Raw genomic sequence first — 52960 nt, forward strand, 5'->3', positions numbered from 1 at the left:
GATCACCACCGATTTGGGAATCCCGATTCCAACAAAACGGGCCACGCTCTAGCCGCCGCACCACCTCGCCGCAGTCCGCCCGCGCGCCCGGCGCCTCGTCCATCACCCATTCGGCGATGGCGGCGATGCTCTGCAGCGCCTCCTGGTCGGTCATCCGCCCGCCCTCCAGCCCCGCCACGGCCGCGATCTCCCCGATCTCGCGCAGAGCCCGGCGGCAGGTCTGTGGATCACGCATTCCCATCCCCGCCGAACGCCCCGCAAGGGCGCCGGTTCACCATTCCTCCCCCAACGGGGGAGGGGACCACGCGCAGCGTGGTGGAGGGGCTGCCACCACATCCCTTTCCGCTCATCCCGGCGAAAGCCGGGACCCAGTCCTGTCCAGCCTGACGCCGGTGTTTCAGGATGACCCGGCGCGTTTCAGGCTCCGCCTCCCATCACCCAAAGCACTGGGTCCCGGCTTTCGCCGGGATGAGCGGCATTTAAAGAGCCAGACCTTCCCCCGTCGGCGCGCCGGGGCGGGTGGCCCACCCCCTGCGTCTCCTCCCCCAACTCCCCGCGATCGCCGCCCTCGACAGATCGTGCTGCGTCTGGAGATTCATCCAGAATTCCGCCGTGGTCCCGAACACCCGCGCCAGCCGCAGGGCCGTGTCCGAGGTGACCGGCTGCTGCTCGCGCACCACCCGCTCGATCCGCGTCCGGTCCTTCAGCCCCATGGCCCGGGCCAGGGCGCCGGGCGTCAGGCCGTAGTCGGGCAGGAAGTCCTCGCGCAGATGCGCGCCCGGATGGGCCAGGGGCTCGGCGAAGGTCGTGTGGTCGCGCCCGATCATCCCGGCCTCCTCAGTGAATAGTCCACGAACGCAAACCTGCTCCCCGCCACACCCGCCTTCAGGCCAGCCTCAACCCCTCGGCCTCCGCCGCCCGGCGCAGCGCCCCGTCGAAGGTCGCCAGCGGCAGGTTCAGCCGCAGCGCCAGCTCCAGATAGAGGGCGTCATACAGGGTCAGGCCGTGGCGGACGGACAGCGACCAGGCGGCGCCCCATACCGTATCGAAACCGCCGGGGTCGATGTCGAACGACAGGGTCGCCATGGCCTGTCGCGCGGCGCGGGCCTGTTCCGGCGTGATGCGGCGCCGGCGCTCGGCGGTCAGGATCAGATTGCCGATCTCGGCGGGGAAATGAAACGGGACGGCCAGCGTGCCGCGTGACGCCGCGATCAACAGCCGGTCGCCCTCCGGATCGTCCTCGTCCGGCAGCGACCAGCAGCCCACGACCGAGGCGTCGACGACGAACAGGCTCAACGCTGACCTTCCCGTATCCACGCCCTGATCTCGGCCCGGGTGACAGCACCGCCTGTGGCGCGAATGTCCTCGCGTAGAGCCCGGAACTGCTCGACGACGGCCGCGCCCTCCCTGGCCGTTCGCGCGGGCGCGACAGCGTCCTCGGGCGGGGCGATGCGGGCGACCACGCGGCCGTGGCGGGTGACGATGATTTCCTCGCCCCGTTCGGCGCGGTCGATCAGCTCGGAAAAGCGGGTTTTGGCATCGAAGATGCCGAAGGTGGCGGTCATGGCGGGCGCCTCTGTCCAGAAGTCTGGCCAGAATATAGCATGATCATCGGACACGAAAAAGGGCGGGCCCATCTCAGGACCCGCCCTCCTTGTTCGTTCAGCGTGAGCTGGGCGTGGATCAGAAGTCCATATCGCCCATGCCGCCCATGCCGCCGCCGCCCATGCCGCCGCCGGCGCCGCCCGAAGACTTCTTCGGGGCATCGGCCACGGCCGCTTCGGTGGTGATCAGGATGCCGGCCACCGAGGCCGCGTCCTGCAGAGCCGTGCGCACGACCTTGGCGGGGTCGATGACGCCGGCCTGGATCATGTCGACATACTCTTCCGTCTGGGCGTTGAAGCCGTAGGTGGCCGAGGCGTTTTCCAGCACCTTGCCGACCACGATGGAGCCTTCGACGCCCGCGTTCTCGACGATCTGACGGATCGGGGCCTGGATGGCGCGGCGGATGATGGCGATGCCGGCGGTCTGGTCGGCATTGTCGCCTTTCAGACCTTCCAGCGCCTTGGTCGCCTTGAGCAGGGCGATGCCGCCGCCGGGGACGATGCCTTCTTCAACCGCTGCACGCGTGGCGTTCAGGGCGTCGTCGACGCGGTCCTTCTTCTCCTTGACCTCGACCTCGGTCGAGCCGCCGACGCGGATGACCGCGACGCCGCCGGCCAGTTTGGCCAGACGTTCCTGCAGCTTCTCCTTGTCGTAGTCCGAGGTGGTGTCCTCGATCTGCTTCTTGATCTGGCCGATGCGGGCCTCGATGGCCGGCTTCTCACCGACGCCGTCGACGATGGTGGTGTCGTCCTTGGTGATGGTGACCTTCTTGGCCTTGCCGAGCATGTCGATGGTGACATTCTCGAGCTTGATGCCGAGGTCTTCCGAGATGACCTGGCCGCCGGTCAGGACGGCGATGTCTTCCAGCATCGACTTGCGGCGGTCGCCGAAGCCGGGGGCCTTGACGGCGGCGACACGCAGGCCGCCACGCAGCTTGTTGACCACCAGGGTGGCCAGGGCCTCGCCCTCGATGTCCTCGGCGATGATCAGCAGGGGGCGGCCGCTCTGGACCACGGCTTCCAGGATCGGCAGCATCGACTGCAGCGACGAGAGCTTCTTCTCGTGCAGCATGATGAGCGGCTCCTCGAGCTGGACCTCCATCTTGTCGGCGTTGGTGATGAAATAGGGGCTCAGATAGCCGCGGTCGAACTGCATGCCCTCGACGACGTCGAGTTCGGTCTCGGCCGTCTTGGCCTCCTCAACCGTGATGACGCCCTCGTTGCCGACCTTTTCCATGGCCTTGGCGATCATGTCGCCGACTTCCTTGTCGCCGTTGGCCGAGATGGTGCCGACCTGGGCGATCTCGGAGTTGGCGCTGACCTTGCGGCTGGTCGATTTGATTTCGGCGAGGACGGCGGTGACGGCCTTGTCGATGCCGCGCTTCAGATCCATCGGGTTCATGCCGGCGGCCACGGCCTTGAGGCCTTCCTGGACGATCGACTGGGCCAGGACGGTGGCGGTGGTGGTGCCGTCGCCGGCCTTGTCATTGGTCTTGGAGGCGACCTCGCGGATCAGCTGGGCGCCCATGTTCTCGAAGGCGTCCTCCAGCTCGATCTCTTTGGCGACCGTGACGCCGTCCTTGGTCGAGCGCGGGGCGCCGAAGGACTTCTGGATCACGACGTTGCGGCCCTTGGGACCGAGGGTGACCTTGACCGCATTGGCCAGGACGTTGACGCCGCGCAGCATCTTTTCGCGCGCATCGGTGGAGAACATAACCTGTTTGGCAGCCATCTGGCAGCTCCTTGAAGAGTGTGTGGGGACTGGAATTCAGACGCGGGTGCTTACGACAGCACGCCCAGCACGTCGGATTCCTTCATGATGATCAGATCTTCGCCTTCCAGCTTGACCTCGGTGCCCGACCATTTGCCGAACAGGATGCGGTCGCCGGCCTTCAGGTCCATGGGGACGTGCTTGCCATCTTCATCGCGGGCGCCGGGCCCGACGGAGACGACTTCGCCTTCCTGGGGCTTTTCCTTGGCCGTGTCGGGAATGATGATCCCGCCCTTGGTTTTGGATTCCTCTTCCACGCGCTTAACCAGCACGCGGTCGCCGAGCGGACGAAACGCCATTTGTCTGTCTCCCTGAGAGTGTGTCTTAAGGCTCTCCCGCGCGGCTTTGGCAGCCGGGACGCGAGAGTGCTAACGGCCGGGCAGATAGGGGCGGCGGACCGGGGCGTCAAGCCGGACCGCTGCAATCACCTTGACGCAATGCACTTTGCATTATAAAGCGCTCTGCACATCGCGGGGGGATAGCCCGCCGCTCACTGACCAGGAGGCTTTCATGCTGTTCAAGACCCTGTCGTTCACCGCTGTCGCGGCCCTTTCACTCGCCACCCCCGCCATGGCCGAGGATGTCACCGTGACGCTGACCGGCGTGGAGGCCCGCGGCGGCGTCCTGTTGGCGTCCTTGCAGACACGGGGCGAGTTCATGCAGGCCTCCGCCGCCCATGCCGACCGCATCGAGCGCCCCGCCGCCGGAATCCTGCGCCTGACCTTCCACGACGTCGCCCCCGGCGACTACGCCCTGACCGTCATGCACGACGAAGACGCCGACGGCCGGATGAGAATGAACGGCTACATGCCCGCCGAGGGCTGGGCCATGATCAACGGCGACAGCCTGCGCGGCCCGCCGACCTTCGACCATGTGAAATTCACCGTCACGGCCTCGGGCGCCGAGATCAGCGTGCCGATGTCCTACCCCCGCTAGGAGTTGGCGGTCGCCAGCGCCCAGCCGGCCTCGACCCGGCGGGCGAACAGGGGGCGGGCCCCGCGCACACGGGTGCGCCAGTCGCGGCCCCGTCCGTCTTGCCCCAGCAGGTCTCCCAGCTCCGCCCGGACCAGGCCCAGCGCCTCGTCCGGGCGGTTCTGTCTGATCAGGAAGCCGGCGTGCTTCTGCGCCCCCGCCATGGCGTCGGCATGGGCGGGCGGCAGGCGGGTCGAGGCGATGGTCAGCGCCCGCCGGTACAGGGCCTCCGCCTCATCGGCGCGGCCCAGCTGGTCCAGCACGGCGGCATATCCCTCGATGGTGTCCAGCAGGTCGGGGCTGTCGGGGCCCACTCCGGCTTCATAGGCCGCCAGTCCCTCGCGGAACGGCGCTTCGGCTTCGGCCCAGCGGCCCTGGTCGGACAGGGCGTAGCCCAGATTGGCCCGCGCATTGCCCGTGAACGGATGGTTCGGCCCCGCGATCTGCAGCGCGAGCTCCAGCGCGCGGCGGAGCGCCGGCTCGGCGGCCACGCCGTCCCCCGTCACATGCAGGAACCAGCCCAGATTGGTCAGGCACTGGGCCAGCAACACCGGATCATCCGCCTGTTCGGCGATGGCCACGGCCCGCGCATACAGTGTCGCGGCCTGATGCGCCCGGCCGGTGCGGCGCAGGGAGTTGCCGAGGTTCGAGAGTACGATGGCGACGTGATAGTCGGTCGGGCCGTACAGCACCTCGTACATGCCCAGCACCTGCCGATACAGCGGGTCGGCCTCGGCATGCCTGCCTTGGGCGGTCAGGGTGTTGGCCACAAGATTCAGGCTGTCGGCGGTCTTCTCGTGCACCACGCCCAGATGCTCTCGCCGCAGCGTCAGACTGGCCCGGGCCGCCGCTTCGGCCTCCTCGTTGCGGCCGAGGAAGTCATAGGCCCGGGCGCGATCATAGGTCAGCGTGGCCCGTTCGACAGGATCGGGAGCGGCCGCCTTGTCGAGCAAGGCCAGCGCCCGCTCGATATCGGCGAGGGCGCCGTCATAGTCGCCCTGCTCCAGCCTCAACCGCGCCCGCACCGCCAGCGGCCGGCCAACCTGTGACGCATCCTGCCCCAGCCGGGACTCGACGGCCTGGACGGCGGCGGCGATGGCCGCCTCGGCGCCGGGCAGATCGCCGGCGGCGAACCGTTCATTGGTCAGGGCGATCAGGGCGATGGCCGCCTTCTCGGCGTCGGGCTCGCGGGCCAGTATCTCGGCCACGCGGTCCATGCTCGAGGGCGCCGAGATGCGAACATCGGCGGGGGGAGGCGGAGGAGGTGGAGGTGGAGGTGGAGGAGGAGGTGGAGGTGGAGGCGGCGCTGGCGCGGTTACCGGCGGCGGCTGGTACGGCGGTCGGTCTTGGGCCGTGGCGCAGGAAGCGAGCGCCGTCAGGGCCAGCACAATCACGCCACTCCGCACCAGACGCACCACAGAATTCCCCCGCATCCGATACCCATGTTCGACCGTCCGGACCCCCCATGGCAAGGCTCTTCCCGCGATGACCGCGATTATCGGTACGACCGCCGCTGGTAGTGTGCTTTTCCGTCCCTCTCCCGTTGGGAGAGGGCTTGAGCGCACGGCGGCGTAGCCGTCGTCCTTGCGCTCAAGGGTGAGGGTCGATCATCGGCATTCGGCGCAAGCCGCGTCACCATCGGAGCGGCGGCTTAGGCCGACTGCATCAGCCGACCCTCATCCGGGCGGCTTCGCCGCCCACCTTCTCCCAATGGGAGAAGGCTTCGGGTTCACACCATCAACCGTTTCAGCAGCTCCGCCGTCGACGGATCCAACCCGGCCGAAGGCTCGCCGGCGGCGACATCCTCCAGCACAGCCCTGGCCAGGGCCTTGCCCAGTTCGACGCCCCACTGGTCGAAGCTGTTGATGTCCTGGATCACCCCCTCGACGAAGGTCTTGTGCTCATAGAGTGCGATCAGGGCCCCGACCGCCTCGGGGCTCAGGGCGTCCATCAGGATGGTGGTCGAGGGCCGGTCGCCCGGGAAGGTCTTGTGCGGCGCCAGCCGGTCGGCCTCGGCCGCATCGGCGCCGGCGGCGATCAGCTCGGCCCGCGCCTCAGCCTCGGTCTTGCCGACCATCAGGGCCTGGGCCTGGGCCAGGGCGTTGGACCACAGCGGCGCGTCGCCTTCGCGCGCGTCCATGGCCCCGCCCGAGGTATGGCCGACGACGATAAACTCCGCCGGCACGACCTGCGGCCCCTGATGGATCTGCTGGAAGAAGGCGTGCTGGCCGTTGGTGCCGGGTTCGCCGAAGACGATCGGGCCGGTGGCGGTGTCGACCGGCGAACCGTCGCGCTTCACCCGCTTGCCGTTCGACTCCATCTCCAGCTGCTGGAGGAAGGCCGGCAGGCGTCGCAGGCCGTGGGCGTAGGGGGCGACGGTCCGCGCATGTCGCCCGCGGCCCTCGACATTGTAGACCTGGGCCAGGGCCAGCAGCACCGGAGCGTTCCGCTCCAGATCGGCGCCGAGGAAATGCTCGTCCATGGCCCGGGCGCCGTTCAGCACCCGCTCGAACACGTCCCAGCCCAGGGCCACCGCCACCGACAGGCTGACCGCCGACCACAGCGAATAACGCCCCCCGACCCAGTCCCGGAACCCGAAGGTCCGGCCGCAGCCCCAGGCCTCGGCCTTGTCCGGCGCCGCCGTCACCCCGATCAGGTGATGCACCATCCGCCGCGGCGACAGGCTCTCGGCCAGCCAGGCCTTGGCCAATTCGGCGTTGGCCAGGGTTTCCTGGGTGGTGAAGGTCTTGGACACCACCACCACCAGCGTCGTCTCGGGCTCCAGTCCGGCCAGGGCCTCGCCCATGTCGCGCGGATCGATATTGGCCACGAACCTCAGGTCGATGACCGGCTCCAGCGGCCGCAGGGCGTCCCACAGCAGCCGTGGCCCCAGGTCCGAGCCGCCGATGCCGATATGGACGATGGCCGTGAACGGCTGTTTCGTCCCGCCCGTCTCGGCGCCCGAACCGATGTCAGTGGCGAATTCGGCCATGGCCTTGCGGGCCTCGCCCACCTCGGCGGATACGGGCTGGCCCAGGGCGCGGAAATCGGCGTCATCGGCGGCCCGCAGCGCCGGGTGCAGCACCGCGCGGCCCTCGGTGTTGTTGACCGCCTCGCCGCCGAACAGGGCTTTGCGCCGCCCCTCGACGTCGCAGGTGCGGGCCAGGTCCAGTGCGGCCTCGAACCCCTCGGCGCTCCACGACTGTTTCGACAGGTCCAGATACAGGCCGGCGGCCTCGACCCCCATGCGGTCGATGCGGCCGGGATCGGTCGCGAACTGGTGGATGATGCGTCCGTCGGCGTCCTTGCGGGCGACGCCACGAAGCATGTCGAGGGCCTGGGTGCGGGCGGTCATCGGACGAGCTCGAAATTCGGAAAGGTAAACCCTCGTTTACGGGTCGGGCGTAAGCCGGTTCAACGCCGAATTCCGCGATTCGGCCAACTATATGAGGTTAGCCATGTCCTGCGGCGTCGCCCTGGCTGTCACACTGCTGCTCTCCGACCCCAATGTGGCCCTGGCCGCAGCCCTGCCGCCACCGGTCGCCGATGCGCCCGTTTCGGTGGCGAACGAACCGCTGTTCGCCGAGATCGTGACCCGCTCCGGCGCGCTGAAGGGCGTGGTCCAGGGCTGGATCGCGGCGGGCGTGGTCGATCAGGCGGACTTCGCGGCGGGCACGGCCTTCGCCGGCTTCCGCACCCAGGCCGTCGACCTGGCCGCCCTCGACATGCAGGGCCATATGATCCTGAAGGACCGTGGCACGGACGGCGATCTGAAATGCATCCTGCGCGGCATCTCGGAAGACATCCCGGTCAAGCTCGCCGCCGTCGCGGCCGCCGCCACTCCCGCCGAACGCCGTGTGGCGCTGGACGAACTGGCCTATCTGCTGAACGACAACGTCGAGGTCATCACCGCGCCCCCGCAGCCGCCGGTGTAGTTTCCCTCTCCCACTGGGAGAGGGATAGGGTCCCAACCGTCTCCGGAGATTGTTCGCGCCCTCCACAAACTCTTCTCCCGTTCCGCGGAGGAATGCGGGGGAGCACGACCGATTCTGACGCAGCGGCGCCCGATCCTGCGTCCATGTACGAGGAACACGCCCGAAAACTCCGGTCCGAAGACACCTGGCGAGCGGTGCGCCGGGCATGGGAGGCGGGAGAGACCGCGGCCTCGTTGGCGCGGCGGTATGACGTGGGGCTGGCCAACCTGTGGCGGCGTCGGGCGTCGGAAGGATGGGAACGGCGCGAGACGGCCGATCCGGATCCGGAGCCGATGGAGGGCTGGGACCGCTATGCGCGGCGCAAGCTGGCCGACTTCGAATACCAGCTGGAAGAGACGCGGCTGCTGGCGGCCAAACTGGCCGAGGCGATGCAGGGCGGGCCGCTGGAGCGGGTTTCGGTCTGGCACCTCGGGTTCGTGCTGGCGTGGCGGGCGGCGAATCTGACACCGGAGACGGCGGCCCACGACCGGGCGTGGGCGATCCGGCACGGCTGGACTTCGGCGTTCTGGAGCGAAACGGGGTGGCTGCATCCCACGTCGTATCTGGATGCGGTGACCCTGCAGGCGAACCGCGACGCCTGGCGCGAGGACGCCCGCCTGCCGTCGGGCGCGGCGGAGTCCTGGCCTTGTTGAGGCCGGAGGTCTGGATCGGACCCTTCTCCCATTGGGAGAAGGTGGCGCGCAGCGCCGGATGTGGGTCGGCTCTATCCTTCGGCGCAAGCCGCCGCTCCTGATAGCGACACGGCTTCGCCGACCGCCGCCGCCCGACCCACACCCTTTCGCGCAACCAATCGCTACGCTCCTGGGCGCTCAAGCCCTCTCCCAACGGGAGAGGGTTTCATCAACGCATCCACCACGACTCCCTCGGTAAGCAGCTGCGGCAACACCCGCGGCTCGGAAGACCCGGGCGTATAGAGCAGATACAGCGGAACGCCCGACCGGCCGTGGCGCTGCAGCTCGGCGGTGATGGCGTCGTCGCGTCGGGTCCAGTCTCCGACCAGATAAACGGCGTTGCTGCGCTCCATCGCGGCCTTGACGCCTGCCGAGGTCAGTGACGTCCGCTCATTGATCTTGCAGGTCACGCACCAGTCGGCGGTGAAATTGACCAGTACCGGCCGGCCCTCGGCCAGCGCCGCCTCGACCGCCGTCGCCGACCAGGGCGCGCTCGCCGGGCCCGCGCCCTGAACGGACGCGACCGGACCGGCCTCCGGGGCGGGAACCCGCGCCGCCATGATCAGGGCCGCGCCCGCCAGCAGCAGGGCGGCGACGCCCGCCGTCAGATGCAGCACGCCCCGCCGCCCGAAGCCGCGCTCGGCCTGGCCGCAACCGGTCAGCCAGACGCCGAGCGCCAGCAGCAGACCCGCGACGAACAGCAGGCCCAACGCCTCGGCGCCCGTCTGGCGGCTGAACACCCAGGCCAGCCACAGGGCGGTCGCATACATGGGGAAGGCAAGCAGCCCCTTGAGCCGCTCCATCCATGGGCCCGGCCGCGGCAGTCGGGCCAGCAGACCGGGCGTCAGGCTGACCACGACGAAGGGCAGGGCGAGGCCGAGGCCGAGGCCGAGGAACACGAGCAGCGCCATCGGCCAGGGCATCACCAGCGCCGCCCCCAGAGCAAAGGCCATGAAGGGAGCCGTACAGGGTGCGGCCACGATCACCGCCAGCGCGCCGGTGAAGAAGGCGCCGAGACCGCCGGGTAGGCGCGCCAGCGGCCCCGATCCGGCTCCCTGCAGCCCGCCCCCGACATGGAAGACGCCAGACAGGTTCAGCGCCACGGCCAACATCAGCAGGGCCAGCCCCGCCGTCACCGGCGGCGACTGCAGCTGGAAGCCCCAGCCTACGGCTTCGCCGGCTGCCCGCAACGCCAGCAGCGCGCCCGCCAGAAGCACGAACGTCGTCAGCACGCCCGCCAGAAAGGCCAGTCCGTCGCGCCGGGCGTGGCGGACGTCATGGGCCGAAGCCGCCAGCGACGCCGCCTTCATGGCAAGAATCGGGAAGACGCAGGGCATCAGGTTCAGGATCAGGCCGCCGAGGATTGCGAACAGCACCGCCTGGGCGAAGATCCCCAGACCCGTTCCCGCCTCCGCGCCCGGTCCCTCCGGCGTCGCGTCCGCAGCGGCGGCCAGCGCACCGGACCCGGTGGTTCCTGCGGGCGCCGCCCCCGGCTCGGCCCGGATTTCCCAGGCGCCTTGGGCCGTGACCAGCACGCCCCCGACCGGCCCCGTCAGGCCCGTCGCCTGCGTCTCGCCGCCCGGCTGCACCCGCAGCGCCAGCCCCTGCGGACCCCAGGCGCCGGTCTGGGCCGCCGGATGGTCGATGATCCCACCCTCGAACGGGAAGAAATAGCTCGGTCCGGGATCGCGCCCGGCCAGCGGTCCGCCCGCCGCGCCCAGCGTCAGCACGCCGTCCTCGAGCGCGATCCGCGCCTCGATTCCCGCCGGACGGGGCGCATTTTCCAGCACCGCCGTGATGGAGCCGCCGTGGCGCGGGTCCAGCGGAGCGGCGCCCTCGCGGACGGGCAGGTCCAGCCTCAGGGTCAGTTCGTCCGGCACGCACATCTCGGCGCTGCACACGAGGAACAGCGCCCTGACCGTTAGCGGCAGGGTCGTCCCCGGCCGCGCCGAGGCCGGGATTTCAACGGGGACCGGCAGATAGACCACGCCGGAATAGCCGTAGTTCATCAGGCCCGAGATCCGTTGCCGCTCGGGAACCGGCCAGACGATGTCGCCCGCGCGAACGCCCTGCGGCAGGACCCAGGTCAGGGTCGTGGCCCCGCCGGAATCGCCGGGGTTGCGCCAATAGGTGTGCCAGTCCGCCCGTATGGTCTGTTTGACCGCCACCACGGCCGTCGATCCGGGCGCGGCCCAGGCCGACATCGGGACCAGTTCGGCCTCGATCCGCTCGGTGCGCTGCGGTCCGGCGGCGGTGGACTGGACAGCGGGCTGGGCCACGGCCTGCGCAGGCCACATGCACAGGGCCAACAGGATCAGCACTCGAACGAACAGGTTCACACGGCCTCCGGAGACGGTCGCGGCGACCTTAGCCGCCCCGACCCGCCTCCGTCACCGTTCACATCAGCGACGCGGCGTCGCGGATCAGCGCGGAACGGCGTCGATCAGCACCTCGGTGCGTCGCCGCATCGGCTCGCGCACGCCGGCGTCGGTCACAGCGCCCTCGTCGCCGACGGCTTCCAACTCGAAGGCCGGGGCGGGCCAGCCGGCGGCGGTCAGAGCCTCGGCCACCGCCTGGGCCCGGCGCTCGGACAGGCTCTGGTTCGCGGTTGCGCCGCCGCGAGCATCGGCCAAGCCGATGACCTGCACCTTGCGGATGTCGCAGCCTTGCAGTTGGGCTGCGGTCATGCCGATGGCCTGTCGCGCCGCCTCGGTCAGCCGCGCCTCGCTATCCGCGAAATAAACCTCGAACCGCTTGGCCGTGCAGGGTGACGGCTCAGTCACTACCGCGCTGCGATCCATGAACCGCGTCACCCCGCATCCGGACAGTCCTACCGCGACGGCGAGCCCCGCAAACCCGATCAACCGCTTCATGTCCAACCCTCACAGCTCATGAAAAGGGCGGTCCGCCTCGCGACGAACCGCCCTGAACGTTCATTCAGTCAGCGTACGCCTAGTAGCGACGCTGGCCGTTCTCCCAGTAGCATTCGTCCTGACGGCCGTCGTAGCAGTAGTAGTAGCGGTTCTGGCTGTCGCGGTAGCGCTGCTGGTTGGCCCGGTCCTGCTGCGAACCGCGCACCGCGCCCGCTACGCCGCCGACCACGGCGCCGATGGCTGCACCGCGTCCGGCGTTGCCGTCGCCGACATTATTGCCGATGATCGCGCCTGCGACAGCGCCGATGCCGGCGCCGATCGCGCCTTGTCGGACGGTCTGATTGGGGTTGCCATATTCGTCTGTCGCGCAGGCGCTGACCAGAAGACCGGCGCCGGCGATCGCGATGATTGCCTTGTTCATGGATATTTCCTTCATCCCTCGGGTTCGCCCCACGGGTGAGAACGCTGGAATAAGCGTTGCGGTTCCCGCGGTATGATAGAGGTTAAGTCTGTATTAGGCTTCAGTCGACGTCGCCCGGAGGGTGCGGCTTCGATTTTCTTGGTTGAGACGGGGGGTTTCCTATGCGTTTTTCTGAACCGGTCCGCATGGCGGATGACGGCGAGCACAGCCCGGTATGGGCTCGCACCAAGCGTCACTCGGGCAATCCGCTGGTGGGGATTATTGTCACCCTGCTGGCGCTGTTCGGCGTTCTGACGGCCGTGCTGGGCGTCAAGGAGCAGTCGTTGGCCGAAGGCGGAGCCATCATGGACGGCTGGATCACCAAGGGCGTCTCCACGGTCCGGGGCGAGGCTCCCCGGGTTGCTGACGAAGCCGCCGACGCCGCCGGCGCCGCCGCTGAAAAGGCCGGCGACGCCGCTCAGGCCGGGGCGGCCGCGGCTTCCGACGAGATGAAAAAGCAATAGTCACGCTTTGGCGCTCCCGATCGGAACATCGTTCCGGTCGGGACGTTCGGGCGGCATGAATGAAACTGCAGCGTCGGCGAGTATCCTTGAGACTCCTGCCGAGACCCCGATCACTGAACCGCATGTCCTGACCCCGCATGTCGCGCTGGGTCGGGTCATCATGCTGATTAATCCGTCGTCCGGCGGCGTCGGCCCCAATGCGGCGGAGGAGGCTGCTGCTATCCTCGCGGACTATCCCTGCGAAACCGCCATCCTGGCGCTGGAAGGCGCGCAGTTCGACACCCAGGTCCAGCAGGCGCTCGACGCCCGGCCTGACGTTCTGTTTGTGCTGGCAGGAGACGGCACGGCCGGGACCATCGCCTCGCGCGCCGGACCCGATGGACCGCTTGTCGCGCCGCTGCCGGGCGGCACCATGAACATGCTGCCCCGGGCCCTGTACGGCACCGCCGACTGGAAGGTCGCCCTCAGGCGTGCGCTCGAGGAGGGTGCGCCGCAGCGTGTGGCCGGCGGCGAGGTCACCGATGGGCGCTTCCGTCAGGCCTTCTACTGCGCCGCCATCCTCGGAGCGCCGGCCCTGTGGGCGCCGGCCCGCGAGGCAGTGCGCGAGGGCAAGTTCGGCCTGGCCTGGGCCTATGGTCGCCGGGCGCTCAAGCGCGCCTTCTCCGGGCGGTTGCGCTTTTCCCTTGACGGTCGCGCCGACCGCCGCGCCGAGGCGCTTGTTCTGATCAGCCCGATGATCTCAAAGGCGATGGACGAGCACACCGGGCTGGAGGCCGCTGCGATGAACCCCTCTGATGCCCTCCAGGCATTCCGCCTCGCCGCCCATGCCGTGTTCGACGATTGGCGCCAGGATCCGGCCGTGACCACTAAGGCGATCCAGCAGGCGACGATCCGCGCCCGGTCGCGCATTCCGGCCGTGATCGACGGCGAACCGGCCCTGCTGCGTCACCAGGCAAAGGTCCGCTTTATACGAACAGCCTTCCGGGCCTTGGCGCCCAATCCGCCGACTTCGGAGGAAAGCGTCTAGTGGGACGCATTCTCCAGTTCTCGGACATCCATTTCGGCTGTGAGCACATACACGCCTGCGCCGCCGCCCTCGACTACGCCCACGCCACGGCTCACGACCTGATCCTGATCACCGGCGACATCACCCAGCGGGGCCTGCCTGACGAGTTTGAGGCGGCCGGTCGCTGGATCGCCACCATGCCGGACCCGCGGTTCGTCATCGTCGGCAATCATGATGTCCCGTACTGGAGCCTGTTCGCGCGGGTAATCAGTCCGTGGAAGGCGTTCGAGCGCGCTACCGGCCACCCGGCCCATGACCACCAGTTCCTGAGTCCTGACCTGATGGTGCGCGGCGTCGTCACAGCGCGCGGCTGGCAGGCCCGGGCCAATTGGTCCAAGGGCGTCATCGACCTCGATCAGACGCGAAAGGCGGCCGAGGCCCTGCGTCAGGCTCCGGTCGGGGCGCTGCGGGTCCTCGCCTGCCACCACCCGCTGGTGGAGATGATCGGCGCCCCCATGACCGGTGAGGTGAAGCGCGGTGAGGCGGCAGCCGGGATCTTCGCCGAGGCCGGGGTCGATCTGATCACCACGGGCCACGTCCATGTCCCGTTCGCCCTGCCGATCAGCCTGGGCGACCATTGCTCGTATGCGGTCGGCTGCGGGACGCTGTCGCATCGCGAACGCGGCGCGCCGCCCAGTTTCAACCAGATCGACTGGGATGCGCACCACATCACCGTCACTGCCATTGCCTGGACCGGCGATGGCTTCGAGCCCGACCAGACCTGGAAACTTCCCCGCCGTCAGGACACCCGCCGGACCGCCACCGCACCAGATCCCAACGAGGCCGGACAAATGGAAAAAGCCGCGGTCTGATTGACCACGGCCTTGCCGGATTGGTCTGCTTTTCGAACGTTGCCGTTCCGCCTCAGCGACGCCGACGGCCGCCGTGCGATTTTTCGGTGAACGCCGCCGCCACCATGGTGGCGAGCGCCGGGTTCCGCAGGAATATCCAGCCGCCGGCCAGGGCGGCGACGGTGCCGAGGATGGGTCTCTGCCGGAACAGCATATAGGCGCGCTGGCCCAGCCCGGAGACGTCTTCCTCGCCCTCCTCGTCTTTCGCTTCGCTGCGGGCGACGACGGTCACAGCGACTACAAGGGCGATCACGGCGAACAGCAGGAAGGTGATTGCCGCGGCGGCAAGCGGCGGGACGACCAGCTGCAGGGCGTAGAAGATCGTCGCCCCGAGCGCTACTATGGCGACCAGGGCGGCGCCCGCCGCGACCGAAGCCGCGACGGCCTTCTTGACCAGATGACTGGCCATGCCCCTGCCGAACATCAGCGCCGCCGACCGGCGAGCAGCAGGCCCAGAACGACGCCGACGCCGAGCGCGATGGCGGTCGATTGCATCGGACGCTCCTGCACCCGTTCGACCAGATAGCGTTGCGCTTCATCAAAGCGTTCGCTGGCCTCGTCGTAGTACTCTTGGCCCCGCACGCGGGCGGTGTCGTAATAGCCCCGGGCCCGCTCGCGCAGGACGTCGGCTTCTTCGCGCAGCCGGGTCTCGGCCTCGGCCGCCTTGGCGCGCAGGCGGGCTTCAGCCGCTGTCGCCTTCTCACGCAGCCGGGCCTTCTCTTCGGCGCCGAGCACCTTGAGATCGTCCTTCAGCGTATTGATGTCGTCCTTCACGGCTGTCCGTGCTGCCTTGGTCGTGGCCATTGTGCGCGCTCCGCTTTGCAAGCTTGACGGTTAGATAGAGAACCCTGAGCCGGAACGCCACTGTCCGGTGACGGTTCCCGCATTGCAGCATCAGCCGGTGGTGGCGAAGCGCCGCATCCGGGCATAGACAGGACAAATGACCGACTGGCTGTTCACTCCCGCGCCCACCGCCTCCCTGCCCGTTGTCGGCCGGATCGACCGTTTTCCTGTTCGTCGCATCCTGTGCGTCGGCCAGAACTACGCCGCCCATGCGCGCGAGATGGGCCAGGCCCGGGCCGAGCCATTCTTCTTCACCAAGCCGGCTGATGCGGTGGTCGTCGACGGCTCCGACCCGGTCTTTCCCACGGCGACGGGCAACCTGCACCACGAGGTCGAACTGGTCTGCGCTATCGGGGCGGATGGCGAGATCACCGGCTGGGCGGTCGGCTGTGACCTCACCCGGCGCGATCTCCAGGCGGCCGCCAAGGAAAAGGGCCGGCCTTGGGACGCAGCCAAGGGATTCGACCAATCCGCTCCCTGTGGGCCCCTGACCCTCGGCTCCTTGCCGGACCCGGCCGCGCCGATCGCCTTGTCGGTCAACGGCGAGACGCGCCAGTCCGGCCGCCTCGACGACATGGTCTGGAACCCCGCCGAGATTCTCGCCAAGGCGCGCGAACTGTGGGACGTCCGCCCCGGCGACCTGATCTTCACCGGCACGCCTGAGGGCGTCGGCCCGCTCCAGCCCGGCGATCGGGTCGAGGCGACCATCGGCGGGCTGCAAACCTTGAGCTTCACGGTGCTTCCGCGATGATCCTGCACGGCTACTGGCGCTCGGGCGCCGCCTACCGCACCCGCATCGCTCTTGCCCTCAAGGGGCTGGACTATGACCAACGGGGCGTCGACCTGCGCACCGGCGGGCAACGATCCGAGGCCTTCGTCTCCCTCAACCCTCAGGGCATGGTGCCCGCGCTGGAGGTGGACGGCGTTGTCCTGACCCAGAGCCCAGCCATCCTCGAATGGCTGGAGGAGGCGCATCCCGTGCCTTCCTTGTTGCCGACGGCCCCGGTTGATCGCGCCCACGTCCGCGCCATGGCCGCCCTGATCGGCTGCGACATTCATCCGCTGAACAATCTGCGCGTCGGCAAGGCCCTCCGCGAGACCTTCGGCGCTGATCAGGCCGCCGTCGACGCCTGGGCCGCCCGCTGGATCCTGCCCGGTTTCGAGGCGCTGGAGGCTCTCGTCGCCCGGCACGGCGCCGGCTGGTGTTTCGGCGACGCGCCGACCTTGGCGGACTGCTACCTGATCCCGCAGATTTATTCGGCTCGTCGGTTCAAGGTACCGCTTGAAGTCTTCCCGCACCTGCTCGCGATCGATGCAGCCGCCGCGCGTCACCCCGCCTTCATCGCCGCCCATCCGGACGCCCAGCCCGACGCGGACTGAGACTCAAGTGAGGAACCGGTCCACCGCCGCCATGAAGCGAGTGGGCTGGTCGATCATGACCATATGTTCGGCCCCCTCGATCGGCACAAAAGCGGCCGGGGTGCGAAGTCGGGAATAGGCCCCGCGGAACAGGCTGTCGGTACGGCTGCGCGGCGAGGCCCCGTCTGCGCTCCAGCCGTAAACCACGGTAACCGGAGCGGTGATATCAGGCAGGCGGCGGCGCAGATCGACCGTCATCACCTCATACAGGGACTGAGCCAGAACGCGGCGGTCGCCGCCCTGCCAGCCAAGAGTCCCGAACACGGCGTCGGTCGCCCCGCCCAGCTCCAGCCCCATCTCCCGGCCGCGTGAGCGCAACGCCTCGTCGCCGAGGAAATGGATCGCCTGATAGGCCAGCTGAGCGATCGGCTCGACGTCGCCGACCGTCGCTTGCGGGCTGATCAGGGCGGGAAAGAAGGGCGAGGAATCCACGACCATGACCCGGCCGACACGGGCCCCGGCGTCCGCAGCGACGCGCAGCCCGACCTGGCCGCCCATGGAGTGGCCGATGATCGCTGGCCGCTCCAGCCGCTGTTCGGTGATGTAGCGGCGCACCTCGGCCGCCACCGCCGCCATGACCGCGCCGCTGGCGTTGGCTCCGGCGGGCAGATCGCCGAAGCCGCGCACCGAGATCAGATGCAGCCGCCGCTTCCCGGCCAGCCGGTCCGCCACGCCGCGCCACACCTCGGCGGTTGAGGCCAGCCCGGGGATCAAGAGCACATCGGCGCCCCGCCCGCGCGTCGACACAGTGATCCGCCGCGAGCTAAAGGCGGTCTGCGCCCGGACCCCGGACCCGGCGCTCCACAGCACGGCGCCGCCGACCAGACCTCGCAGAATGTTTCGTCTTTGTTCCATGTCGTCTTCGGGTTAGCGTCCGCGCCGGAACGCGAGGGAGAGCGCAGTGAGCCAATCCGACGAGATCGTCTTCTACACCAACCCCATGTCGCGCGGGCGTATCGCACGCTGGATGCTGGAAGAGATCGGCCAACCGTATCGCACGGTGGTTCTGGATTACGGCACGACGATGAAGGCGCCGGACTATCTGGCGATCAATCCGATGGGCAAGGTGCCCGCCGTGACTCATCGCGGCGTGACGGTGACGGAATGCGCCGCCGTCTGCGCTTATCTGGCCGACGCCTTTCCCGAGACCGGCCTGGCCCCGGCGCTCGACGATCCCGCGCGTGGAGCTTATCTGCGCTGGATGTTCTTCGGGGCCGGACCGCTTGAGGCGGCGGTGACGGCCAGGGCGCTGGGTCTGCTGGCCCCGGCCGACAAGGCGGCGATGGCGGGCTACGGCAGTTTCGAACAGGTCGTCGATGCGCTCGAGACCGCCGTTTCAGGCCCGGGGCCGTGGTTGCTGGGCGACCGGTTCAGCGCTCTTGACGTCTATCTGGGCAGCCAGATCGGCTGGGGCCTTCAGTTCAAGAGCCTGCCCGACCGGGACGCCTTCAAGGGCTATGCGGCCCGGCTGTTCCAGCGTCCGGCTGCGATCCGCGCGCGCGAGATCGATGACGCACTGATCGCGGCGGCGAATGCGGGAAGTTGAGGGAGAGGCCTAGCCCTGGGCGGGGCGAAGGCCCTCGACGGCGGCGCGCTGGACGACAGGGCGGCGTTCGCCGCCGGCGGCACGGATGCGGTCGATGCGGGCCTTCTCGGCCTTGAAAGCCGTCAGATCGGCGCCGGCCAGGACCGTGCCTTCGGTGGTGCGCACGCCGGCCGGATTGATCCGCTGGCCGCGCCGCCAGATTTCATAGTGCAGGTGCGGACCGGTCGAGGCGCCGGTCGAACCGACATAGGCCACGATCTGACCCTGACGCACGCGCTGTCCGGCGCGCATGCCCGAGGCGTAGCGGGAGAGGTGGCCGTAGCCGGTCTCCAGGCCGTTGGAGTGACGGATGCGCAGCCAGTTGCCGTAGCCGCCCCAGCGGCGGGCCTCGACGACGACGCCGTCAGCGGGAGCCACGACCGGCGTGCCGCTGCCGGCCGCGAAATCGATACCCTGGTGCATCTTGCGATAGCCGGCGATGGGGTGCCGGCGGAAGCCGAACGACGACGAAACGCGGAAGCCCCGCTCCAGCGGGGTGCGCATGAAGGCCGAACGCGTATTCTTGCCGGTGGCGTCGAAATACTGGGCCTCGCGGGCCCCTTCGGGTCGGAAGCGATAGAAGGCCACGCCCTTCAGTTCGGCATACAGCAGGCCGTCGGTTCCGATGGTGCGGCCGTTCTCGGTGACGGTGCGCCCGAATACATAGGTGAATTCGTCATTGGCGCGGATGTCGCGGTCCATGTCGAACCGGTGCGAGAACAGGCGGCCGGCGGCGCGGGCCACATCGGCGGGCGCACCTTCGCGACGCGCCGTGCGCGTCAGGGAGCCCTCGACCTTTCCGGTCAGGACGACGGTCTCGTGGGTGACCTTCTCCTCCAGCGCCCGAAGACGCAGGGCGCCGTCAAAGCTGCGCGACACGGTCAACTGGGTCGCTGGACCCGTGCGCATGGTCAGGCCGATCAGACGGGCCTCGCCCCGTCCGCCGCGCGGCTGGGAAATGGCGGTCTCGAAACGCTGGCCCGCGCGCATGGCGTTCACATCCATGGCGTTCGACAGGGTAGCGGCGACGGCGGAGGCTTCTTCCGGCGCGATACCGGTTCGGCGCACGGCCTGTTCGAAGGTTTCGCCACGGCGGATCTGGACGGGAATGGCTTCGGGCGTGGTCAGGCCAGCGGGCATGCCGGCGGCGGCGAAGGCCTGATCGGCCAGGATGGCGATCTGATTCTGGGTAAGAGGCGGAGCCTCTTCCGCTCTCGCGGGTTGGTATACGCGACCGGCAAGCAGCGCCACCGAGATCGCGGCCACCGCCGTCAGGGCGTGTGGCGCAATGCGCATCGGCTGGCGACGTGGATCGAACTGAGCCATCGGTCCCCGATAAACAACGACGCCGGACGGCGCCAAAGCCACTGGTAGCAAGGATCGCGCCGAAGCAGCCCCCTGCGCGAGACAGGCCGTATAGCCCGTCTGTCCCATCATGGGAAGGCGGTTCGTTACAGCGCGTTAACCGGAACCGTAGTCGTTGGTAAAGCTTGCGTGAACCCTGAGACTATCGCGGGCGTTCAGCAGTGTATTCGCCGCGTTTGGGCAATGAATTGACTCATCCCTCCGGCAACGTGTCCCGAACTGATCCGCGCGGCATTCAAAGTGGCCGAGGCGCCACTCAACTGTGTTGCGGTAGACACGATTCTAGTGCTGAACGGGACAATTCATTTGCTCACCTGCCTTTCCTCCCGCGCGTCCGTCCCGATATGACCGCTCCATGACCGCTGCGACCGATCCCACTCCGCCTCCCGTGCGGCCTGTGCGCACGCGCGGTCGCCGCGCCTTGCTCATTGCAGGCGTGGTCATCGGCGTGCTGCTGATCCTGACGGCCCTGCTCTACCTCAACCGTCGCGCGGCGACGCGGCAGGTGCTGATCGGCTGGCTGGAACAGCAGGGCCTCGAGGCCGACATGCAGGTCGAGCGGCTCGAACTGGACGGTTTGGTGGCCAGCATCCGCATTGGCGACGCCGCCGACCCTGACGTGATCGTCGAACGGGTCGAGGTCGACTACGCCATCGGCGCACCCTGGTCCAGGGGAGGGCTCGGCCTGACGCCCACGCGCATCCGTCTGGTCCGCCCCGTGGTGCGCGCCAGCGTCCGCAACGGCAAGCTGACCCTCGGTTCTCTGGACCCGCTGGTCGAACGCTTCACCGGCCGTCCACCTCGTCCGGACAGCCGCGGCCCGTTGGTTCTGGTCGAGGGCGCCCGGGTCCGGCTCGACACGGACTATGGTCCAACCAACATCTTCGGCGACGCCCGCATTGACGATGGCACATTGATGCGGCTGACCGCCCGGTTGCCCGCGACGGCCTTCAAGAGCGGCGACGCCGAGGCGCGCGGGCTGCAGGCCACAGTCGATCTGACTACGACAGGCGATCGCGTCGCCCTGCGTTTCGCCGCCGCTGCCGAGCACGCGAGCCTGCCGGGCTTCGGCGCCGAGGCGGCCCGTCTGACCCTGGCCGGCGATCTGCCCTATCCCGACCTCAAGACCCGGCGCGGCGACGGGCGGGCAAGGATCGACCTGCGTGTGGCGGCGGCCCGCCTCTCCGCCGGCGACACCTCAGTGCGCGACGCCGACGTGCGCCTGACCTTCGACGGCCAGACAACCGGCTGGATCGAGACCTTCCACATCGATGGGACCAGCGCGGCCGATCTGACCGCCGCCCGGATCGAAAGCTCCGAAGCAGCGGCGGTCGTCGCCCGTCTGCGTTTGACCGACGCCCGGACCGTGGTGGCGCGCGACCTCCGTGGCCTGAGCTGGCGGCTGGATGGCGGCGCCGCCATGACGGCGGCGCGGGCCTCGGGGGCCGGACTCGACGGCGCCGGACTCACGCTGACCTCCAACCGGCTGACCATGGGTGGGCGCGGAGCGGCGGTGGAGGCTGAAGGACCCGTCGTCCTGTCGGCGGAGCGGCTGGCCTGGAATGACCTGACCTTGACCGGAGTGCGGGGCGCCACGGATTTCGATCTGGTCTCCGACGGCGGCTTGCGCGTCACAGCCACGGGCGCGTTCCGATCCGCCCGCGGCGCCTGGCCGTTGTTCGGCGCGCCGTCCGGCGGCGACGTGCCGGAGCTGGCGGGGATGAAGCGCGCCCTGTCGGCTTTCGCGGTCGACGTACCCGGCTTCGATCTGAGCACCGGGCACTCGGGAACGCGCCTGATCCTGACCCGCCCGGCGACCCTGCGCCCCGCCAACGGCGGCGTGCTCACCCTGAGCCCTGCCGCGACCCCGATCTTCGCCGCGGCGCGTGGTCAGGGCGGCGGTGGCGCCCTGACGCTGACAGCGACGCGGGGGCAGGGCCTGCCCGAGGCGGCTTTCGCCATCCCGGGCTGGCGGCTGACGCCGTCGGGCTTCACCGCTATGCTCGACGGCCGCGCCGCCCTGGATTTTGGCTTCGCCCGGGGGATAACGCTCCAGACCCGTGGCGAACTGAGTTATTCCGGTAGCCGCCTCGCCTATGTCGCCGCCCGCTGCATCCCCCTGACCGTCGAACGGCTCGAACTCGATGAAAGCGATGTCGTCGATGTCGCCGGGGACATCTGCCCCCTCGCCCGTCCGCTGGTCAGCGTCGCCGACGGACGCTGGCGGGCCGACGGCGCCCTGCGGAGCCTGGACGCCACGGCCCCCTTCCTCGCCCTGAACTTCCGCGACGCCGAAGGCGGCTTCACGGCCACGGGTGGTTCCGGCGGCGTCGGTCTCGACGTCCGCATCGCTCGCACAACGGTCGTGGACGCCACGACGCCCCTGCGTTTCCACCCCCTGACCGCGAGCGGCTCCGCCCGACTGGCCGACGAAGACTGGACCGGCGCTTTCGACCTTGCGCGGGAGGAAGTCTTGCTTGGCCGCCTGACCCTGGCCCATGACGGTTCCGACGGCGCGGGCGGGTTGACCATCGACGCCCCGTCCATCGTCTTCGCCGAAGGCGATCTCCAGCCCGCCGACCTCAGCCCCCTGGCCAAATTCATCGGGCCGCCGGCTACGGGCTCGGTCGCGTTCGACGGCCGCATCGACTGGCGGGCCGGGACGGAAGGGACAAGCTCGGGCCGCCTGACCATCCCGGGCCTCGATTTCACCAGCCCCGCCGGTCCGGTGAAGGGTTTGCGCGGAACCATCGACTTCATCAATCTGGCGCCGCTGACCGCCGCCCCGGGTCAGCGGCTGTCCGCCGCCCTGCTGGAATCGGTCGTCCCCCTGACCGACATCGAGCTGACCTTCGGCCTCGACAAGGCCGCGGTGACCGTCGAGGGAGGCGATCTCGACGTGGCCGGCGGCCGCATCCGGGTCGAGCCCTTCGCCGTGCCTCTGGACCCGAACCAGCCCATCACCGGCGTCATCGTGCTCGAGAATGTCCAGCTGGGCCAGATCATCGCCGGCTCCGGCTTCGGCGAAAAGGTCAATCTCGACGCCGTGGTCTCGGGCCGCCTGCCCTTCACCTCGGATCGGGTGAACGGCGTCCGCATCGCGGGCGGCTCTCTGGCGGCGGTCCAGCCCGGCCGCCTGTCCATCGCCCGCGAGGCGCTCACCGATCTCGAAGCAGGCGGCGGCGGGGAGGCGGTGCCGCCAAACACAGTTCAGGATCTGGCCTATCAGGCGATGGAGAACCTCTCGTTCGACATCCTCTCCGCCGAGGTCAACAGCCTCGACGAGGGCCGCATCGGGGTGCTGTTCCGCATCCGTGGTCGTCACGATCCTCCTGTACGTCAGGAGCTACGCATATCGCTCGCCGAATTCATCAGCCGGGAGTTCCTCAACCGGACGCTGCCCCTGCCGTCCGGCACCGGAATCGATCTCACTCTGGACACCACCCTAAACCTCAACCAGTTGATCGGCGACCTGCTGGAGCTCAACCGCGCCCGCGACGGCCGGCCTTCGGCGGCGGCGGCCGCCCCGTCCGAGGTCGCGCCCCCGGTCACGCCGTGATCAGGCCATTTTCACCGTTCAGAACCCGTTCACGCTCAATCGCGTTAGATCACCGTGGATTGAAGACCGGAGACCATCGCTCATGACTCGGCCCCAGACCTGGACGCGCACCCGCCTCGCCTTGCTCGGCCTCATCGCCGCAATGGGGACTGGAGCCTGCACGCCCACGGTCCGGCTACAGGTCGATCCGATCACGATTTATGCGAAACTCGACGCCGATGTTCGCGTGCGTCTCGACAAGGAGCTTCAGGACCTCCTCGTCGAAAACCCCAACCTGTTCTGACGCGAAAGTTGACCCAGATGTCTTTCCGCAAGTTCTTCGTCGTCGCCGCGGCCATCGCGGCCCTCGGCGTCGCCGCGGGCGCGGCTTTCGCCCAGACCGCCGCCCAGAAGGCGATAATTGACGCCGCCAAGGTGCAAGGCACGGTCGGCGAACAGGCCGACGGTTATCTCGGCTTCCGCGTCCCGGCATCCGACGCCGCCCTGACCGAGGCGGTCCAGGTCACCAACGCGGCCCGCCGTGACGCCTATGCGCGCAGCGCCCAGGCGGCCGGTGACGGCGCCACCACCGAAGCCGCCGCGGCGCGCATGTTCCAGACTCAGCTTCTGCCACGTATCAGCACTGGCCAATGGTACCGCAACGCCCAGGGCCAGTGGGTGCAGCGCTGATCCGGACTGCGTAGTTCTCCCGGGGTGCGTGGGCCGCTCGCCCGGCCTAGGGTCTGATCATGACCCGTGTGCAGCTCGCCTTCGCCGCCGTCGCTATTACCCTAGTCTCGACCATCGGCCTCAACTTCGCCTGGACCGCCATCGAAGGGGAACCCCTGCCTGTTCACGGCCTGATCGCCCTCTCGCTGGGGATCTTCGGCACGGTGGCCCTCGCCTGGGGTCTGATGGCCCTGGCCTTCCGTTCCGATCGCGAGGGCTGGGACGAGCGCGCCGACCGCACCGGCGGCGCTGACCTCCGCGACCGCGACGGGCCTTGAGCCCGGCCGCTTGCCGCGCGATAGGTCGGGCATGACTGACCAGCCGCATCCGTCCGACATCACCTATTCCGGCTACCTCTCGCTCGATGAGCTGCTGGCCGCCCAGCATCCGTTGTCGGACGAGCATGACGAGATGCTGTTCGTCATCATCCACCAGACCAAGGAGCTGTGGCTCAAGCAGATCCTGCACGAGGTCACGCTGGCCCAGGCCCTGGTCCGCGGCGGAGACCTGGTCCCGGCCTACAAATGCCTCGCCCGGGTCAGCCGCATCCAGGCGGTGATGACCATGAGCTGGGACATCCTGGCGACCATGACCCCGGCCGACTATCTGCGTTTCCGCGGCGTGCTGGGTTCCTCCTCCGGCTTTCAGAGCGACCAGTTCCGGCGGTTCGAATTCATGCTGGGACTGAAGGACGATCGCTTCCTGCGCTTCCACGTCGAACGCCCCGCGGCCCAAGCCGCGCTTCAGGCCGCCCTTGTCGCGCCCAGCCTTTACGATGACACCCTCTCGCAGCTGGCCGTCGCCGGCCTGCCGATCCCCGTCGCGGTGCTGAACCGTGACGTCAGCAAGCCCTATACGCCGTCCGAAGAGGTCGAAGCCGCCTGGCTGGAGGTCTATCGCGACACTGCCCGCTGGTGGCCCTTCTACCAGCTGGCCGAGAAGCTCGTGGACCTCGATGACGCACTGCTGACCTGGCGGCACAAGCACGTCGTAACCGTCGAACGGATCATCGGCCGGCGCCGCGGCACCGGCGGCACCGAGGGCGTGGCCTATCTGACCGAAACCCTGCAACGCCGCTGTTTTCCCGAGCTCTGGTCCCTGCGCACGAAATTGTAGAACGGCGAAGCTGAAACCTTTTCAGGCCCGACCGCGCTTTCAGGTCTCCTCCCGGAAGCTGTGAAAGGCCTGCCCATGACCACCCCTAACGATCACGACATCCACGTTCTCAACAGCCTGATCGAAACCACGATCGACAGCGCCGACGGCTATCGCGAAGCCGCGAAGGAAACCGACAAGCCCAACTATCGCTCCCTGTTCGAGGCCCGCAGCTTCGAGCGCCAGCAGGTGGCCGTCGACCTTCAAGGCACGGTCCGCAGCCTCGGCGGCGAGCCCGAGGACGACGGCTCCATCCTCGCCAAGGCCCATCGCGCCTTCCTGGACGTCAAACACGCCCTGCTGCGCGACGAACAGGCCGTGGTGAATTCGGTCGAGAATGGCGAGGACTTCATCAAGGCGAAGTTCGAAAAGGCCCTTGAGGACTCGGACGTCTCCTCCACCACCCGCGAAACCATCCGCCGGGCCTACACGACGGTGAAGGACGGCCACGACCAGATGCGCGACCTCAAGCACAGCCTGGAAGGCCAGAAGGACGCGGACGGGCGGCTCTATCCGAACTAGGCCCCCGCCTGGATAGAAAAGGCCCCGGCGGTTTCGCCGGGGCCTTTGTCTTTACGCTTCGGTTTCGTCAGTCTTCCGGGCGGAGCCGGTTTCCGGGACCACCACGCCCTTGACCGGACGCACGGTCTGCTTTTCGGCGATCCGGGCCGACTTGCCGCGGCGATCGCGCAGGTAATACAGCTTGGCGCGCCGCACGACGCCGCGGCGCTTGACCTCGATGGCGTCGATGTTCGGCGACATCAGCGGGAAGACGCGCTCGACACCCTCGCCGAAGCTGATCTTGCGCACGGTGAAATTCTCGTTGATCCCGCCGCCGGCGCGGGCGATGCAGACGCCCTCGAAGGCTTGGATGCGTTCGCGCTCGCCTTCCTTGATCTTGACCATGACCCGCAGCGTGTCGCCGGGCTGGAAGTCGGGGATAGCGCGTTGGGCGACCAGGCGGGCTTTTTCTTCGGCTTCGATCGTCTGAAGGATGTTCATTCTATTCTCCTCGGGCTTTTGCGCCCTTTAGCTGTGATTTGGCGGGCCCGGGTCCCGCATTTGTCTTGTCCAGATGCGCCGTCCAGAGGTCTGGCCGCCGCGCCCGGGTCGTCTCTCGCCGCTGCTCTTCGCGCCATTGTGCGACCTTCTTGTGGTCGCCCGACAGAAGCACCTCGGGTATCTCCAGCCCCTCGAACGTCCGCGGTCGCGTGTACTGCGGATGCTCCAGAAGTCCGTCCTCGAAACTCTCGCTACTGAGACTGTCCGCTTGGCCGAGGACGCCGGGCAGCAGTCTTACGCACGCCTCGATCACCACCATGGCCGCCGCCTCGCCGCCGGCGAGCACCGCGTCTCCGACGGAGACCTCCTCGAACCCGCGCGCATCGAGCACGCGCTGATCCACCCCCTCGAACCGGCCGCACAGCACCGTAACGCCGTCGGCCTTGGCCCATTCCTTGACGCGCGCCTGGGTCAGGGGCCGACCCCGGGCGCTCATGTACAAAAGCGGCCGAGGCGGCCCGGATACGCTATCGAGCGCCCTCGCCACCACGTCCGCCTTGAGCACGGCTCCCGGGCCGCCACCCGCGGGGGTGTCGTCCAGGAAGCCGCGCGTATCTGTGGAAAAGGCCCGAATGTCAACCGTATCAAGGCTCCAGAGCCCGCGCTCACGCCACGCCGTGCCGATCAGCGACACGCCGAGCGGCCCCGGAAACGCCTCGGGGAACATGGTCAGGACGGTGGCGGTGAAGGGCATGGAAGGTTCTAGGGGTTAGGTTCTGGGGACCAGGGAAGAGCGGGGGGATCAAGGATCAGGGACAGAAGCCGATGGCTGGGGAGCTTCCCTAGCACCTAATCCCTGGCCCCTAGAACCTAGCAAGCCTGCCCCGCCGCCCAGCCCGACGACCAGGCCCACTGGAAATTGTAGCCGCCCAGCCAGCCGGTGACGTCGACGGCCTCGCCGATGACGTACAGGCCCGGCACGGTCTTCGCCGCCATGGTCAGCTGGTCCAGCTGGTCGGTCGCGACCCCGCCCAGGGTGACCTCGGCGGTGCGGTAGCCTTCGGAGCCGACGGGCTTGACGGTCCAGGCGTTCACGGCGGCGTCGAGGCGGCGCAGGGTCTTGTCGCCGACCTCGGCCAGCTTGCCCCGGACGGCCTCGCGCTCGCAGATGCTTTCGGCGAGGCGGCGGGGGATGATGTGGCCCAGCGCCGTGTGCACCATCTGTTTGCCGTTCTCCTCCCTGGCCGCCTTGAGGCGGTCGTAGACGGCTTCGCCGGGGGCCATGGCGACGGTGATGGCCTCGCCCTCGCGCCAGTAGGAGCTGATCTGGAGGATGGCGGGGCCCGACAGGCCGCGATGGGTGAACAGCATCGCCTCGGCGAAGCTGGTTCCGCCGCCCTGGACCACGGCGTCGACGGCGACCCCCGCCAGCGGTTTCAGCTGTTCCAGCAACCCGGCCTCGAAGGTCAGGGGGACCAGCGCCGGGCGGGTGTCGGTGACCCGCAGGCCGAAGCCGCGCGCGGCGTCATAGGCCCAGCCCGTCGCCCCCATCTTCGGGATCGACTTGCCGCCCGTGGCCAGCACCAGCGAGCGGCTGCGGACCACCGAGCCGTCCGACAGGGCGGCCTCATAGCCGTCGCCGACCCGCGCAACCCGCTCGACCGAGACGCCCAGCGACAGCGCCACGCCCGCCGCCCGCATGTCGTCGGTCAGCATACGGATGATCTGTTTGGCCGAGTCATCGCAGAACAGCTGGCCCAGGGTCTTTTCGTGCCAGGCGATACCGGCCTGATCCACCCGTTTGACGAAGTCGTGCTGGCTGAACCGCTTCAGGGCCGAGGTCGCGAAGCGCGGGTTCTCGCCGAGGAAATTGCCCGGCCCGGTCCCCAGGTTGGTGAAGTTGCAGCGCCCCCCGCCCGAGATGCGGATCTTCTCGCCCGGCGCCCGGGCGTGGTCGAGGATGCGGACCGAGCGCCCGCGCCGCCCGGCCTCGATGGCGCACATCATCCCGGCCGCGCCGGCGCCGACGATCAGGACGTCGATGGCTTCGGGCGCGGTCCGGGGGGTCATGCGGCGGCCTTAGCACGGGCGGCGCGCGGGCGGAAAAACACAGTGCGAAGCGTTCGCTCCGTCCGCTGCGTCCGCTGCGATCGCTGCGTCCGGAGTGAGCAAAAAACACCGTCCGAAGCGTTCACTGCGTCCGCTCCGTCCGCTCCGTCCGCTCCGTCCGCTCCGTTCACTGCGTCCGCTCCGTCCGCTCCGTTCACTGCGTCCGCTCCGGTCGCGAGAAAAACACGGTCCAAAGAGTCCAAAGAGTCCAAAGCGACCGCTCGGCGAGGCGGAATCGGGAGTGTTGAAGGCAGGCGTGGCGGCGGCATCCGCGGAGTCTACCCCCGCCCGGACCGGTGCGAGGGTAATCGCCGCAAACCCCCGCCCCGCCTGAAAATCGACCTTCGCTATCGCTATCGTCATTCCGGGCGAGGCGAAGCCGAGACCCGGAACCCGGCGGCGCCGCGACGGCGGCGACCAACGGGCGGCGCGAAGCGTCAAACACCGCGCTCCCGACAGGTTCGCGCTCACGCGCGCCGCTGGGTTCCGGGTCTCCGAGCCGCTGCGCGCCTCTCCGCCCGGAATGACGATAGCGTTTTGAGGCGGGCCGACGCCCGGGCTCCCTTGTGGTTAAAAAGAACAAATCACGAACGCAGAGATTGACTCCGCCCGCTGCGAGCGGCTGGATCATCCCGGGTCGGCGGTGTTGAAACAAGGGATACAATCCATGCCGGCCGAAGACCCCAGGGCCATCGCCGCCCGCCTGCTTGAGGCCCTGGAGGGCCTTGACCTGACCAGCGCCGACGGCCGCGCCGGCATCGGGACCCTGCTGTCCGAGATCGAGCGCGCCTGCCCCGGCGCCATCCTGCAACAGGCCGCGCGGATCGACCTGCGGCGGCTTGGGTGGAGGAGGGACGCTTCGCGTCCCGACGACGCCCTGGCCGTCCCGGACCTGCATGACGCGTAATCACGACCGCTACACGGCTGACGATTGGAGACAGGCGGGCCCCACGGTCGGCGCGATCATCGCCAACCGCTGGCTGGTCTATTGTTCCTAGAATTCCTGCGATAGCACAGCGGCTACAATATCACGTGCCCCAAGGATGTCGTCCCGCAGGAGTCGGATCAAGCTCGGTGCGCCTCGTCTCAGTTCCCCCGTCACCCGCGCTCGACGCCCTAATCCTCCGTCCCCTTCAGCGCCTTTGCCTTCTTCCGCTCCAACTGCTGAATGCTGGTGTCAGGCGTCGGCAGATGCTCCGGCATGACGCCGCCCAGTTCGCCGATCGTCGCCCTGACCTTCTTGCCCACAGCCAAGTGGATGTCGTTGGCCTGTGCCCGGGTGCGCGCCCCGTCGCGCCGCAGCTTTTCCTCCGTCTGGGTGGCACGGAACAGGTTGGCGGCCAGTTCGGTCGAGCCCATGTGGTCGAGGATCTTCTGGCTCTTCTTCAGTCCTTTGTGCGCGTGGATGTCGCGCATGGTCCGGCCGCCGTACAGGCCGCGATAGCCGTGGTCCTGGAACACCGCATAGTCGAGGCCGCTGGTTACGCCGGCCTGGCTGGCGGCGGAGGCGAGGGCGGTGTTGTGGTGCGCCATCTCGCGGCGGAGCATCAGGCGGCGTTCCTCTTCGGACAGTGCGCCGAAGGCGGGGTCGTCCTGAATCTCCTGACGCCGGGTTTGGACCGCGAAATAGGTCTGGCCTTCGGCGATGACGGGCTTGGACGGGTCGCCGTTCTGGACAACCAGGTAGCAGGCGTAGCGGGATAGACGGATGTCGGCGATCTCACGCCGTGCGCCAGAACCGATATCGACCATTTTCCCGATGTCGGCAAAATGGTCCGCCTCGCTCAACCCTGCCTGCGCACAGGCGACGCGCGCTTTCCGCACGACCTGAAGGAAGTTGTCGTATTTCTCGTAGCCGAGCACTGGAGCCAGTTGGCGCGCCAGCCAGTACTCAACGCCGTCCTCTTCCTCGCGAATGGACTCGAACGACTGGCGATGAGGGTCGGCGCTTTCGATTCCGGTCATGCCGCAGGAGAACAAAAAAGCAACCTTCGGTCAAGGTTCGCCCTCTCGCTCAAGCAGCGAGCGACCGCGTCGCGAGTGTTAGCGCCCCCTCAGGTCAATGCGCCTCATCCCAGTTCCCCGCCGCCCGCGCATCCACCACCAGCGGCACCGTCAGCGCCACGGCCGGTTCCGCCGCCCCCTCCATGGTCCGCTTGATCACCACGATGGCGCGGTCGGCCTCCGCTTCCGGGGCCTCGAAGACCAGTTCGTCGTGGACCTGAAGCAGCATGCGGGTTGAGAGGCCGGCCTCAACCAGCGCCCCCGGCATCCGCATCATGGCGCGGCGGATGATGTCGGCGGCGGCGCCCTGGATGGGGGCGTTGATGGCGGCGCGTTCGCCGAACTGGCGCTCGGCCCCCGACTTGGAATGGATGGCGGGGATGTGGATGCGGCGGCCGAAGACGGTCGAGACCATGCCGGTCTCGCGCACCTGGGCCCTGGTGGCGTCCATGTATGTGCGGATGCCGGGGAAGCGCTCGAAATAGGTCTTGATGTAGGCGCCGGCCTCGCCCTGGTCGATGTTCAGCTGGGCGGCCAGGCCGAAGGCGCTGATGCCGTAGACGATGCCGAAATTGATCGCCTTGGCGCGGCGGCGGGTCTCGGGGTCCATCTGGTCGACGGGGACGCCGAACATCTCGCTGGCCGTGGCGGTGTGGATGTCGATGCCGGCGGCGAAGGCGCGCTTGAGCTCGGGGATGTCGCCGATATGGGCCAGCAGGCGCAGCTCGATCTGGCTGTAGTCGGCGCTGATCAGGACATGGCCGGGGGCGGCGATGAAGGCCTGGCGGATCTGGCGGCCGGTCTCGGTGCGGATCGGGATGTTCTGCAGATTGGGGTCGGACGAGGCGAGGCGGCCGGTGGTGGCGGCGGCCAGCTGGTAGGAGGTGTGGACGCGGTCGGTGGTCTTGTCGGCGGCCTCGATCAGGGCGTCGGTATAGGTGCCCTTCAGCTTGGCCAGCTGGCGCCAGTCGAGCAGGACGCGCGGCAGGTCGTGGGTCAGGGCGAGGGTCTCGAGCGTGGCGGCGCCGGTCTCCCACTGGCCGCTGGCGGTCTTCTTGCCGCCGGTCAGGGCCATCTCGCCGAACAGGATGTCGCCGATCTGGCGCGGGGAACCGATGTTGAACGGGCGGCCGGCCATCTGATGGGCCTGGGCCTCCAGCTCGGCCATGCGCAGGCCGAACTCGGACGACAGGCGTTTGAGGCGGTCGGGATCGACGCGGACGCCGGCCCGCTCCATGTCGGCCAGCACCGCGGGCATGCCGCGCTCCAGCGTCTCATAGACGGTGACGAGGTGTTGCTCGGCCAGCCGCGGCTTGAGGATATGCCACAGCCGCAGGGTCACGTCGGCGTCCTCGGCGGCGTAGCAGGTGGCCGGCTTCAGCTCGACGTGTTTGAAGCTCTTCTGGGCCTTGCCGACGCCGGCGACGGTCTTGAAGGCGATGGGATCGTGGCCGAGGTGGAGCCGGGCCAGCTCGTCCATGCCGTGGCCGTGCAGCCCGCCCTCGAGGACGTAGGAGATCAGCATGGTGTCGTCGATCGGGGCGACGCGGATGCCCCGCTGCGCCATGACGGCGAGGTCGTATTTGCCGTTCTGGGTGACCTTGAGGACGGCGGGGTTCTCCAGCAGCGTTTTGAGCCTGGCCAGGGCCGCGGCCTTGTCGATCTGGGTGAGGGGTTCGCGCTGCCCGGTCTCGCCGCCGAAGTCGAGGCCGCCGGCGTCAGGCGACGGAGCATGCTGGTGGGTTAGAGGGATATAGCAGGCGTCGCTGGGACCGATGGCGAGGGACACGCCGCACAGGCCGGCGTGGGTGGCTGAGAGGGCGTCGGTCTCGGTGTCGAAGCCGACGATCCCGGCCTCGGTGGCGCGGGCGATCCAGGCGTCGAGGTCTTCGAGGCTCTGGACGCAGTGATAGGCCTCGGTGTCGAAGGTCTGGACGTCGGAAGGGCCGGCGGCGACCTGGCCGTAGCGGGGCGTGGCGACCGGGGCGACGGGGACTTTCGGGCGGGCGACAAAGGCCGTGCCGTCTTTCACTGGGGCCCTGCCGTCGCCGACGCGGGCGCGAAGGCCACGGAACTCCATCTTGTCGAGGAAGGCGGCGAGGGCCTCGGGGTCGGGGTCGCGGACGATGAAGTCGTCGATCGGCTCGGGGGCGGGGGCGCTGCAGTCGAGGCGGCACAGCTCACGCGACAGGCGGATCTGGTCGGCGAACTCGATCAGGGTCTCGCGGCGTTTGGGCTGTTTGATCTCGCCGGCGCGGGCCAGAAGCGTGTCGAGGTCGCCGTATTCGCCGATCAGCTGGGCGGCGGTCTTGGGGCCGATGCCGGGGGCGCCGGGGACGTTGTCGACGCTGTCGCCGATCAGGGCCTGGACCTCGACCACCTTGTCGGGGGTGACGCCGAATTTCTCGAACACCGCCTCCTCGGCGAGGCGGCGCTCCTTCATCGGGTCCCACATGACAACCGAGGGGCCGATCAGCTGCATCAGGTCCTTGTCGGACGAGACGATGACGGCCTGCCCGCCGGCGTCGCGGGCCTTGCAGGCATAGGTGGCGATCAGGTCGTCGGCTTCGTATCCCGGCAGTTCGACGCAGTGGACGCCGAAGGCGGCGGTGGCCTCACGCACCAGCGGGAATTGCGGGATCAGGTCCTCGGGCGGGGCGCTGCGGTTGGCCTTGTAGAGGTCGTACATCTCATTGCGGAAGGTCTTCTCCGAATGGTCGAAGACGGCGACCAGATGGGTCGGGCCGTCGTCGCCCTTCATGTCGCGGATCAGCTTCCACAGCATGTTGCAGTAGCCCTGCACGGCGCCGACGGGCAGGCCGTCGGACTTGCGCGTCAGGGGCGGCAGGGCGTGATAGGCGCGGAAGATGTAGGCCGAGGCGTCGATCATCCACAGCCGCACGGCGGGGCCGTCCTGGGTGAGGGGGCGGTCGGTGGTTTCGGCTGCGGCGTCGGTCATGGGCGGAACATAGGCGGGCGGGGTCCCGCCGTCACCGCCTCTACTTCGAACGCAGGCCCGTGATCGTCCGATTGGGCGCGATGTCCTCGGCCGAGGTGATCAGGTGGACGAGGGCGGGGCGGCTGGCGGCGCGCGCGGCGGCGAGGGCGGCGGGGAAGTCCGCGGTGCGTTCGCAGCGTATGCCGAAGGCGCCGAAGGCCTCGGCGTATTTGACGAAGTCGGGGTTCTTCAGGTCGGTGGCGATGACCCGGTCGGCGCCCGGATAGTGGCCCTCCTGGTGCATGCGGATGGTGCCGTAGGTTCCGTTGTCGACCACGACCACCACGACATTGATCCCGTATTGGACCGCCGTGGCGATCTCCTGGCCGGTCATGAGGTAGTCGCCGTCGCCGGCGATGCAGATGACGTCGCGGTCGGGATGGACGGACTTGGCGGCGATGGCGGCGGGGTAGCCGTAGCCCATGGCGCCCGAGGTCGGGGCCAGCTGGGTGCGGCAGGCGCGGTGGCGATAGAAGCGATGCAGCCAGGCGGCGAAATTGCCCGCGCCGTTGGTGACGATGGCGGTCGGCGGCAGCGCCTCGCCGAGGTGGGCCATACATTCGCTCATGTTCACCGCCCCGGTCACCGGCACGGGGGTCGAGAAGGCCTGGTAGTCGGCGTGGGCGGCGGCGGCCTCGTCATGCCAGGTGCGGCCGGGTTCGATTGCGGACAGGGCGTGGGCGGCCAGGGAGTTGTTGGCGGTGGCGCTCATCAGCGGGGTCCAGACCCGGCCCAGCTCCTCGGCGCCGGGATGGATGTGGATGAGGGTCTCGGCCGTACGGGCCCGTTCGAACAGGGTGTAGCCCTGGGTCGGGTTTTCGCCGAGACGGGCGCCGATGGCGATGATCAGGTCGGCGTTCTTCGCGCGGGCGGTCAATTTCGGATTGCAGCCGAGGCCGAGGTCGCCGGCGTAGTTGGAGCGGTCGTTGGACAGCAGGTCCTTGCGCCGGAACGACAGGGTGACGGGCAGGCCGATCCGCTCGGCCCAGTCGCCGATGGCGGTCGCGGCCGCCTCGGTCCAGCCGGAGCCGCCCAGCACCAGCAGCGGGCATTCGGCCCTGGCCAGACGGGCGCGCACCTGTTCGACGAAGGCGGGGTCCAGCGCCGCCTTCGCGGGCGTCACAGGACGGATCGGGGCGGGGCCGCCGTCGGCGTAGAGAATGTCCTCGGGCAGGGCGATGACGACGGGGCCCATCCGGCCTTGCAGGGCGGTGGCGAAGGCGCGTTCGACGACCTCGACGGTGCGTTCCGGGCTCTCGATCTCGGTCGCCCATTTGGCGAGGCCGCCGAAGACCTCGCGATAGTCGACCTCCTGGAAGGCGCCGCGGCCGCGGTCGGTCAGGGCGATCTGGCCGACGAACAGGATCATCGGCGTGGAGTCCTGGTGCGCGGTGTGGACCCCGATGGAGGCGTGGGTGGCGCCGGGACCGCGGGTGACCATGCAGACGCCCGGTTTGCCGGTCAGCTTGCCGTAAGCCTCGGCCATGTTGGCGGCGCCCGCCTCATGGCGGCAGGCGATGACCTGGATCTTGTCCCGAACATCCGCGAGGGCGTCGAGGACGGCCAGATAGCTTTCGCCCGGCACGCAGAAGACGCGGTCGATGCCGTTCATGACGAGGGTTTCGACGATGCGGCGGGCGGCGGTGTTCGCGGGCTGGCTCATTCGGCGGGGGTTAGCAGATCAGACCCCGGCTTGGCCATGCAACCGCGCGGTCACGCTTGCGTTTATGGTCAAGGTTCAACGCCTGTAACGGAACACCCCATGAAAAAGATCATCACCCTCACGCTCGTCGCCGCCGCCCTGGCCGTGTCGGCCTGCAACACCATCTCGGGCATGGGCCGCGACGTCTCCGCCGCCGGCGACGCTGTCGCCGCAGGCGCAGAAGACGCCAAGAACTAGGCTTCGGCCTTGTCTTGGGAGGGGGTCCGCCGGGGACGGCGGGCCCTTTTTCGTGATCTCAGTAGACGACCCCGGTCAGGTACAGGCCGTGCGACGGCGCCACGGGTCCGCAGGCCGCCCGGTCGCGCGCGACCAAGGCCCTCGCCACATCCTCGATCGCCCAGCGTCCCAGCCCGACCTCGGTCAGGGTTCCGGTCATCGACCGGACCTGACGGTGCAGGAAGCTGCGCGCCTCGAAGACCAGATGCACCTCGTCGCCGACACGGAAGACGCGGGCCACGTCGAGAGTCTTTTCGGGCGATTTCGACTGGCAGTTCACATCGCGGAAGGTGGTGAAGTCATGCAGGCCGACGAGAGCCCGCGCCGCCGACTGCATGGCCTCGGCGTCCAGCGGCTTGCGCATGTGCCAGACCCGGCCGTGGTCAAGCGCCGGCGGTCCGGGGCGGTTGAGGATGCGGTACAGATAGCGCCGGCCGGTGGCGGAGAACCGGGCGTGCCAGTCGCCGTCGACGCCGACACAGTCCAGCACGGCGATCCGCTCGCCGACCAGATGGGCGTTGAGGGCGTTCATCACCGTCCGCGCCGGCCAGTCCTTGTCGAGATCGAGGCTGATGACCTGACCGGTGGCGTGGACCCCGGTGTCGGTGCGCCCGGCGGCCGCGAGGCGCACGGTCTCGCCGCAGAAGGCGGTGATCGCCGCCTCGACGGCGCCCTGCACCGTCGGCTGGTCGGTCTGGGCCTGGAAGCCGTTGTAGCCCGAGCCGTCGTATTCCAGCGTGAGCCGATAACGCGGCATGTTGCGTCTCCCTATCGCTCGCCCCGCGGGGGCTCGCTGCTTGAGGGAGGGAGCACCGTCCCGGGCGGCAGGGGGAAGCCGCGCAGCATCTCCTCCGGCGTCTGGGCGGCCTTGCCCGCGCGCTGAACCCGAAGCAACTGGACCGCGCCATCTCCACACGCGATGCACAGGGCGCCGTCCAGCACCTGACCGGCCGCGCCGGAGCCGACCGGCGCCACTCGCGACATCAGGACCTTGATCCGCACCGGCCCGTCTTCGCCCGGAACCTCGAACCAGGCGCCGGGGAAGGGCGACAGGCCGCGGATATGGGCGTCCACCCCGGCGGCGGGGCGGGACCAGTCGATCCGGGCCTCGGCCGGCGTGATCTTCCTGGCATAGGTCGGTTCGCCCGACTGCGGCGTGCCCTCGACGGCGCCGCGCTCGATGGCGGCCAGGGCGCGCGGCCACAGGCTGGCGCCGATGTGGGACATGCGCTCGCCGAGGGAGGCGGCGGTGTCGTCCGCGCGGATGTCGAGGACTTCGGAGAGCAGGATCGGGCCCTCGTCCAGACCTTCGGACATGCGCATGATCTGCACGCCGGTCTGGCGGTCGCCAGCCATGATGGCGCGCTGGATCGGGGCCGCGCCGCGCCACCGGGGCAGCAGCGAGCCGTGGAGGTTGAAACAGCCAAGGCGGGGCGCGTCGAGCACCTCGGCCTTGAGGATCTGGCCATAGGCGACGACGCAGGCCGCATCGACCTCAAGGCTGCGGAAGGTCTCGATCGCCTCGGCGGACTTCATCGCGGCGGGTGTGAAGACGGGCAGGCCCATGGTCTCGGCGAAGGCATGGACCGGCGAGGGGGTCAGCTTCTGGCCCCGGCCTCTCGGCTTCGGCGGCTGTGAATAGACGGCTGTGATCTCATGGCCCGAAGCGATCAGCTCGGCCAGCGAGGGCACGGCGAAGTCGGGAGTTCCCATGAAGGCGAGGCGCATGGGGAGGCTTTAGACGCCGATGGCGGTTACTGCCAGCGCGTGTGAACGCCGCCGCCTTCGTCCCACTCACCGCCGGTGTCAAGGGCGTCGTCGAAATCGAGCATTCGGTCCAGCAGGACTCCGGCGATCACGCCGACCGCCGCGACGCCCAGAAGCACGGCGACGCTGCCGATGCCGACCTTTTCATTGCGGGTCAGGCGGCGACGACCTTTGGCGTCGATGATCCGGTCACGTCCGCGCTTCAGGCGTGTTGCGATTCTGGCCATCAGGCGGCCAGCCTTGCGTTCTTCTTGACACGGGCCACGGCGCGTTCGCGCTTGAGCCGGGACAGGTGGTCGATGAACAGGACGCCTTCGAGGTGGTCCATCTCGTGCTGGATGCAGACGGCGTAGAGGCCGTCGGCCTCTTCCTCGACCGTGTCTCCGGCATAGGTCATGTAACGCAGGCGGACCCGGGCGGGGCGTTCGACGCTGTCGAAATACTCCGGCACCGACAGGCAGCCTTCCTCGTAGGTGAAGAGCTCGTCCGAGGCCCAGACGATCTCCGGGTTGACGTAATGGCGGGGGTTGCGGCGCGCGATCTGCGCCTCTTCGCTTTCGTCGGCTTCGGCGTCCTGGACGTCGCCCTCAAGCACCGCGTCGTTCAGGTCCATGACGATGACGCGGCGGAGGTCGCCGACCTGGACGGCGGCCAGGCCGATGCCCGGCGCGGCGTACATCGTCTCCAGCATGTCATCCATCAGACGGCGCAGCTCAGCGGTCACCGGCCCCTCCACCGGGGTGGAGATTTGCTTCAGCACCGCCAGGTCGGCGGCGTTGTCAATGGTGAGGATGCGACGGATGGACATGTCCGCGAGGTAGGGCGGCGGACCCCAAAGGTCAAGATTTCCCAGTGTCGCGGTGGGTTATGCGGCGGTCTCGGGCAGCGGCCTCGGCTTGCGGTCCTGATCGATGGCCACATAGGTGAAGACGCCTTCGGTGACGCGCACCGAGGCGGCCTGGGCGTGGTTGCGGGGGCGTTTCCACGCCTCGACCTGGACCCGGATCGAGGATCGACCGGTCTTGAGCACGCGGGCGTAGATCGAGACCTCGTCGCCGACCGAGACGGGCCGATGGAAGACCATGCCGTCCAGGGCGATGGTCACGCACCGCCCCTGGGCCAGTTCGAACGCCGGGGTCGCGCCGGCCAGATCCATATGCGCCAGCAGCCAGCCGCCGAAGATGTCGCCCTCGGGATTGGTGTCCGCCGGCATGGCGATGACGCGCCCGACGGGCTGGCCCATGGGCTGGCCTTGGGGCAGGGTCGGAAGGGCGTCGGTCACGCGCGGCTCCGGCTGGGGGGAAGAAAATGGCGCACCCGACAGGATTCGAACCTGTGACCCCTGCCTTCGGAGGGCAGTACTCTATCCAGCTGAGCTACGGGTGCGTCTGGCGGCGAAACGCCGGACGAAGGGCCTTACAGCAGGAGCGGCCCGCCCTCAATCCCGAATGCGCCGACTGAACGCCGGGATGAACGCCGGGATGAACCTTGGGCCATTCTGGACGATTTGTAAGGTTCGGGCCGGCGCGTCGTGATCTAGCGTGCGCCTCGCTTCGATGATGGAGGTCCCGATGCGCGCCTTTCTGTTCAGCCTGCTGATGCTTGTGGGGGCCTGCACCACGGCGCCGGACGATGTGACCACCGGCCATCCCGGCGTCGCCCCGGACAGCCTCGGCGCCATCGCGGAGTCCTATGTCCACCTGATCCTCGACATCGGCGAGCTCGAGCCCGGCTATGTCGACGCCTATTACGGCCCGGCCGAATGGCAGGCGGCGGCGAAGGCGGAGACCGAGACAGCGGCCCAGTTGATCCAGCGCGCCGCATACCTGTCCAGCCGGCTGGCGGATCTCGACCGCAACGGCCCGTCGGCCATGACCCCCGCGGAGATCCAACGGCGCAAATATCTGATCGCCCATGTCTCGGCGGCCTCGGCGCGGCTGAGGATGTTGTCGGGCGAGAAGATGAGTTTCGCGGACGAGGCCGAGGCCCTGTTCGGCATCCGGCCCGAGCTGCGCCCCCTCGAGAGCTTCGACCCCGTCCTGGCCGAGATCGACGCCCTGCTGCCGGGCGAGGGCACGCTGACCGAGCGGGTCACGGCCTTCAAGTCGCACTATGTGATCCCCGCCGACCGGCTGCAGGCCGTGATGGACGCCGCCATCGCCGAATGCCGGGCGCGGACGGTGCGCCACATCACCCTGCCGGCCAATGAGCGGTTCACGCTCAGCTTCGTCGGCGACAAGCCGTGGTCGGGCTACAACTACTATCTGGGCGGCGCGGCCAGCCGGATCGAGATCAACGCGGACTTCCCCATCTATACCGAGCGGGCCATCGATCTGGGCTGCCACGAGGCCTATCCGGGCCATCACGTCTATAACGCCCTGCTGGAACAGACATTCGTGCGCGAGCGCGGCTGGGTCGAGATGAGCGTCTATCCGCTGTTCTCGCCCATGTCGTTCGTGGCCGAGGGCAGCGCCAACTACGGCATCGACCTGGCCTTCCCGGGCGAGGAGGGCACGGCGTTCGAGCGCGACGTGCTGTTCCCGCTGGCCGGCCTTGATCCTTCGACGGCGGACAAGAAGGCGCAGCTGGGCGCGCTGACGCGGCGGCTGGCGCGGGCGGAATACACCATCGCCGACGACTGGCTGGCGGGGCGGATCGAGCGGGCCGAGGCGATCCGGCGGCTGATGAAATACACCCTGGCGGATGAGGCCAAGGCGACCCAGCGGCTGCGCTTCATCGACACCTACCGCAGCTACATCATCAACTACGGCCTCGGCCGCGATGTGGTGCAGGCCTGGGTCGAGCGGCAGGGTCCGGACCGGTGGGAGACCATGGAGACCCTGCTGTCGAGCCAGATATTGCCGGCGGATCTGGCGCCCTAGCTCAGCCCGCGTCGGGTCGGGAGGTCCCGAAGGGCCGACGACCGCGGGCCAACAGGCCAGGCAATAGCGACGCCCGCGTCGCTATTGCGCCAGCATGCCGCCGTCGATCTTGAACTCGGCGCCGGTGACGAATTTGGATTCGTCCGAGGCGAGGTAGAGGACGCAGTAAGCCACGTCGTTCGGCTCGCCGATCCGCTTCAGGGGGATGCCGCGGCTGAGGCGTTCGTGGGCCTTGGCCTCGTCGCCGCCGGCCATGGCGATGAAGGGGTCGAGAATCGGGGTTTTGATGAAGACCGGGTGCACCGAGTTGCAGCGCACGTTCCAGTCCATCTTGGCGGCCTCAAGCGCAACGGTCTTGGAGTACATCCACACGCCCGCCTTGGTGGCGTTGTAGGCGCCCATGCCCGGCGCGGCGGCGAGGCCGGCGATCGAGGAGATGTTGATGATCGAAGCTGGCGCACAGGCCCGCAGGTGGGGCATGGCGTGTTTGCAGCCCAGCATGATCGACAACAGGTTGATCTCGAACTGCCGCTGCCAGGACGCGACCGTATCCTGCTCGACGAAGGCCAGGACGTCGCCGACGCCGGCGTTGTTGACCAGGATGGACAGGCCGCCCATCGCCTTGACGGCTCCGTCGATGACCGTGACCCACTGGTCCTCTTTCGCGACGTCATGCTGGAAGGCGAAGGTCGAGCCGGGGACCTCGGCGTTGATCGCGTCGGCGAGCGTCCGCGCGCCGGCCAGATTGACGTCGGTGACGGCGACCTTCGCGCCCTCGCGGGCCAGCATCCAGGCCATGGCCTCGCCCAGCCCGCCGGCCGCGCCGGTGATCAGGGCCTTTTTGCCCGCGACCCGTCCCGCCCTGCCCGCCATCATTTCGCTCCCATCGCGCCGGCCGCTTCATCGATGAAGCGGGCCATGTTCACGTCCTTGTCGGTGACGCCGCCGGCGTCGTGTGTAGTCAGCAGGACCTCGACCCGATTGTAGACGTTCGACCATTCCGGATGGTGGTCGACCTTGTCGGCCAGAAGGGCGACGCGGGTCATGAAGCCGAAGGCGGCGTTGAAGTCGGCGAAGGTCAGGCTGCGGGCGATCGCGGGGCGCTCGCCCTCATGCTCGCGCCAAAACGGCAGGCCTTTCAGAGCTTCCGCAACGTCAATCCGGTCGGCCATGGCGTCCTCCTGCATCCTTCGCCGTATCGCGCCCGTCGGGCCTCCACAAGCGCTACGGAACGCGCGGTGAAGCTTGGGCGTTACCGGGCGTCACCCTTCACGACGGGAGTCCGCCTTGGACAATATGTGGATCGCCGCGCTCGACCCCGCCGACCGGGCGAGAATCGAACCCCATCTGCATGTGCGGCCCTTCGCCCAGGGTGAGATGCTGTACGACGCCGGCGAGGCGGTCGAGGAGGTCTGGTTCCCGATGAGCGGGGTGGTGTCGCTGATGACCATTCTCGACGACGACCGGATGATCGAAACCGCCGCCATCGGCCGGGAAGGTCTGGTCGGCGTCACCTGCGGGCCGATGAACGCCCGCGCCGCCAGCCGGGCCATCGCCCAGGTGGAAGGCGTGTCGGCCTGCTGTCCCGCGGATGTCTTCGCGGACGCCCTGCACGAGAGCGAGGCGATGCGCATGGCGCTGGCGAAATTCACCGAAGGCCTGTTCGCCCAGGTGCAGCAAACGGCGGCCTGCAACGCCCAGCACCGGCTGGACGAGCGGCTGGCGCGCTGGCTGCTGACCATCCACGACCGCGCCGAAAGCGACCGTTTCGACCTGACCCAGGCCGATATCGCCGGGATGCTGGGCGTACGCCGCGCCACGGTGTCGGAGGTGGGAACCCTGCTGGTCGACAAGGGGCTGATCCGTCGCGGCCGCGGCTGGGTCGAGATCACGGACCGCAAGGCGCTGGAGGCCGCCGCCTGCGGTTGCTACGGCGCGATCCGGAGCCTGATGAAGGACCTCGGCGTTCCGCGTCCCAGGACAGGGGTCCACCGACGACGCCTTGCAACCGCGACCACGCGGCCCGGTGACGGCAGGGCGCCGACGCGCTAGACCGCGCCCATGATCGACACGGCCGCGCCTTCCGACAAGACCTCCTCCTTCGGCTTTCGCGATGTCGATGCGAAGGAGAAGGTGCAACTGGTCCGTGGCGTGTTCGACAGCGTGGCCTCCAGCTACGACCTGATGAATGACCTGATGAGCGGGGGCGTGCACCGGCTCTGGAAGGATGCGGCGTCGGCCAAGCTGAATCCGCGGCCAGGCGAGACCATCCTCGACGTCGCCGGCGGCACCGGCGACATGGCGCGGCGCTATGCGAAGATGGCGCGGGCGGCGCAGGCGCGGCGTGGGGGGGAAGACGCCTCGGTCATCGTGCTGGACTACAACGCTGAAATGATCATGGCCGGGGTGCACAAGGGCGGCGAGCCGGAGATGCAATGGACGGTCGGGGACGCCATGGCCCTGCCGCTGCCGGACGCCTCGGTCGACGCCTATTCGATCAGTTTCGGCATCCGCAATGTGGCCGACATTCCGCAGGCCCTGCGCGAGGCGCGGCGGGTGCTCAAACCCAGCGGGAGGTTTCTGTGTCTGGAGTTCTCGCGGCCCACGGCCTCGGCGATCCGCAAGGCCTATGACGCCTGGTCGTTCCACGCCATTCCGCGCATCGGCGGCTGGGTCGCCGGCGATCGCGACAGCTATCAGTATCTGGTCGAGAGCATTCGCCGCTTCCCCGACCAGACGACCTTCAAGGGCATGATCGAGACCGCCGGATTCAGCCGGGTGACCGTGACCAATCTATCGGGCGGAGTCGCAGCCATCCATCACGGGTGGGCGATCTGACCAGTCCCGCCGACTACAAGACGGCGCCCCCGCCGCCTCTCGCCGAACCGGTGCGGCATCCGGTCGATGCGACCCTGCGCCTGCTCGGCTGGGGCTGGGTGCTGGTACGCCATGACGCCCTGGCGCCGCGCGAGATCACCCCCCTGCTGCCGGTGTGGATCCGCTGGCTGGCGCATCTGCTGCACGCCTTCGCCGGCAAGGAGGGCCGCGATGGCCGTCCCGGGCAGCGGCTGGGCAAGGCGTTCGAACATCTGGGGCCGGTGGCGATCAAGCTGGGGCAGGTGCTGGCCACCCGCGCCGACATCTTCGGCATCGAGTTCGCGCGCGATCTGGGCCGGCTGAAGGACGCGCTTGAGCCCTTCCCGGTCGATCAGGCGCGGCGAGAGGTCGAACGGTCGCTGGGTCGGCCGGTCGAGAGCCTGTTCACCGATTTCGGCCCGCCGGTGGCCGCGGCTTCGCTGGCCCAGGCCCATCCGGCGTGGCTGGCCGACGGCCGCAAGGTGGCGGTCAAGGTGCTGCGCCCCGGGGTCGAGCGGCGGGTGGCGCAGGGGCTGGACTCCATGCGGCTGGCGGCGCGGATCGCCGTCCGCTTCGTACCCCTGGCGCGGCGGCTGGAGCCCTCGGCCTTCGTCGAGACCATCGCCCGCACCCTGCGGCTGGAGCTGGATATGCGGCTGGAGGCCGCCGCGGCGTCCGAGCTCAAGGACATCATGGACAGGGACGCCGCGGCCGGCGGCCATATGACCGCGCCCGCAGTGATCTGGGACGGGGTCGGCAAACGGGTGCTGACGCTGGAATGGGCCCCCGGCATGGCGATGACTGACGCTGCCGCCGCCGACCAGCCGGGACTGGACCGCAACGCCCTGGCCGACAATGTCGTGCGCGCCTTCCTGACCCAGGCGCTGGATCACGGGACCTTCCACGCCGACCTGCACGAGGGAAACCTGTTCTGCCACGCTCCCGCCGAGCTGACGGCGATCGACTTCGGCATCGTCGGCCGGCTGGGGCCGGCCGAGCGCCGCTATCTGGCGGAAATTCTCTGGGGCTTCCTCAGCCGGGATTATGACCGCATCTCGCGGGTGCATTTCGAGGCCGGCTATGTGCCGCCCGAACACTCGGTCGAGGCCTTCGCACAGGCCCTGCGCGCGGTCGGAGAGCCGGTGATCGGCAAGGCGGCGTCCCAGGTGTCGATGGGGCGGCTGCTGGGCCAGCTGTTCGAGATCACCGACCTGTTCGACATGCATCTGCGACCCGAACTGATCCTGCTGCAGAAGACCATGGTCTCGGTCGAGGGCGTGGCGCGGCGGCTGAATCCCGACCACGACCTGTGGGCCGCCGCGAGTCCGGTGGTCGAGCGCTGGATTCGCCGTGAGCTGGGTCCACAGGCCCAGGTGCGTGACGCGATCGAGGAAATTCGCGCGACCCTGAAGGCGTTGGCCCGGCTGGCCCAGAACCCGCCGCAGCCACAGACGGTAGTCATCCGCGAGGCGCATACGCCGGCATGGGTGATCGTCTGTGTCACGCTTGCAATGTCCGCGGCCGCGGCCGCCCTTGTTCTGTCGCTTTGGCCCTCCATCGTCTGATCCCAGTACTGGAGACGACCCCATGAAGCCGCTTTTGATCGCCGCCGCCCTCCTGCTTCTTCCCGCTGCGGCCCAGGCCCAGGTCGCCGCCGCGTCGATGCCCAACAGTTTCGACGCCCCCGCCCCGGCGGCGCGCGTGGCCGCCCCGGTTATCGCGGCCGCTCCGGCCGCTTTGGCTCCCGCCAACCCCCGGGCCGAAGACGTGCTGCGCGAGATCATCGCCGGCGCCCAGGCGGGCACGATCGACTATTCGTTGATGAGCGACGATCTGGCCGCCCGGGTGCGTGAACAGGAAACCGCCATCCAGCCCCTGATCGCCGGCTTCGGTCCGGTGCAGGCGGTTGACTTCGTCGGCAACCAGAACGGCGCGGATCTGTTCGCCGTGACCTTCACCAACGCTGCGACCCAGTGGGTGATCGGCTTCAACGAGGCCGACAAGGTCGCCGCCCTGTTGTTCCGTCCGGCGGAATAGCCCCGCCCTTCTACTATCGGGAGTCCGCCATGCGCGAACATGACGCCGCATCGAACCGGCCTGCGTCGCGCCGTATGCAAGCTCTCGGGGTTGGACTGCTGTCCGCTGTCGCCCTGTCCGCCTGCGCTGGTCCCGGGATGGGGCCGGGCGGCCCCTTCGGCGGTCCGGGTGAGAACCGGCCCGCCCAGCCGTCCTTGTTTGTCAGCCCGTTCGGCGAGGTCTTCGCGGCGGCGCCGGGCGAGCCTTGGCCGGTGGGAGACTGGTTCCTGGGCGCGGACGCCGATCTGGACGGCGTCGTGGTGTACGACGAATTCGCCGCCGACGGTCGCCGGTGGTTCGATCACCTCGACGCCGATCGGGATGGCCGACTGGGCCAGGCCGAACTGTGGGCCTATGAGGCCAGCCTGCGTGAGATTGGCGGCGGCATGGGCGCGGGCGGTCCGGGACGGGGCGGTCGCGGACCGGGCGTCCGGCCGAACGGGGCGTCGCTGGGGCTCGCCCCGCCGCAGACCGGCGGTGGAAGCAACATCCGGCGTCAGGGCGGACCGCGCGGGCCGCGCGGCTACGGGATCGTGGCCGAGGCCGGCTTCTTCAACCTGCCCCAGCCGGTCAAGGCCGCCGATGTGAACGTCGACCAGAGGGTCACCGCCGAGGAGTGGACGGCGGCGACGCAACGCTGGTTCCTGGCGCTGGATACGGACCGCGACGGCCGATTGATGCTGGCTGGCCTGCCGAAAACGCCGCTGCAGCAGCGGGCCGAGGCGCGGCGCTAATCGTCCGCGCCGGGGCGGCCGCGGCCGCTTTTGATCGTCGAGCGTTTGGCCTTGCCTTCCAGCCGCCGCTCTTTCGAGGCGCGGGTGGGTTTGGTCGGCACGCGATAGACCGGGGCGATCGAGGCCTTGTCGACCAGACCCTGCAACCGTTCGACGGCGTCGGCGCGGTTGCGCTCCTGGGTGCGATAGCGGACGGCGGTGATCAGGATGATCCCGTCCAGGGTCAGCCGGCTGCCCGCCAGCTTCATCAACCGGGCCCGGACCGGCTCGGTCAGGGACGGCGAGTTGCGGGCGTCGAACCGCATCTGCACGGCGGTCGAGACCTTGTTGACGTTCTGCCCGCCCGGCCCGCCGGCGCGGAAGAAGCGGAACTCCAGCTCGTTCTCGGGGATGACCGTCACCGCCTCGACCCCGCCAGAACCACCCGTTTGGCCCGTACCACGGCCTGATCCAGCGCCTGCAGGAAGGCGGAGCGGTCCTTGGGACCAAACGGCGGCGGGCCCGAGGTGGCGACGCCCATGGAGCGCAGGTGCTCGCCGACCATCCGGCCTGCGAGGGCCGAACCGATGGAGTCCGGCGTGAAGGGCTGGCCGTTCGACTTCAGCGCCTGGGCGCCGGCCTTCAAACAGCGGTCGGCCAGCGGGATGTCGGCGGTGATGACGATGTCGCCTGGCCCCGCCCGCTCGGCGATCCAGTCGTCGGCGATGTCCGGGCCGGCGTCGACGACGACCTGTTCGATCCACTTCTCGCGCGGGGTGTTGATCCAGCTGTTCGAGACCACGAACACATGCAGGCCGTAGCGGCCCGCCACGCGATAGACCTCGTCCTTCACCGGACAGGCGTCGGCGTCGATGAAGAGGCGGGGGGTCATGAAGGTTCTAGGTTCCAGGGATCAGGTTCTAGGGGACAGTGAGCGAACTGCTCCGAGCATACTTCCCTAGAACCCAGAACCTAGAACCTAAACCCTGGTCCCTACCGGTCGTACGCCGGCGGCATCGCCCCTTCGCCGCCGTCGCGATAGCGGTCGCGGAGCAGGAACTGGCGGCTGGTCGGGGCCTGTTCGGCGCCGCCGATGAAGATGGTCTCGGCGTCGCTGAGCGGCTCCAGCGGGTCGCCGGACCAGATCACCACATCGGCGGCCGCGCCGGCGCGCAGTTCGCCGAACTGGCCGGCCATGCCGAAGATGCGGGCCGGATTGACCGTGATAGCCTCGATGGCGGCCTCATAGGGCAGACCGTGCGAGACGGCGTTGCCCGCGTTGTAGCGGGTCTCGCGCACCCGGTGGGAACCGTCATTGCCCTTGATGGCGATGACCACGCCCGCCGCGTCGAGCGCCGCAGCGTTCTGCATCCGCGTCGCCCGGGTCTCGAGATTGCCCGGCAGGTTGGAGATGGGGTTGAGCAGGACGGGCACATTGGCCGCCGCGATCTGGTCGGCGACCAGCCAGCCTTCCTCGGCGCCGTCGAGGATGATCCGGACGCCTTCCTCGCGGGCGAGGCGCAGGACCTGCTGGATGTCGGCGGCGCGGCGCACGGTGACGATCAGCGGCATGGAGCCGTTGGCGACCGGGATCAGGGCCTCCAGATCGGCGCGCGACAGGCTGAGGTCGCGCAGGCCCGCGCGGTCATAGGCGCCGCGATTGCGGGCGTAGAGGCGGACCTCGGCAAGGGTTTCCTTGAACTGGGTGAACTGGGCCCCGCGGGCGCCGCCGGCGATGCCGGCTCCGGCTTCGCCGAAGGGGGCGACCATGGCGACGCGCGGCTTGACCAGGATGTCGGTCCCGGCCGCCAGATGGATGATGGCCGCCTGACCGGCGAACAGGCCGGGCGACTGCAGGCCGCCCGCGCCGACCCCGGCGAAGTCACTGTCATCATGGGCGTGACCGCCTCCGCCGCCGCCCGGATGGCTGGGGACGACGATGGCGCGGGTGATGCCGCCGAGGCGCGCCACCGGCAGGGTGAAGGACCAGGGATCGAGGCCGTAGCTGACGTCGAACGAGGCGCTGATCGTGTTGGCGCCATTGGTCAGGTCGTTTGAACCGTCAACCGAGGAGATTTCCGAACCGCCGAGGCCGCTGTCGACCGCGACGAAGCCGGGCGTGACCACCTTGCCGCGCGCGTCGATGATGCGTGCGCCGACAGGGGCGGCGGCGGTCCCGACCGAGACGACCCGGCCGTTCTGGATCACCACGGTCCCGTTCTCGATCACGGAGGTTCCGGTCAGCACCCGGCCGCCGGTGATGGCGGTCAGGGTCTGGGCGAAGGCGGGCGTCGACAGCGCGGCCGCGCAGGCGGCGCCGAGGATGAGGCTCTTGAGGCGCATCAGCGGGCTCCCTGCAGGACGTTGGCGGCCGGCAGGCCGAAGCCCGGCTGGCCCAGTTCATAGTCGGACAGAGGCTGATAAGCCGGGTTCATCCGGTCGAAGGTCAGGGCCCCGTCGATGAAGACCTGATCGGCGCGGGCGTAGACGCTGAACGGATTGGCGCTCCAGATCACCACATCGGCGCGCTTGCCGGCCTCGAGCGAGCCGGTCTGGTCGGCGATGCCGAGCGAACGGGCCGGATTGAGGGTGATCCAGCTGATCGCCCGCTCCTCACTGATGTTCATGCCGATGCGGCGGCCGGCGGCCAGGGCGGCGGCGGCCTCCTGGTTCAGCCGCTGGGTCAGTTCGGCGTCGTCGGAGTGGATGACGGCGCAGGAACCCTCGGGCGCGTCGACCAGGGCGGCGTTGGCCTCGACCGCGTCGAGGGCTTCCATCTTGAAGCCCCACCAGCCGGTCCACATGTCGGCGCAGATGCCCTCGCGGGCCAGCAGCGGCGCGACCTTGTAGGCTTCGATCGCATGGTGGAAGGCGGTGATCTCATAGCCGAACTCATTGGCGATATCGATCATCACCGCCATCTCGTCGGCGCGGTAGCAGTGGTTCTGGACCAGCACCGTGCCCTCCAGCACCCCGACCAGGGTCTCGAGCTGAAGGTTACGCGTCGGGGGAGAGCCCTCGCCGTCCTCACGCCATTTGTCCCATTTGGCCTTGTACTCGCGGGCGGCGATGAAGGCGGCGCGATAGCCGGCGACATTGCCCATGCCGGTGGCCGGCGAGCTGTTGCGGCCGCCGTAGACGCGCGACGGGTTCTCGCCGCAAGCCATCTTCAGGCCGTAGGGAGCGCCGGGCATCTTCATGCCCTGCATGGTCACTGAGGGGACGTTGCGCACGGTGACGCCGCGGCCGCCGAACAGATTGGCCGAGCCGGGCAGGATCTGGAGGGTGGTCACGCCGCCGGCGCGGGCGGCGTTGAAACCGGGGTCCTGGGGCCAGATTGAATGCTCGGCCCAGACCTGGGCGGTGTTGGGGTTGGTCGCCTCATTGCCGTCGCTCATCCCCGACACGCCGGGCGAGGGATAGACGCCGAGGTGGCTGTGCACGTCGATGATGCCTGGGGTCACGAACCGGCCGCGGGCGTCGACCACGCGATAGCCGCCGGGGACCGGGGTGGAGGCGTCGCCGACCGAGGCGACCTTGCCGTCGGTGACGATGACCACGCCGTTTTCGATCCGCTGGCCGGCGCCGGTGAAGACGGTGCCGCCGACGATGGCCATGTTCTCGCGCGGCAGGCCGCGATAGGTCGAGGGGAAGGGATCGGGGTTGGCTGCGACGTCCAGCCCCCGGGCCAGCGGCTCGCGCGCCTCGTCGGACGAGTCGTCAGCGGCCGGCGTCTCATCGTCCCCGCCCATGGTGGCGCAGGCCGACAGGACCAGTGAACCCGCCAGCACGCAGGCGAGGGTGGCGAGGCTGGAGCCTCGCAAGGCGTGGAATCTCATCGGACGCTCCCCAGATGCGCCCGGCGAGAGGATGGGGGCGCAAGTCGGGGCGGATTACAAAAGCCTTCGACGCGATCCGTCAAAGGCGGAAACATTACAAACCGGTAAGGCGGGCTTTCAGGTCGGGTTCGGACAGACCGTCAACCCCGACCATCTTGGTTCGCGACTGGCCGCCCCGCTGGAGGACCACCGCCGATTTCGGCACGCCGAGCGCCTTGGCCAGCAGCTTGATCAGGGCCTCATTGGCCTCCCCCTCGACCGGCCGGGCGCGGACGCGGACCTTGAGGACGGGCCGCCCTTCGGCGTCCACGTCCCAGCCGTCGATGCGGTCGGCGGACGCGCCGGGAGTCAGGCGGACGGCGAGGTGGACCATGGCGACGCAAGCTTCAGAGCATCCTCGATCAACTGATCGAGCAGTCGGCCATCGTCAGTTCCGTGACGTTCAATCACGAGACCATCAGGGGCGACGCCTCTGGCCCGCCAGGCCCCGTTGGACACTTCCGTTACCGTAAACGACCAGCCTTCAGGTGGCGCTGTGGTTATGGCTCGTTGGTGCGATGACATCCGCGCAGTCTGGCAGATCGGGCATCGGCTTTCTCCCCCCGTCCGAGAGAAAGTTGCTAAACCGAAAGCGCCGCGTTGGTCCTGTCTGCGGAAGCTTCTTGCTTGTCATCCCGGCCGAAGCGAAGCGGAGAGCCGGGACGGCCCGCGCCACCCAAACATCCCTCCCGGACAGCCCGCTTGGGCTGAGCCGGGAGACAGGTTGAGGTCACGCCGGTGGTGGCTCTTTCAAACAAACCGTTCTGAGGCAGCCCTTCTTCCGGCTCAGCCCTGCGGGCTGTCCGGAAGCACTGGATTCCCGGTGCTGTGCGTCCCGGATCGCCGCTTTGCGGCGTCCGGGATGACAAGGGGCCGGTGCCCGGCGGGCTTCTAGCCCAGCGCCTTCATCAGCTCCGGCACCACGACCTTGTAGTCGCCGACGATGCCGTAATCCGCGACCTGGAAGATCGGGGCGTCGGCGTCCTTGTTGATGGCGACGATGACCTTGGAGTCCTTCATCCCGGCGAGGTGCTGGATGGCGCCCGAGATGCCGATGGCGATGTAGAGGGCCGGGGCGACGACCTTGCCGGTCTGGCCGACCTGATAGTCGTTGGGGGCGTAGCCGGCGTCGACGGCGGCGCGCGAGGCGCCCACGGCGGCGCCGAGTCGGTCGGCCAGCGGGTCCATGACGGCGTGGAACTCCTCGGCCGAACCGAGGGCCCGGCCGCCCGAGACGACGATCTTCGCCGCGCCCAGTTCGGGCCGGTCCGACTTGACCATCTCCTCGCTGACGAAGGCCGATTTGCCGGCGTCGGCGCCCGCGATGGTCTCGACCTTGGCCGAGCCGCCTTCAGCGGCGGCGTCGAAACTGGTCGGGCGCACGGTGATGACCTTCTTTGCATCGCCGGACTGGATCGTCTCCAGGGCGTTGCCGGCGTAGATCGGGCGCACGAAGGTGTCGTTGGACACGACTTCGATGATGTCCGAGATCGGGGCGACATCGAGCTTTGCGGCGATGCGCGGCATGAAATTCTTGCCGTCGGTGGTGGCCGGCGAAAGGATGGCGTCATAGCCGCCGGCGAGGCCGGTCACGGTCGCCTCGACCGCCTCGGCCAGCTGGTGACCCAGGCCGGCGCTTTCGGCCAGCAGCACCTTGCGCACGCCGGCGATCTTCGCGGCGGCGTCGGCCGCGGCCTTCGAGCCCTGGCCGATGACCAGAATGTCGACGTCGTCCGACAGTTTCAGCGCGGCGGTGACGGTCTTGTGGGTGGTGTCGCGGACGGTTGCGCCGTCGCGGTCGGCGATAACGAGAACGGCCATTACAGGACCCCTGCGGTCTTGAGTTTCGCAACCAGTTCGGCGGCGTCGGCCACCTTGATCCCGGCCGAGCGCTGCGGCGGGGCGGTGACCTTGAGCACCTTGAGGCGCGGCGCCGTGTCGACGCCGTAGTCGGCGACCGCCTTGACCGCGATCTCCTTCTTCTTGGCCTTCATGATGTTGGGCAGGGAGGCGTAGCGCGGCGTATTCAGGCGCAGGTCCACCGACACCACGGCGGGCAGGGTCGCGGCCAGGGTCTGGAGTCCGCCGTCGACTTCACGCGTCACGGTGGCCTTGCCGCCCGCCAGCACGATCTTGCCGGCGAAGGTGGCCTGGGGCCAGTCGAGCAGGGCGGCGAGCATCTGGCCGACGGCGTTGTTGTCGCCGTCGATCGACTGTTTGCCCAGCAGGACCAGGTCCGGCTTCTCCTCGTCGACCACGGCCTTGAGCAGTTTGGCGACGGCCAGCGGCTCGAGGTCGGCGTCCGACTGGATGAGCAGGCCGCGGTCGGCGCCCATGGCCAGGGCGGTGCGGATGGTCTCCTGGGCCTGGGTCACGCCGATGGAGACGACCACGATCTCGGTGACGGTTCCGGCGGCATGGTGCTCCTTGCCCTCCTTCATGCGCACGGCCTCTTCGACGGCGATCTCGTCGAACGGGTTCATGCTCATCTTGACGTTGGCGAGATCAACGCCGGTCTGGTCCGCCTTGACGCGAGCCTTGACGTTGTAGTCGATCACCCGTTTGACGGGGACGAGAACCTTCATTGTGCTATCCACGAAAGCGCCGGAATGTTGGGTGAGGGAATGGTACGCCTCACCCGGCCTGTCAACGTAACGCCGCGTCAACGGACAGGATCGTCCGCCTCGCCCAGCCTCGGAACGCCTCCATGCATCGCCTCTTGACCATGAAACGGCTCAGCATCCTGTTTCTGAGCATATTCGCCGTGCTGCTGGTCGGCATGTTCGCCTATGAGAGGCTGGTCGTGGCCCCGGGCGACCGTTGCGAGGCGGGCGGCAAATGGTGGGATGCGCAGACCCGGGTCTGCGCCCAGCCGATCTCCATCGCCGAGATCACCGGCCGGCCCAATCCCGGCGAACGCGCCGCCGCCTCGGCCGGGAAGAACCGGGAACTGGTGGCGATCGAGGCGTCCCTGGCGGCTCAGCAGCGCGCGCGCGACGCCGACGCCGATCGCCAGCGCGCGGCCCTCGCGGCGCAGTGAGCTAGCGCGTCGCGCCCGGCGTCCATTTCACGTCGTCGGCGCCATTGGCGTTGGCCCGGCGGGCGGCGACGAACAGATGGTCGGACAGCCGGTTCAGATAGCGGATCGCCGCCGGGGTCACCGCCTCGCCGGCTTCGATCAGCCGCACCGCCTCGCGCTCGGCGCGCCGGGCCACGGTGCGGGCCAGATGCAGATGCGCCGACAGGGCTGAGCCGCCGGGCAGGATGAAGCTGTCCAAATCCTTCAGGCTCTCGTTCATCCAGTCGATCTCGGTCTCCAGCCGTTCGACCTGGCTGTCGACGATGCGCAGCGCCTCCCATTTCGGCGCGGGCTCC

60 protein-coding genes and 1 tRNA gene (1 of these 61 cut by a window edge) are annotated in these 52960 nt (G+C 68.9%); 24 read left to right on the forward strand and 37 right to left on the reverse strand.

What is annotated here, in order from left to right; all coding sequences use genetic code 11:
• The 6 genes from ACTIEW_RS11955 to groES form a co-directional block, all read right to left on the reverse strand.
• On the reverse strand, positions 1–235 hold a 235-nt coding region (locus ACTIEW_RS11955), incomplete at its 3' end, for a hypothetical protein (RefSeq protein WP_439478127.1).
• A gap of 244 nt (positions 236–479) precedes the next feature.
• Positions 480–827 carry a HigA family addiction module antitoxin gene (locus ACTIEW_RS11960; RefSeq protein ID WP_439478128.1) on the reverse strand — a complete coding sequence of 116 codons (348 nt, stop codon included), beginning with the start codon at positions 825–827 and terminating at the stop codon, positions 480–482.
• A 58-nt stretch (positions 828–885) separates the two neighbouring features.
• Positions 886–1296 carry a type II toxin-antitoxin system VapC family toxin gene (locus ACTIEW_RS11965; protein WP_439478129.1) on the reverse strand — a complete coding sequence of 137 codons (411 nt, stop codon included), beginning with the start codon at positions 1294–1296 and terminating at the stop codon, positions 886–888.
• Positions 1293–1565, reverse strand: a complete 273-nt coding sequence (locus ACTIEW_RS11970) for a type II toxin-antitoxin system Phd/YefM family antitoxin (RefSeq protein WP_439478130.1) — start codon at positions 1563–1565, stop codon at positions 1293–1295. Before ACTIEW_RS11970 ends, ACTIEW_RS11965 begins: the two co-directional genes overlap by 4 nt.
• A 118-nt stretch (positions 1566–1683) precedes the next feature.
• Positions 1684–3336 (reverse strand): chaperonin GroEL, encoded by a 1653-nt coding sequence (groL, locus tag ACTIEW_RS11975; RefSeq protein WP_439478131.1) that lies wholly within the window; start codon positions 3334–3336, stop codon positions 1684–1686.
• 50 nt (positions 3337–3386) lie between these two features.
• Positions 3387–3674, reverse strand: coding sequence for a co-chaperone GroES (gene groES / locus ACTIEW_RS11980; RefSeq protein WP_304929517.1), 288 nt, complete (start codon positions 3672–3674; stop codon positions 3387–3389).
• A 211-nt stretch (positions 3675–3885) separates the two neighbouring features.
• Between groES and ACTIEW_RS11985 the strand changes: the two genes are divergently transcribed.
• The gene (locus tag ACTIEW_RS11985; protein ID WP_439478132.1) at positions 3886–4311 is read left to right on the forward strand and encodes a DUF2141 domain-containing protein; all 426 of its coding nucleotides are present in this window, start codon (positions 3886–3888) and stop codon (positions 4309–4311) included.
• Here the strand turns inward: ACTIEW_RS11985 and ACTIEW_RS11990 are convergent.
• Together ACTIEW_RS11990 and pgi are read right to left on the reverse strand one after the other, a co-directional pair.
• On the reverse strand, positions 4308–5564 hold the full coding sequence (locus ACTIEW_RS11990; protein WP_439478133.1) for a tetratricopeptide repeat protein: 1257 nt from the start codon (positions 5562–5564) through the stop codon (positions 4308–4310). The genes ACTIEW_RS11985 and ACTIEW_RS11990 overlap by 4 nt on opposite strands.
• Positions 5565–6076: 512 nt before the next feature.
• Positions 6077–7702 carry a glucose-6-phosphate isomerase gene (gene pgi / locus ACTIEW_RS11995; protein WP_439478134.1) on the reverse strand — a complete coding sequence of 542 codons (1626 nt, stop codon included), beginning with the start codon at positions 7700–7702 and terminating at the stop codon, positions 6077–6079.
• A 103-nt stretch (positions 7703–7805) separates the two neighbouring features.
• On the opposite strand from pgi, the gene ACTIEW_RS12000 reads away from it, so the two are divergent.
• Together ACTIEW_RS12000 and ACTIEW_RS12005 are read left to right on the forward strand one after the other, a co-directional pair.
• Positions 7806–8282 (forward strand): hypothetical protein, encoded by a 477-nt coding sequence (locus ACTIEW_RS12000; protein WP_439478135.1) that lies wholly within the window; start codon positions 7806–7808, stop codon positions 8280–8282.
• Between the two features lie 143 nt (positions 8283–8425).
• Positions 8426–8974, forward strand: a complete 549-nt coding sequence (locus tag ACTIEW_RS12005) for a hypothetical protein (protein WP_439478136.1) — start codon at positions 8426–8428, stop codon at positions 8972–8974.
• A 161-nt stretch (positions 8975–9135) separates the two neighbouring features.
• Here the strand turns inward: ACTIEW_RS12005 and ACTIEW_RS12010 are convergent, their stop codons facing one another.
• The 3 genes from ACTIEW_RS12010 to ACTIEW_RS12020 form a co-directional block, all read right to left on the reverse strand.
• On the reverse strand, positions 9136–11352 hold the full coding sequence (locus tag ACTIEW_RS12010) for a protein-disulfide reductase DsbD family protein (RefSeq protein WP_439478137.1): 2217 nt from the start codon (positions 11350–11352) through the stop codon (positions 9136–9138).
• Between the two features lie 84 nt (positions 11353–11436).
• Positions 11437–11796, reverse strand: a complete 360-nt coding sequence (locus tag ACTIEW_RS12015; protein ID WP_439478138.1) for an OmpA family protein — start codon at positions 11794–11796, stop codon at positions 11437–11439.
• A 169-nt stretch (positions 11797–11965) separates the two neighbouring features.
• On the reverse strand, positions 11966–12307 hold the full coding sequence (locus ACTIEW_RS12020) for a YMGG-like glycine zipper-containing protein (RefSeq protein WP_284220988.1): 342 nt from the start codon (positions 12305–12307) through the stop codon (positions 11966–11968).
• Between the two features lie 161 nt (positions 12308–12468).
• Between ACTIEW_RS12020 and ACTIEW_RS12025 the strand changes: the two genes are divergently transcribed.
• From ACTIEW_RS12025 to ACTIEW_RS12035, 3 genes are read left to right on the forward strand one after another with little or no spacing between them, the layout of a single operon-like run.
• Positions 12469–12810, forward strand: a complete 342-nt coding sequence (locus tag ACTIEW_RS12025) for a hypothetical protein (RefSeq protein ID WP_439478139.1) — start codon at positions 12469–12471, stop codon at positions 12808–12810.
• A gap of 55 nt (positions 12811–12865) precedes the next feature.
• Positions 12866–13837, forward strand: coding sequence for a diacylglycerol/lipid kinase family protein (locus ACTIEW_RS12030; protein WP_439478140.1), 972 nt, complete (start codon positions 12866–12868; stop codon positions 13835–13837).
• The gene (locus ACTIEW_RS12035; RefSeq protein WP_439478141.1) at positions 13837–14688 is read left to right on the forward strand and encodes a metallophosphoesterase family protein; all 852 of its coding nucleotides are present in this window, start codon (positions 13837–13839) and stop codon (positions 14686–14688) included. The genes ACTIEW_RS12030 and ACTIEW_RS12035 overlap by 1 nt, the downstream gene beginning before the upstream one ends.
• Before the next feature lie 52 nt (positions 14689–14740).
• Here the strand turns inward: ACTIEW_RS12035 and ACTIEW_RS12040 are convergent, their stop codons facing one another.
• Both ACTIEW_RS12040 and ACTIEW_RS12045 read right to left on the reverse strand, forming a co-directional pair.
• Positions 14741–15151, reverse strand: coding sequence for a hypothetical protein (locus tag ACTIEW_RS12040; RefSeq protein WP_439478142.1), 411 nt, complete (start codon positions 15149–15151; stop codon positions 14741–14743).
• The gene (locus ACTIEW_RS12045; RefSeq protein ID WP_439478143.1) at positions 15151–15531 is read right to left on the reverse strand and encodes a glycine zipper domain-containing protein; all 381 of its coding nucleotides are present in this window, start codon (positions 15529–15531) and stop codon (positions 15151–15153) included. The genes ACTIEW_RS12040 and ACTIEW_RS12045 overlap by 1 nt, the downstream gene beginning before the upstream one ends.
• 136 nt (positions 15532–15667) lie before the next feature.
• Between ACTIEW_RS12045 and ACTIEW_RS12050 the strand changes: the two genes are divergently transcribed.
• Together ACTIEW_RS12050 and maiA are read left to right on the forward strand one after the other, a co-directional pair.
• On the forward strand, positions 15668–16321 hold the full coding sequence (locus ACTIEW_RS12050; RefSeq protein ID WP_439478144.1) for a fumarylacetoacetate hydrolase family protein: 654 nt from the start codon (positions 15668–15670) through the stop codon (positions 16319–16321).
• Positions 16318–16950, forward strand: a complete 633-nt coding sequence (maiA, locus tag ACTIEW_RS12055) for a maleylacetoacetate isomerase (protein ID WP_439478145.1) — start codon at positions 16318–16320, stop codon at positions 16948–16950. The genes ACTIEW_RS12050 and maiA overlap by 4 nt, the downstream gene beginning before the upstream one ends.
• Positions 16951–16953: 3 nt before the next feature.
• Here maiA and ACTIEW_RS12060 read toward each other — a convergent pair whose 3' ends face one another.
• Positions 16954–17844, reverse strand: a complete 891-nt coding sequence (locus ACTIEW_RS12060; RefSeq protein ID WP_439478146.1) for an alpha/beta fold hydrolase — start codon at positions 17842–17844, stop codon at positions 16954–16956.
• Between the two features lie 46 nt (positions 17845–17890).
• Here ACTIEW_RS12060 and ACTIEW_RS12065 point away from each other — a divergent pair, with 46 nt between their 5' ends.
• Positions 17891–18535 (forward strand): glutathione S-transferase family protein, encoded by a 645-nt coding sequence (locus tag ACTIEW_RS12065; RefSeq protein ID WP_439478147.1) that lies wholly within the window; start codon positions 17891–17893, stop codon positions 18533–18535.
• Between the two features lie 9 nt (positions 18536–18544).
• Here ACTIEW_RS12065 and ACTIEW_RS12070 read toward each other — a convergent pair whose 3' ends face one another.
• Positions 18545–19900: a peptidoglycan DD-metalloendopeptidase family protein gene (locus ACTIEW_RS12070; RefSeq protein ID WP_439478148.1), complete on the reverse strand. Its 1356-nt coding sequence runs from the start codon at positions 19898–19900 to the stop codon at positions 18545–18547.
• Between the two features lie 394 nt (positions 19901–20294).
• Between ACTIEW_RS12070 and ACTIEW_RS12075 the strand changes: the two genes are divergently transcribed.
• From ACTIEW_RS12075 to ACTIEW_RS12100, 6 genes are all read left to right on the forward strand, one after another.
• The gene (locus tag ACTIEW_RS12075) at positions 20295–23498 is read left to right on the forward strand and encodes an intermembrane phospholipid transport protein YdbH family protein (RefSeq protein ID WP_439478149.1); all 3204 of its coding nucleotides are present in this window, start codon (positions 20295–20297) and stop codon (positions 23496–23498) included.
• Between the two features lie 82 nt (positions 23499–23580).
• The gene (locus tag ACTIEW_RS12080; RefSeq protein ID WP_439478150.1) at positions 23581–23781 is read left to right on the forward strand and encodes a YnbE family lipoprotein; all 201 of its coding nucleotides are present in this window, start codon (positions 23581–23583) and stop codon (positions 23779–23781) included.
• Between the two features lie 17 nt (positions 23782–23798).
• Positions 23799–24167 (forward strand): DUF1318 domain-containing protein, encoded by a 369-nt coding sequence (locus tag ACTIEW_RS12085; protein ID WP_439478216.1) that lies wholly within the window; start codon positions 23799–23801, stop codon positions 24165–24167.
• 59 nt (positions 24168–24226) lie between these two features.
• Positions 24227–24484, forward strand: a complete 258-nt coding sequence (locus ACTIEW_RS12090) for a hypothetical protein (protein WP_439478151.1) — start codon at positions 24227–24229, stop codon at positions 24482–24484.
• A gap of 31 nt (positions 24485–24515) precedes the next feature.
• Entirely contained in the window at positions 24516–25322 is an 807-nt protein-coding gene (locus ACTIEW_RS12095; protein ID WP_439478152.1) for a tryptophan 2,3-dioxygenase, read from the forward strand.
• Positions 25323–25397: 75 nt separating this feature from the next.
• On the forward strand, positions 25398–25883 hold the full coding sequence (locus ACTIEW_RS12100) for a PA2169 family four-helix-bundle protein (protein WP_439478153.1): 486 nt from the start codon (positions 25398–25400) through the stop codon (positions 25881–25883).
• Between the two features lie 51 nt (positions 25884–25934).
• Here the strand turns inward: ACTIEW_RS12100 and rplS are convergent, their stop codons facing one another.
• From rplS to ACTIEW_RS12115, 3 genes are all read right to left on the reverse strand, one after another.
• Positions 25935–26363 (reverse strand): 50S ribosomal protein L19, encoded by a 429-nt coding sequence (gene rplS / locus ACTIEW_RS12105; protein ID WP_439478154.1) that lies wholly within the window; start codon positions 26361–26363, stop codon positions 25935–25937.
• A gap of 1 nt (position 26364) precedes the next feature.
• The gene (trmD, locus tag ACTIEW_RS12110; RefSeq protein ID WP_439478155.1) at positions 26365–27117 is read right to left on the reverse strand and encodes a tRNA (guanosine(37)-N1)-methyltransferase TrmD; all 753 of its coding nucleotides are present in this window, start codon (positions 27115–27117) and stop codon (positions 26365–26367) included.
• A gap of 116 nt (positions 27118–27233) precedes the next feature.
• The gene (locus ACTIEW_RS12115; RefSeq protein WP_439478156.1) at positions 27234–28433 is read right to left on the reverse strand and encodes an NAD(P)/FAD-dependent oxidoreductase; all 1200 of its coding nucleotides are present in this window, start codon (positions 28431–28433) and stop codon (positions 27234–27236) included.
• Positions 28434–29139: 706 nt separating this feature from the next.
• On the opposite strand from ACTIEW_RS12115, the gene ACTIEW_RS12120 reads away from it, so the two are divergent.
• On the forward strand, positions 29140–29379 hold the full coding sequence (locus ACTIEW_RS12120) for a hypothetical protein (protein ID WP_439478157.1): 240 nt from the start codon (positions 29140–29142) through the stop codon (positions 29377–29379).
• Positions 29380–29588: 209 nt separating this feature from the next.
• On the opposite strand, the gene dinD is transcribed toward ACTIEW_RS12120, so the two are convergent.
• The 3 genes from dinD to ACTIEW_RS12135 all read right to left on the reverse strand — a co-directional run bounded on the left by dinD (position 29589) and on the right by ACTIEW_RS12135 (position 35137).
• A complete protein-coding gene (dinD, locus tag ACTIEW_RS12125; RefSeq protein WP_439478158.1) occupies positions 29589–30437 on the reverse strand; it encodes a DNA damage-inducible protein D in 849 nt (282 codons plus the stop codon).
• Between the two features lie 94 nt (positions 30438–30531).
• Positions 30532–33435, reverse strand: a complete 2904-nt coding sequence (gene polA, locus ACTIEW_RS12130) for a DNA polymerase I (protein WP_439478159.1) — start codon at positions 33433–33435, stop codon at positions 30532–30534.
• Between the two features lie 40 nt (positions 33436–33475).
• Complete coding sequence (locus ACTIEW_RS12135) at positions 33476–35137, reverse strand: thiamine pyrophosphate-dependent enzyme (protein ID WP_439478160.1); 1662 nt, start codon at positions 35135–35137, stop codon at positions 33476–33478.
• Between the two features lie 99 nt (positions 35138–35236).
• Between ACTIEW_RS12135 and ACTIEW_RS12140 the strand changes: the two genes are divergently transcribed.
• The gene (locus ACTIEW_RS12140) at positions 35237–35374 is read left to right on the forward strand and encodes an entericidin A/B family lipoprotein (protein ID WP_439478161.1); all 138 of its coding nucleotides are present in this window, start codon (positions 35237–35239) and stop codon (positions 35372–35374) included.
• A 58-nt stretch (positions 35375–35432) separates the two neighbouring features.
• On the opposite strand, the gene truA is transcribed toward ACTIEW_RS12140, so the two are convergent.
• The 6 genes from truA to ACTIEW_RS12170 all read right to left on the reverse strand — a co-directional run bounded on the left by truA (position 35433) and on the right by ACTIEW_RS12170 (position 38566).
• Entirely contained in the window at positions 35433–36170 is a 738-nt protein-coding gene (gene truA, locus ACTIEW_RS12145) for a tRNA pseudouridine(38-40) synthase TruA (RefSeq protein WP_439478162.1), read from the reverse strand.
• A gap of 11 nt (positions 36171–36181) precedes the next feature.
• Positions 36182–37141, reverse strand: a complete 960-nt coding sequence (gene fmt / locus ACTIEW_RS12150; protein ID WP_439478163.1) for a methionyl-tRNA formyltransferase — start codon at positions 37139–37141, stop codon at positions 36182–36184.
• A gap of 26 nt (positions 37142–37167) precedes the next feature.
• Positions 37168–37407, reverse strand: a complete 240-nt coding sequence (locus ACTIEW_RS12155) for a hypothetical protein (protein ID WP_439478164.1) — start codon at positions 37405–37407, stop codon at positions 37168–37170.
• Positions 37407–37988: a peptide deformylase gene (gene def / locus ACTIEW_RS12160; RefSeq protein WP_439478165.1), complete on the reverse strand. Its 582-nt coding sequence runs from the start codon at positions 37986–37988 to the stop codon at positions 37407–37409. Before def ends, ACTIEW_RS12155 begins: the two co-directional genes overlap by 1 nt.
• 57 nt (positions 37989–38045) lie before the next feature.
• On the reverse strand, positions 38046–38423 hold the full coding sequence (locus ACTIEW_RS12165; protein ID WP_439478217.1) for an acyl-CoA thioesterase: 378 nt from the start codon (positions 38421–38423) through the stop codon (positions 38046–38048).
• Positions 38424–38489: 66 nt separating this feature from the next.
• Positions 38490–38566 (reverse strand) — tRNA-Arg (locus ACTIEW_RS12170).
• A gap of 185 nt (positions 38567–38751) precedes the next feature.
• Here ACTIEW_RS12170 and ACTIEW_RS12175 point away from each other — a divergent pair.
• Positions 38752–40062: a hypothetical protein gene (locus ACTIEW_RS12175; RefSeq protein WP_439478166.1), complete on the forward strand. Its 1311-nt coding sequence runs from the start codon at positions 38752–38754 to the stop codon at positions 40060–40062.
• Between the two features lie 81 nt (positions 40063–40143).
• On the opposite strand, the gene ACTIEW_RS12180 is transcribed toward ACTIEW_RS12175, so the two are convergent.
• A complete protein-coding gene (locus tag ACTIEW_RS12180; RefSeq protein WP_439478167.1) occupies positions 40144–40935 on the reverse strand; it encodes an SDR family oxidoreductase in 792 nt (263 codons plus the stop codon).
• Positions 40935–41234 carry a 4a-hydroxytetrahydrobiopterin dehydratase gene (locus tag ACTIEW_RS12185; protein ID WP_439478168.1) on the reverse strand — a complete coding sequence of 100 codons (300 nt, stop codon included), beginning with the start codon at positions 41232–41234 and terminating at the stop codon, positions 40935–40937. The genes ACTIEW_RS12180 and ACTIEW_RS12185 overlap by 1 nt, the downstream gene beginning before the upstream one ends.
• 124 nt (positions 41235–41358) lie before the next feature.
• Here ACTIEW_RS12185 and ACTIEW_RS12190 point away from each other — a divergent pair, with 124 nt between their 5' ends.
• From ACTIEW_RS12190 to ACTIEW_RS12210, 5 genes are read left to right on the forward strand one after another with little or no spacing between them, the layout of a single operon-like run.
• Complete coding sequence (locus ACTIEW_RS12190) at positions 41359–42114, forward strand: Crp/Fnr family transcriptional regulator (protein ID WP_439478218.1); 756 nt, start codon at positions 41359–41361, stop codon at positions 42112–42114.
• 9 nt (positions 42115–42123) lie between these two features.
• Positions 42124–42900, forward strand: a complete 777-nt coding sequence (locus ACTIEW_RS12195; protein WP_439478169.1) for a class I SAM-dependent methyltransferase — start codon at positions 42124–42126, stop codon at positions 42898–42900.
• Positions 42888–44483 carry a 2-polyprenylphenol 6-hydroxylase gene (gene ubiB / locus ACTIEW_RS12200; RefSeq protein WP_439478170.1) on the forward strand — a complete coding sequence of 532 codons (1596 nt, stop codon included), beginning with the start codon at positions 42888–42890 and terminating at the stop codon, positions 44481–44483. Before ACTIEW_RS12195 ends, ubiB begins: the two co-directional genes overlap by 13 nt.
• 22 nt (positions 44484–44505) lie before the next feature.
• Positions 44506–44955: a hypothetical protein gene (locus tag ACTIEW_RS12205; RefSeq protein WP_439478171.1), complete on the forward strand. Its 450-nt coding sequence runs from the start codon at positions 44506–44508 to the stop codon at positions 44953–44955.
• Positions 44956–44984: 29 nt separating this feature from the next.
• Positions 44985–45728 carry a hypothetical protein gene (locus tag ACTIEW_RS12210; RefSeq protein WP_439478172.1) on the forward strand — a complete coding sequence of 248 codons (744 nt, stop codon included), beginning with the start codon at positions 44985–44987 and terminating at the stop codon, positions 45726–45728.
• On the opposite strand, the gene arfB is transcribed toward ACTIEW_RS12210, so the two are convergent.
• The 7 genes from arfB to ACTIEW_RS12245 all read right to left on the reverse strand — a co-directional run bounded on the left by arfB (position 45725) and on the right by ACTIEW_RS12245 (position 52170).
• Entirely contained in the window at positions 45725–46129 is a 405-nt protein-coding gene (arfB, locus tag ACTIEW_RS12215) for an alternative ribosome rescue aminoacyl-tRNA hydrolase ArfB (protein WP_439478173.1), read from the reverse strand. The genes ACTIEW_RS12210 and arfB overlap by 4 nt on opposite strands.
• Positions 46126–46599, reverse strand: coding sequence for a YaiI/YqxD family protein (locus ACTIEW_RS12220; RefSeq protein WP_439478174.1), 474 nt, complete (start codon positions 46597–46599; stop codon positions 46126–46128). The genes arfB and ACTIEW_RS12220 overlap by 4 nt, the downstream gene beginning before the upstream one ends.
• A 101-nt stretch (positions 46600–46700) precedes the next feature.
• On the reverse strand, positions 46701–48050 hold the full coding sequence (locus tag ACTIEW_RS12225; RefSeq protein ID WP_439478175.1) for an amidohydrolase family protein: 1350 nt from the start codon (positions 48048–48050) through the stop codon (positions 46701–46703).
• Positions 48050–49546: an amidohydrolase gene (locus tag ACTIEW_RS12230; protein ID WP_439478176.1), complete on the reverse strand. Its 1497-nt coding sequence runs from the start codon at positions 49544–49546 to the stop codon at positions 48050–48052. Before ACTIEW_RS12230 ends, ACTIEW_RS12225 begins: the two co-directional genes overlap by 1 nt.
• A gap of 94 nt (positions 49547–49640) precedes the next feature.
• A complete protein-coding gene (locus ACTIEW_RS12235; RefSeq protein ID WP_439478177.1) occupies positions 49641–49919 on the reverse strand; it encodes a DUF167 family protein in 279 nt (92 codons plus the stop codon).
• Between the two features lie 557 nt (positions 49920–50476).
• Positions 50477–51406 (reverse strand): electron transfer flavoprotein subunit alpha/FixB family protein, encoded by a 930-nt coding sequence (locus ACTIEW_RS12240; RefSeq protein ID WP_439478178.1) that lies wholly within the window; start codon positions 51404–51406, stop codon positions 50477–50479.
• Positions 51406–52170, reverse strand: coding sequence for an electron transfer flavoprotein subunit beta/FixA family protein (locus tag ACTIEW_RS12245; protein WP_439478179.1), 765 nt, complete (start codon positions 52168–52170; stop codon positions 51406–51408). The genes ACTIEW_RS12240 and ACTIEW_RS12245 overlap by 1 nt, the downstream gene beginning before the upstream one ends.
• A 122-nt stretch (positions 52171–52292) precedes the next feature.
• On the opposite strand from ACTIEW_RS12245, the gene ACTIEW_RS12250 reads away from it, so the two are divergent.
• Positions 52293–52625 (forward strand): hypothetical protein, encoded by a 333-nt coding sequence (locus ACTIEW_RS12250; protein ID WP_439478180.1) that lies wholly within the window; start codon positions 52293–52295, stop codon positions 52623–52625.
• Position 52626: 1 nt separating this feature from the next.
• On the opposite strand, the gene ACTIEW_RS12255 is transcribed toward ACTIEW_RS12250, so the two are convergent.
• On the reverse strand, positions 52627–52960 hold the 3' portion of the coding sequence (locus ACTIEW_RS12255) for a cob(I)yrinic acid a,c-diamide adenosyltransferase (protein WP_439478181.1). The gene runs 239 nt beyond the window's last position; 334 of the gene's 573 nt are visible here — the last part of the coding sequence; its start codon lies beyond the right edge, outside the window — the gene reads right to left on this strand; the stop codon is at positions 52627–52629.

This window comes from Brevundimonas sp., from assembly GCF_051860745.1.
Classification (GTDB): Bacteria; Pseudomonadota; Alphaproteobacteria; order Caulobacterales; family Caulobacteraceae; genus Brevundimonas.

Excerpts from the sequence above, each read along its gene's own strand:
- ACTIEW_RS11960 (WP_439478128.1), bottom strand. The coding sequence starts at position 827 with ATGATCGGGCGCGACCACACGACCTTCGCCGAGCCCCTGGCCCATCCG.
- ACTIEW_RS11970 (WP_439478130.1), bottom strand. The coding sequence starts at position 1,565 with ATGACCGCCACCTTCGGCATCTTCGATGCCAAAACCCGCTTTTCCGAG.
- groL (WP_439478131.1), bottom strand. The coding sequence starts at position 3,336 with ATGGCTGCCAAACAGGTTATGTTCTCCACCGATGCGCGCGAAAAGATG.
- groES (WP_304929517.1), bottom strand. The coding sequence starts at position 3,674 with ATGGCGTTTCGTCCGCTCGGCGACCGCGTGCTGGTTAAGCGCGTGGAA.
- ACTIEW_RS11985 (WP_439478132.1), top strand. The coding sequence starts at position 3,886 with ATGCTGTTCAAGACCCTGTCGTTCACCGCTGTCGCGGCCCTTTCACTC.
- ACTIEW_RS11990 (WP_439478133.1), bottom strand. The coding sequence starts at position 5,564 with ATGGACCGCGTGGCCGAGATACTGGCCCGCGAGCCCGACGCCGAGAAG.
- pgi (WP_439478134.1), bottom strand. The coding sequence starts at position 7,702 with ATGACCGCCCGCACCCAGGCCCTCGACATGCTTCGTGGCGTCGCCCGC.
- ACTIEW_RS12000 (WP_439478135.1), top strand. The coding sequence starts at position 7,806 with ATGTCCTGCGGCGTCGCCCTGGCTGTCACACTGCTGCTCTCCGACCCC.
- ACTIEW_RS12005 (WP_439478136.1), top strand. The coding sequence starts at position 8,426 with ATGTACGAGGAACACGCCCGAAAACTCCGGTCCGAAGACACCTGGCGA.
- ACTIEW_RS12020 (WP_284220988.1), bottom strand. The coding sequence starts at position 12,307 with ATGAACAAGGCAATCATCGCGATCGCCGGCGCCGGTCTTCTGGTCAGC.
- ACTIEW_RS12025 (WP_439478139.1), top strand. The coding sequence starts at position 12,469 with ATGCGTTTTTCTGAACCGGTCCGCATGGCGGATGACGGCGAGCACAGC.
- ACTIEW_RS12030 (WP_439478140.1), top strand. The coding sequence starts at position 12,866 with ATGAATGAAACTGCAGCGTCGGCGAGTATCCTTGAGACTCCTGCCGAG.
- ACTIEW_RS12040 (WP_439478142.1), bottom strand. The coding sequence starts at position 15,151 with ATGTTCGGCAGGGGCATGGCCAGTCATCTGGTCAAGAAGGCCGTCGCG.
- ACTIEW_RS12045 (WP_439478143.1), bottom strand. The coding sequence starts at position 15,531 with ATGGCCACGACCAAGGCAGCACGGACAGCCGTGAAGGACGACATCAAT.
- ACTIEW_RS12050 (WP_439478144.1), top strand. The coding sequence starts at position 15,668 with ATGACCGACTGGCTGTTCACTCCCGCGCCCACCGCCTCCCTGCCCGTT.
- maiA (WP_439478145.1), top strand. The coding sequence starts at position 16,318 with ATGATCCTGCACGGCTACTGGCGCTCGGGCGCCGCCTACCGCACCCGC.
- ACTIEW_RS12060 (WP_439478146.1), bottom strand. The coding sequence starts at position 17,844 with ATGGAACAAAGACGAAACATTCTGCGAGGTCTGGTCGGCGGCGCCGTG.
- ACTIEW_RS12070 (WP_439478148.1), bottom strand. The coding sequence starts at position 19,900 with ATGGCTCAGTTCGATCCACGTCGCCAGCCGATGCGCATTGCGCCACAC.
- ACTIEW_RS12075 (WP_439478149.1), top strand. The coding sequence starts at position 20,295 with ATGACCGCTGCGACCGATCCCACTCCGCCTCCCGTGCGGCCTGTGCGC.
- ACTIEW_RS12080 (WP_439478150.1), top strand. The coding sequence starts at position 23,581 with ATGACTCGGCCCCAGACCTGGACGCGCACCCGCCTCGCCTTGCTCGGC.
- ACTIEW_RS12085 (WP_439478216.1), top strand. The coding sequence starts at position 23,799 with ATGTCTTTCCGCAAGTTCTTCGTCGTCGCCGCGGCCATCGCGGCCCTC.
- ACTIEW_RS12090 (WP_439478151.1), top strand. The coding sequence starts at position 24,227 with ATGACCCGTGTGCAGCTCGCCTTCGCCGCCGTCGCTATTACCCTAGTC.
- ACTIEW_RS12095 (WP_439478152.1), top strand. The coding sequence starts at position 24,516 with ATGACTGACCAGCCGCATCCGTCCGACATCACCTATTCCGGCTACCTC.
- ACTIEW_RS12100 (WP_439478153.1), top strand. The coding sequence starts at position 25,398 with ATGACCACCCCTAACGATCACGACATCCACGTTCTCAACAGCCTGATC.
- rplS (WP_439478154.1), bottom strand. The coding sequence starts at position 26,363 with ATGAACATCCTTCAGACGATCGAAGCCGAAGAAAAAGCCCGCCTGGTC.
- trmD (WP_439478155.1), bottom strand. The coding sequence starts at position 27,117 with ATGCCCTTCACCGCCACCGTCCTGACCATGTTCCCCGAGGCGTTTCCG.
- ACTIEW_RS12115 (WP_439478156.1), bottom strand. The coding sequence starts at position 28,433 with ATGACCCCCCGGACCGCGCCCGAAGCCATCGACGTCCTGATCGTCGGC.
- ACTIEW_RS12120 (WP_439478157.1), top strand. The coding sequence starts at position 29,140 with ATGCCGGCCGAAGACCCCAGGGCCATCGCCGCCCGCCTGCTTGAGGCC.
- dinD (WP_439478158.1), bottom strand. The coding sequence starts at position 30,437 with ATGACCGGAATCGAAAGCGCCGACCCTCATCGCCAGTCGTTCGAGTCC.
- polA (WP_439478159.1), bottom strand. The coding sequence starts at position 33,435 with ATGACCGACGCCGCAGCCGAAACCACCGACCGCCCCCTCACCCAGGAC.
- ACTIEW_RS12135 (WP_439478160.1), bottom strand. The coding sequence starts at position 35,137 with ATGAGCCAGCCCGCGAACACCGCCGCCCGCCGCATCGTCGAAACCCTC.
- ACTIEW_RS12140 (WP_439478161.1), top strand. The coding sequence starts at position 35,237 with ATGAAAAAGATCATCACCCTCACGCTCGTCGCCGCCGCCCTGGCCGTG.
- truA (WP_439478162.1), bottom strand. The coding sequence starts at position 36,170 with ATGCCGCGTTATCGGCTCACGCTGGAATACGACGGCTCGGGCTACAAC.
- fmt (WP_439478163.1), bottom strand. The coding sequence starts at position 37,141 with ATGCGCCTCGCCTTCATGGGAACTCCCGACTTCGCCGTGCCCTCGCTG.
- ACTIEW_RS12155 (WP_439478164.1), bottom strand. The coding sequence starts at position 37,407 with ATGGCCAGAATCGCAACACGCCTGAAGCGCGGACGTGACCGGATCATC.
- def (WP_439478165.1), bottom strand. The coding sequence starts at position 37,988 with ATGTCCATCCGTCGCATCCTCACCATTGACAACGCCGCCGACCTGGCG.
- ACTIEW_RS12165 (WP_439478217.1), bottom strand. The coding sequence starts at position 38,423 with ATGGGCCAGCCCGTCGGGCGCGTCATCGCCATGCCGGCGGACACCAAT.
- ACTIEW_RS12175 (WP_439478166.1), top strand. The coding sequence starts at position 38,752 with ATGCGCGCCTTTCTGTTCAGCCTGCTGATGCTTGTGGGGGCCTGCACC.
- ACTIEW_RS12180 (WP_439478167.1), bottom strand. The coding sequence starts at position 40,935 with ATGGCGGGCAGGGCGGGACGGGTCGCGGGCAAAAAGGCCCTGATCACC.
- ACTIEW_RS12185 (WP_439478168.1), bottom strand. The coding sequence starts at position 41,234 with ATGGCCGACCGGATTGACGTTGCGGAAGCTCTGAAAGGCCTGCCGTTT.
- ACTIEW_RS12190 (WP_439478218.1), top strand. The coding sequence starts at position 41,359 with ATGTGGATCGCCGCGCTCGACCCCGCCGACCGGGCGAGAATCGAACCC.
- ACTIEW_RS12195 (WP_439478169.1), top strand. The coding sequence starts at position 42,124 with ATGATCGACACGGCCGCGCCTTCCGACAAGACCTCCTCCTTCGGCTTT.
- ACTIEW_RS12205 (WP_439478171.1), top strand. The coding sequence starts at position 44,506 with ATGAAGCCGCTTTTGATCGCCGCCGCCCTCCTGCTTCTTCCCGCTGCG.
- ACTIEW_RS12210 (WP_439478172.1), top strand. The coding sequence starts at position 44,985 with ATGCGCGAACATGACGCCGCATCGAACCGGCCTGCGTCGCGCCGTATG.
- ACTIEW_RS12220 (WP_439478174.1), bottom strand. The coding sequence starts at position 46,599 with ATGACCCCCCGCCTCTTCATCGACGCCGACGCCTGTCCGGTGAAGGAC.
- ACTIEW_RS12225 (WP_439478175.1), bottom strand. The coding sequence starts at position 48,050 with ATGCGCCTCAAGAGCCTCATCCTCGGCGCCGCCTGCGCGGCCGCGCTG.
- ACTIEW_RS12230 (WP_439478176.1), bottom strand. The coding sequence starts at position 49,546 with ATGAGATTCCACGCCTTGCGAGGCTCCAGCCTCGCCACCCTCGCCTGC.
- ACTIEW_RS12235 (WP_439478177.1), bottom strand. The coding sequence starts at position 49,919 with ATGGTCCACCTCGCCGTCCGCCTGACTCCCGGCGCGTCCGCCGACCGC.
- ACTIEW_RS12240 (WP_439478178.1), bottom strand. The coding sequence starts at position 51,406 with ATGGCCGTTCTCGTTATCGCCGACCGCGACGGCGCAACCGTCCGCGAC.
- ACTIEW_RS12245 (WP_439478179.1), bottom strand. The coding sequence starts at position 52,170 with ATGAAGGTTCTCGTCCCCGTCAAACGGGTGATCGACTACAACGTCAAG.
- ACTIEW_RS12250 (WP_439478180.1), top strand. The coding sequence starts at position 52,293 with ATGCATCGCCTCTTGACCATGAAACGGCTCAGCATCCTGTTTCTGAGC.